At 50.2% G+C, this 55,979-nt stretch carries 61 protein-coding genes (1 of these 61 running past the window's edge); 41 read left to right on the top strand and 20 right to left on the bottom strand.

The window, feature by feature from the left end:
* The 8 genes from ACODR9_RS12205 to ACODR9_RS12170 form a co-directional block, all read left to right on the top strand.
* On the top strand, nt 1-404 hold the 3' portion of the coding sequence (locus ACODR9_RS12205) for a hypothetical protein (protein WP_488809566.1). The gene continues 331 nt to the left of window position 1, outside the view; only the last 404 of its 735 coding nucleotides appear in the window; the start codon falls outside the window, past its left edge; its stop codon occupies nt 402-404.
* Nucleotides 405-658: 254 nt separating this feature from the next.
* The gene (locus ACODR9_RS12200; RefSeq protein ID WP_488809565.1) at nt 659-1,414 is read left to right on the top strand and encodes a DUF7007 domain-containing protein; all 756 of its coding nucleotides are present in this window, start codon (nt 659-661) and stop codon (nt 1,412-1,414) included.
* A gap of 72 nt (nt 1,415-1,486) precedes the next feature.
* Nucleotides 1,487-1,630 (top strand): hypothetical protein, encoded by a 144-nt coding sequence (locus ACODR9_RS12195; RefSeq protein ID WP_488809564.1) that lies wholly within the window; start codon nt 1,487-1,489, stop codon nt 1,628-1,630.
* Between the two features lie 82 nt (nt 1,631-1,712).
* A complete protein-coding gene (locus ACODR9_RS12190) occupies nt 1,713-1,895 on the top strand; it encodes a hypothetical protein (protein WP_488809563.1) in 183 nt (60 codons plus the stop codon).
* A 438-nt stretch (nt 1,896-2,333) separates the two neighbouring features.
* Entirely contained in the window at nt 2,334-2,678 is a 345-nt protein-coding gene (locus ACODR9_RS12185; RefSeq protein ID WP_488809562.1) for a hypothetical protein, read from the top strand.
* Nucleotides 2,679-2,765: 87 nt separating this feature from the next.
* Complete coding sequence (locus ACODR9_RS12180; RefSeq protein ID WP_488809561.1) at nt 2,766-3,485, top strand: hypothetical protein; 720 nt, start codon at nt 2,766-2,768, stop codon at nt 3,483-3,485.
* Nucleotides 3,486-4,191: 706 nt separating this feature from the next.
* Nucleotides 4,192-4,383: a hypothetical protein gene (locus ACODR9_RS12175; RefSeq protein WP_488809560.1), complete on the top strand. Its 192-nt coding sequence runs from the start codon at nt 4,192-4,194 to the stop codon at nt 4,381-4,383.
* A 499-nt stretch (nt 4,384-4,882) separates the two neighbouring features.
* Complete coding sequence (locus ACODR9_RS12170; protein WP_488809559.1) at nt 4,883-5,362, top strand: hypothetical protein; 480 nt, start codon at nt 4,883-4,885, stop codon at nt 5,360-5,362.
* 171 nt (nt 5,363-5,533) lie between these two features.
* Here the strand turns inward: ACODR9_RS12170 and ACODR9_RS12165 are convergent, their stop codons facing one another.
* From ACODR9_RS12165 to ACODR9_RS12155, 3 genes are all read right to left on the bottom strand, one after another.
* Nucleotides 5,534-5,821 (bottom strand): hypothetical protein, encoded by a 288-nt coding sequence (locus tag ACODR9_RS12165; protein ID WP_488809558.1) that lies wholly within the window; start codon nt 5,819-5,821, stop codon nt 5,534-5,536.
* On the bottom strand, nt 5,808-6,683 hold the full coding sequence (locus ACODR9_RS12160; RefSeq protein WP_488809556.1) for a hypothetical protein: 876 nt from the start codon (nt 6,681-6,683) through the stop codon (nt 5,808-5,810). The genes ACODR9_RS12165 and ACODR9_RS12160 overlap by 14 nt, the downstream gene beginning before the upstream one ends.
* A 71-nt stretch (nt 6,684-6,754) precedes the next feature.
* Nucleotides 6,755-7,009 carry a hypothetical protein gene (locus ACODR9_RS12155; RefSeq protein WP_488809555.1) on the bottom strand — a complete coding sequence of 85 codons (255 nt, stop codon included), beginning with the start codon at nt 7,007-7,009 and terminating at the stop codon, nt 6,755-6,757.
* 316 nt (nt 7,010-7,325) lie between these two features.
* Between ACODR9_RS12155 and ACODR9_RS12150 the strand changes: the two genes are divergently transcribed.
* Nucleotides 7,326-7,580 carry a hypothetical protein gene (locus tag ACODR9_RS12150; protein WP_488809553.1) on the top strand — a complete coding sequence of 85 codons (255 nt, stop codon included), beginning with the start codon at nt 7,326-7,328 and terminating at the stop codon, nt 7,578-7,580.
* Between the two features lie 88 nt (nt 7,581-7,668).
* The gene (locus tag ACODR9_RS12145; RefSeq protein ID WP_488809552.1) at nt 7,669-8,883 is read left to right on the top strand and encodes a hypothetical protein; all 1,215 of its coding nucleotides are present in this window, start codon (nt 7,669-7,671) and stop codon (nt 8,881-8,883) included.
* Nucleotides 8,884-8,949: 66 nt separating this feature from the next.
* Here ACODR9_RS12145 and ACODR9_RS12140 read toward each other — a convergent pair whose 3' ends face one another.
* The 6 genes from ACODR9_RS12140 to ACODR9_RS12115 form a co-directional block, all read right to left on the bottom strand.
* On the bottom strand, nt 8,950-11,064 hold the full coding sequence (locus ACODR9_RS12140) for a S1 RNA-binding domain-containing protein (protein WP_488809551.1): 2,115 nt from the start codon (nt 11,062-11,064) through the stop codon (nt 8,950-8,952).
* Between the two features lie 142 nt (nt 11,065-11,206).
* A complete protein-coding gene (locus ACODR9_RS12135) occupies nt 11,207-12,040 on the bottom strand; it encodes a S1 RNA-binding domain-containing protein (protein WP_488809550.1) in 834 nt (277 codons plus the stop codon).
* Between the two features lie 95 nt (nt 12,041-12,135).
* Nucleotides 12,136-14,136 carry a hypothetical protein gene (locus ACODR9_RS12130; protein WP_488809549.1) on the bottom strand — a complete coding sequence of 667 codons (2,001 nt, stop codon included), beginning with the start codon at nt 14,134-14,136 and terminating at the stop codon, nt 12,136-12,138.
* 196 nt (nt 14,137-14,332) lie between these two features.
* Complete coding sequence (locus ACODR9_RS12125; protein ID WP_488809548.1) at nt 14,333-14,812, bottom strand: hypothetical protein; 480 nt, start codon at nt 14,810-14,812, stop codon at nt 14,333-14,335.
* 125 nt (nt 14,813-14,937) lie between these two features.
* Entirely contained in the window at nt 14,938-15,423 is a 486-nt protein-coding gene (locus tag ACODR9_RS12120; RefSeq protein ID WP_488809547.1) for a hypothetical protein, read from the bottom strand.
* A gap of 142 nt (nt 15,424-15,565) precedes the next feature.
* Nucleotides 15,566-16,627 (bottom strand): hypothetical protein, encoded by a 1,062-nt coding sequence (locus tag ACODR9_RS12115; RefSeq protein ID WP_488809546.1) that lies wholly within the window; start codon nt 16,625-16,627, stop codon nt 15,566-15,568.
* A gap of 362 nt (nt 16,628-16,989) precedes the next feature.
* Here ACODR9_RS12115 and ACODR9_RS12110 point away from each other — a divergent pair, with 362 nt between their 5' ends.
* From ACODR9_RS12110 to ACODR9_RS12100, 3 genes are read left to right on the top strand one after another with little or no spacing between them, the layout of a single operon-like run.
* On the top strand, nt 16,990-17,511 hold the full coding sequence (locus tag ACODR9_RS12110; protein ID WP_488809545.1) for a PAAR domain-containing protein: 522 nt from the start codon (nt 16,990-16,992) through the stop codon (nt 17,509-17,511).
* Nucleotides 17,508-18,116 carry a hypothetical protein gene (locus ACODR9_RS12105; protein ID WP_488809544.1) on the top strand — a complete coding sequence of 203 codons (609 nt, stop codon included), beginning with the start codon at nt 17,508-17,510 and terminating at the stop codon, nt 18,114-18,116. The genes ACODR9_RS12110 and ACODR9_RS12105 overlap by 4 nt, the downstream gene beginning before the upstream one ends.
* The gene (locus ACODR9_RS12100) at nt 18,113-18,772 is read left to right on the top strand and encodes a hypothetical protein (RefSeq protein ID WP_488809542.1); all 660 of its coding nucleotides are present in this window, start codon (nt 18,113-18,115) and stop codon (nt 18,770-18,772) included. Before ACODR9_RS12105 ends, ACODR9_RS12100 begins: the two co-directional genes overlap by 4 nt.
* 135 nt (nt 18,773-18,907) lie before the next feature.
* Here the strand turns inward: ACODR9_RS12100 and ACODR9_RS12095 are convergent, their stop codons facing one another.
* Nucleotides 18,908-19,855 (bottom strand): hypothetical protein, encoded by a 948-nt coding sequence (locus ACODR9_RS12095; protein WP_488809541.1) that lies wholly within the window; start codon nt 19,853-19,855, stop codon nt 18,908-18,910.
* A 326-nt stretch (nt 19,856-20,181) separates the two neighbouring features.
* Here ACODR9_RS12095 and ACODR9_RS12090 point away from each other — a divergent pair, with 326 nt between their 5' ends.
* Both ACODR9_RS12090 and ACODR9_RS12085 read left to right on the top strand, forming a co-directional pair.
* A complete protein-coding gene (locus ACODR9_RS12090) occupies nt 20,182-20,619 on the top strand; it encodes a hypothetical protein (protein WP_488809540.1) in 438 nt (145 codons plus the stop codon).
* 102 nt (nt 20,620-20,721) lie between these two features.
* On the top strand, nt 20,722-21,513 hold the full coding sequence (locus ACODR9_RS12085) for a hypothetical protein (RefSeq protein ID WP_488809539.1): 792 nt from the start codon (nt 20,722-20,724) through the stop codon (nt 21,511-21,513).
* A 255-nt stretch (nt 21,514-21,768) separates the two neighbouring features.
* Here ACODR9_RS12085 and ACODR9_RS12080 read toward each other — a convergent pair whose 3' ends face one another.
* Complete coding sequence (locus ACODR9_RS12080; RefSeq protein ID WP_488809538.1) at nt 21,769-23,007, bottom strand: S1 RNA-binding domain-containing protein; 1,239 nt, start codon at nt 23,005-23,007, stop codon at nt 21,769-21,771.
* A 233-nt stretch (nt 23,008-23,240) separates the two neighbouring features.
* Between ACODR9_RS12080 and ACODR9_RS12075 the strand changes: the two genes are divergently transcribed.
* Complete coding sequence (locus tag ACODR9_RS12075) at nt 23,241-23,732, top strand: hypothetical protein (RefSeq protein ID WP_488809537.1); 492 nt, start codon at nt 23,241-23,243, stop codon at nt 23,730-23,732.
* A gap of 117 nt (nt 23,733-23,849) precedes the next feature.
* Here ACODR9_RS12075 and ACODR9_RS12070 read toward each other — a convergent pair whose 3' ends face one another.
* From ACODR9_RS12070 to ACODR9_RS12055, 4 genes are all read right to left on the bottom strand, one after another.
* Entirely contained in the window at nt 23,850-24,137 is a 288-nt protein-coding gene (locus tag ACODR9_RS12070; protein ID WP_488809535.1) for an AcrVA2 family anti-CRISPR protein, read from the bottom strand.
* Between the two features lie 84 nt (nt 24,138-24,221).
* Nucleotides 24,222-24,581, bottom strand: a complete 360-nt coding sequence (locus tag ACODR9_RS12065; protein WP_488809534.1) for a helix-turn-helix domain-containing protein — start codon at nt 24,579-24,581, stop codon at nt 24,222-24,224.
* The gene (locus tag ACODR9_RS12060; RefSeq protein ID WP_488809533.1) at nt 24,582-25,811 is read right to left on the bottom strand and encodes a tyrosine-type recombinase/integrase; all 1,230 of its coding nucleotides are present in this window, start codon (nt 25,809-25,811) and stop codon (nt 24,582-24,584) included. It lies immediately after the preceding gene.
* A gap of 265 nt (nt 25,812-26,076) precedes the next feature.
* Entirely contained in the window at nt 26,077-26,415 is a 339-nt protein-coding gene (locus tag ACODR9_RS12055; RefSeq protein ID WP_488809532.1) for a hypothetical protein, read from the bottom strand.
* A gap of 250 nt (nt 26,416-26,665) precedes the next feature.
* Between ACODR9_RS12055 and ACODR9_RS12050 the strand changes: the two genes are divergently transcribed.
* From ACODR9_RS12050 to ACODR9_RS12035, 4 genes are all read left to right on the top strand, one after another.
* Nucleotides 26,666-26,908 carry a hypothetical protein gene (locus tag ACODR9_RS12050; RefSeq protein ID WP_488809531.1) on the top strand — a complete coding sequence of 81 codons (243 nt, stop codon included), beginning with the start codon at nt 26,666-26,668 and terminating at the stop codon, nt 26,906-26,908.
* A gap of 99 nt (nt 26,909-27,007) precedes the next feature.
* On the top strand, nt 27,008-27,976 hold the full coding sequence (locus ACODR9_RS12045; protein ID WP_488809530.1) for a hypothetical protein: 969 nt from the start codon (nt 27,008-27,010) through the stop codon (nt 27,974-27,976).
* Between the two features lie 181 nt (nt 27,977-28,157).
* A complete protein-coding gene (locus ACODR9_RS12040; RefSeq protein ID WP_488809529.1) occupies nt 28,158-29,114 on the top strand; it encodes a hypothetical protein in 957 nt (318 codons plus the stop codon).
* A gap of 152 nt (nt 29,115-29,266) precedes the next feature.
* Nucleotides 29,267-30,166: a hypothetical protein gene (locus ACODR9_RS12035; protein WP_488809528.1), complete on the top strand. Its 900-nt coding sequence runs from the start codon at nt 29,267-29,269 to the stop codon at nt 30,164-30,166.
* A 53-nt stretch (nt 30,167-30,219) separates the two neighbouring features.
* Here the strand turns inward: ACODR9_RS12035 and ACODR9_RS12030 are convergent, their stop codons facing one another.
* Together ACODR9_RS12030 and ACODR9_RS12025 are read right to left on the bottom strand one after the other, a co-directional pair.
* Nucleotides 30,220-30,750, bottom strand: a complete 531-nt coding sequence (locus ACODR9_RS12030; protein ID WP_488809527.1) for a hypothetical protein — start codon at nt 30,748-30,750, stop codon at nt 30,220-30,222.
* 556 nt (nt 30,751-31,306) lie between these two features.
* Nucleotides 31,307-31,870, bottom strand: a complete 564-nt coding sequence (locus ACODR9_RS12025) for a hypothetical protein (protein WP_488809526.1) — start codon at nt 31,868-31,870, stop codon at nt 31,307-31,309.
* Nucleotides 31,871-33,238: 1,368 nt separating this feature from the next.
* Here ACODR9_RS12025 and ACODR9_RS12020 point away from each other — a divergent pair.
* The 8 genes from ACODR9_RS12020 (at nt 33,239) to ACODR9_RS11985 (ending at nt 36,538) form a co-directional block, all read left to right on the top strand.
* Nucleotides 33,239-33,412 (top strand): hypothetical protein, encoded by a 174-nt coding sequence (locus ACODR9_RS12020; protein WP_488809524.1) that lies wholly within the window; start codon nt 33,239-33,241, stop codon nt 33,410-33,412.
* Between the two features lie 247 nt (nt 33,413-33,659).
* A complete protein-coding gene (locus ACODR9_RS12015; protein WP_488809523.1) occupies nt 33,660-34,127 on the top strand; it encodes a hypothetical protein in 468 nt (155 codons plus the stop codon).
* Nucleotides 34,120-34,350, top strand: a complete 231-nt coding sequence (locus tag ACODR9_RS12010) for a hypothetical protein (RefSeq protein WP_488809521.1) — start codon at nt 34,120-34,122, stop codon at nt 34,348-34,350. Before ACODR9_RS12015 ends, ACODR9_RS12010 begins: the two co-directional genes overlap by 8 nt.
* Nucleotides 34,347-35,000 carry a hypothetical protein gene (locus tag ACODR9_RS12005; protein WP_488809519.1) on the top strand — a complete coding sequence of 218 codons (654 nt, stop codon included), beginning with the start codon at nt 34,347-34,349 and terminating at the stop codon, nt 34,998-35,000. The genes ACODR9_RS12010 and ACODR9_RS12005 overlap by 4 nt, the downstream gene beginning before the upstream one ends.
* A gap of 3 nt (nt 35,001-35,003) precedes the next feature.
* Nucleotides 35,004-35,315: a hypothetical protein gene (locus ACODR9_RS12000; RefSeq protein ID WP_488809518.1), complete on the top strand. Its 312-nt coding sequence runs from the start codon at nt 35,004-35,006 to the stop codon at nt 35,313-35,315.
* Nucleotides 35,302-35,598 carry a hypothetical protein gene (locus ACODR9_RS11995; RefSeq protein ID WP_488809517.1) on the top strand — a complete coding sequence of 99 codons (297 nt, stop codon included), beginning with the start codon at nt 35,302-35,304 and terminating at the stop codon, nt 35,596-35,598. Before ACODR9_RS12000 ends, ACODR9_RS11995 begins: the two co-directional genes overlap by 14 nt.
* 78 nt (nt 35,599-35,676) lie before the next feature.
* On the top strand, nt 35,677-36,108 hold the full coding sequence (locus ACODR9_RS11990; protein ID WP_488809516.1) for a hypothetical protein: 432 nt from the start codon (nt 35,677-35,679) through the stop codon (nt 36,106-36,108).
* Between the two features lie 124 nt (nt 36,109-36,232).
* Nucleotides 36,233-36,538, top strand: coding sequence for a hypothetical protein (locus ACODR9_RS11985; RefSeq protein ID WP_488809515.1), 306 nt, complete (start codon nt 36,233-36,235; stop codon nt 36,536-36,538).
* A gap of 146 nt (nt 36,539-36,684) precedes the next feature.
* On the opposite strand, the gene ACODR9_RS11980 is transcribed toward ACODR9_RS11985, so the two are convergent.
* On the bottom strand, nt 36,685-37,236 hold the full coding sequence (locus ACODR9_RS11980) for a hypothetical protein (protein ID WP_488809514.1): 552 nt from the start codon (nt 37,234-37,236) through the stop codon (nt 36,685-36,687).
* 533 nt (nt 37,237-37,769) lie between these two features.
* On the opposite strand from ACODR9_RS11980, the gene ACODR9_RS11975 reads away from it, so the two are divergent.
* From ACODR9_RS11975 to ACODR9_RS11945, 7 genes are all read left to right on the top strand, one after another.
* Nucleotides 37,770-38,192, top strand: a complete 423-nt coding sequence (locus ACODR9_RS11975; protein WP_488809513.1) for a hypothetical protein — start codon at nt 37,770-37,772, stop codon at nt 38,190-38,192.
* A 66-nt stretch (nt 38,193-38,258) separates the two neighbouring features.
* The gene (locus tag ACODR9_RS11970) at nt 38,259-38,633 is read left to right on the top strand and encodes a hypothetical protein (RefSeq protein ID WP_488809512.1); all 375 of its coding nucleotides are present in this window, start codon (nt 38,259-38,261) and stop codon (nt 38,631-38,633) included.
* A gap of 62 nt (nt 38,634-38,695) precedes the next feature.
* Nucleotides 38,696-39,544: a hypothetical protein gene (locus ACODR9_RS11965; RefSeq protein WP_488809511.1), complete on the top strand. Its 849-nt coding sequence runs from the start codon at nt 38,696-38,698 to the stop codon at nt 39,542-39,544.
* 68 nt (nt 39,545-39,612) lie between these two features.
* On the top strand, nt 39,613-42,057 hold the full coding sequence (locus tag ACODR9_RS11960) for a hypothetical protein (protein WP_488809510.1): 2,445 nt from the start codon (nt 39,613-39,615) through the stop codon (nt 42,055-42,057).
* Between the two features lie 79 nt (nt 42,058-42,136).
* Nucleotides 42,137-43,498, top strand: coding sequence for a phosphoadenosine phosphosulfate reductase family protein (locus tag ACODR9_RS11955; protein ID WP_488809509.1), 1,362 nt, complete (start codon nt 42,137-42,139; stop codon nt 43,496-43,498).
* A 144-nt stretch (nt 43,499-43,642) separates the two neighbouring features.
* Complete coding sequence (locus tag ACODR9_RS11950; protein ID WP_488809508.1) at nt 43,643-46,171, top strand: autotransporter domain-containing protein; 2,529 nt, start codon at nt 43,643-43,645, stop codon at nt 46,169-46,171.
* Between the two features lie 182 nt (nt 46,172-46,353).
* Entirely contained in the window at nt 46,354-47,175 is an 822-nt protein-coding gene (locus ACODR9_RS11945) for a hypothetical protein (RefSeq protein ID WP_488809506.1), read from the top strand.
* A 242-nt stretch (nt 47,176-47,417) separates the two neighbouring features.
* Here the strand turns inward: ACODR9_RS11945 and ACODR9_RS11940 are convergent, their stop codons facing one another.
* Both ACODR9_RS11940 and ACODR9_RS11935 read right to left on the bottom strand, forming a co-directional pair.
* Nucleotides 47,418-48,902, bottom strand: coding sequence for a carbon-nitrogen hydrolase family protein (locus ACODR9_RS11940; protein ID WP_488809505.1), 1,485 nt, complete (start codon nt 48,900-48,902; stop codon nt 47,418-47,420).
* A 3-nt stretch (nt 48,903-48,905) separates the two neighbouring features.
* Nucleotides 48,906-49,847: a hypothetical protein gene (locus ACODR9_RS11935; protein ID WP_488809504.1), complete on the bottom strand. Its 942-nt coding sequence runs from the start codon at nt 49,845-49,847 to the stop codon at nt 48,906-48,908.
* Between the two features lie 638 nt (nt 49,848-50,485).
* Here ACODR9_RS11935 and ACODR9_RS11930 point away from each other — a divergent pair.
* The 6 genes from ACODR9_RS11930 to ACODR9_RS11905 all read left to right on the top strand — a co-directional run.
* A complete protein-coding gene (locus ACODR9_RS11930) occupies nt 50,486-51,712 on the top strand; it encodes a hypothetical protein (protein ID WP_488809503.1) in 1,227 nt (408 codons plus the stop codon).
* Between the two features lie 62 nt (nt 51,713-51,774).
* On the top strand, nt 51,775-52,485 hold the full coding sequence (locus tag ACODR9_RS11925; protein ID WP_488809501.1) for a hypothetical protein: 711 nt from the start codon (nt 51,775-51,777) through the stop codon (nt 52,483-52,485).
* 11 nt (nt 52,486-52,496) lie between these two features.
* The gene (locus ACODR9_RS11920; RefSeq protein ID WP_488809500.1) at nt 52,497-53,492 is read left to right on the top strand and encodes an AAA family ATPase; all 996 of its coding nucleotides are present in this window, start codon (nt 52,497-52,499) and stop codon (nt 53,490-53,492) included.
* Nucleotides 53,493-53,562: 70 nt separating this feature from the next.
* Entirely contained in the window at nt 53,563-53,745 is a 183-nt protein-coding gene (locus tag ACODR9_RS11915) for a hypothetical protein (RefSeq protein WP_488809499.1), read from the top strand.
* A 71-nt stretch (nt 53,746-53,816) separates the two neighbouring features.
* Nucleotides 53,817-54,974: a DUF3150 domain-containing protein gene (locus tag ACODR9_RS11910; RefSeq protein ID WP_488809498.1), complete on the top strand. Its 1,158-nt coding sequence runs from the start codon at nt 53,817-53,819 to the stop codon at nt 54,972-54,974.
* A gap of 49 nt (nt 54,975-55,023) precedes the next feature.
* A partial coding sequence (locus ACODR9_RS11905) for a hypothetical protein (protein WP_488809496.1) occupies nt 55,024-55,979 on the top strand: 956 nt, incomplete at its 3' end.

The following is a 55,979-nucleotide window of genomic DNA, read 5'->3' as shown; positions in this document are numbered from 1 at the left end:
ACAGTAACAAGTTGACTGCGGACATGCTGCCCTCGATAGAGGCGGTTAAGGCTGATGAGCCTATTGAAGTTGAAGTGCTCTTCAAAATGGCTCAGCTGTTCAATGATGGCCATAACCTGACTGGTGTTGTTCTGCATGCATCCGATAACGGTATGCAAGTCGGTGACCACATTGGCATTAGCCGTCAGGAGCTGGTCACCAAGGACTACCACGCCGTTTCTGATAGCCAGATCAATCTGGGTCTGGCCAAGTCGGTAGCATCGCATGCGGAGAGTAAAAACCATGGGCCGATGTCCTGGCTGATTTACTCCTCTGTCAGTGAGCAACTGCGTGGCATCATCGATCCGGAACTTCGCAAGTCCGTCCGTCAGGGTCTCATCGAAATGCTCAAGCAGAATGACTGACCATGACGAATAGCACATTCTTCTGCGACGGTTTCCGAGATGCTTTTACTGGCCACCCGGCCTGTTCGCCAGATCTCCCGGTTTACCGGGATGAATACCTGGCAGGTTACAAAGCAGGTTCGCAAGCTAATTAACCACTCGTCTTCATTGACGATCTTCCACGGCCCTTTTGGGCCTTCTTACCCATGCATGGAATCTACCCCGTACGGGGGGACGCCATCTCAATAGACATCCCTTCGGGGAAAGGAGACAACATGATTACCTCTTCACCATGGGGCAAGGTTCACACTTCCACGGAAATCGCCCCCGGCATCATCCAAGTAACCACAGGCACGCATGGCGGTATTCATCTACAGCCGTGGCGCATTGGGCAGATGCCTGAATGCCTGAAACCGAAGCCTAATCATCTTGAGGGCGACGGAAGTGGGTGGTTCGAGGAAGACATCGATGTAAGCATTGTTCACTTGGCATTCCCTGAGTTCTTCAAGGGCCATGAGGAAGACGCTGAGAAGTCCCTGCGTAATGCATACCCGCACCTGTGGGAGCCTTTGTATGGCCGTAAGTTGGAAGTGCATGAAAGCGAGGCGTTGAAAGACAATGCGTTTTATGAAGCATTGAAAACCAACTACGTGCGGTTCAACACCTTCCGCTCTGCCAGTTATTACAACCCAACCGGCTATGTGTACGTATCGGCCGTGAAGGGGAGTTACAGCAGCGGCGATATCACGCACTGGCTTGTACCGGTAGAGCGCGATGCTGAACCGCGCCTGGTGATCGACCCGGCGTTTGATAAGCAGGCCGATCAAGACGGCTTGTTTGTTGATCCGAGTCTTCGTGAGGCCCAGCTTGAGAACCTTTGGCTGGTGTTTACGAACATCAAAACGACCGGCATGCGAATCGATTCCGACTTCCGCCACATCCCGCGTTTCAGCTATGTGGAAGATGTACGACTCTGGTTCGCACGAATGGACATTCGTTTTGCTGATCGTCATCACACGGCTTCTGCCTAACACTCTTCATTCACTACCCTCAGGATTTCCGCCCCCTGGGCGGAAGTCCTCCAATCCCCACTGGAGTTACCCATGTTTCCTGTTTCTAGCAACCTGTACGAACCCCTGGATGGCTTTTACTCATCGCCGATGTACCTGTTTATCACCGATGACTTCGGTAACGAAGTTGTCAGTGTTTGGCCCATCTGCGAAATCACTGGTTCAGAAGCGCACTAGCCTCGTCGGACTTCGACGCAATACAACGCTTAGCCCGTAACCGTGCAAGTGCCTCATGTACTTGCAACAAAAGGCATACGCAATGAATTTGACTGAAAATGTGATTGATGTTGCAGAACATGTGATTCATATGTCCAAAAAGCATGATTTCAGTCTTGATGAAGACAATGTTCGTGGTGCGGTGGAAAATTCCGCCGAGGCTTTGAACCTTGAATTGTCCGAGGCTGATGTTATCGCCGCTTGCGATCACATTCTGAATCAGTAATTTCAGCCATTACGCCTTACGTCCTTGCTCATCCTTGGATGAATACAGACTCTAGGCCATTACCACAAAGCCCCTATCACTGAAATTCAGTTGATAGGGGCTTTTGTCTTGTCGATCAATCTGCATTTTGCCATCCCCACGTCGCTCCAAACGTATCTTTACTGCGGGTTTAGCGAGATTTTGATAAAGAAATGCGCCAATTTTCCGACGTAGTCGATACCAAATTTTGCCGCTTTTCTGATATGAATTGCTTCCATACAGTAGCCATTTAATGCGTACCCGAAGTAGCCATGCAGGACATGAGGAAAGCCTCCAAGGATACGATCATGAAGGCATTTAATTGCTAAATATCTTTTAACGTCTTAACTTTTCATTCGTGTGAATAAAAAAACAAGTTGCCAACAATGTTAGGATTCGTGCAAAGTTGGGAAAGTAGTCGTGCCTGTCAGAGATAATAGAAAGAAAACCATGCTTCGAGTCTATACATTTAACTTTGCATCTGTGCCAGCAGACGATCAGCAAGAGCTGATCAACGCGTGCATGACGGTAAGCCATCTTGAAACCTTAGAAGAAGGCTATGACGAATTGTCCCGCAGTATGGATTCAGCTAAGTGGTCTGTATACAGAGGTGGTCATCACATCAACATCGTTGCCCGTCAAGTTTCCACTGTTTCAATTCTGAAGCTGATTTCCATCAAGGACAAAGGTCTCCACATGGCTGGATTCCCTGATCATCTTTGTAAGGAACGTCTTGGCATTGGTTACCCCATTGCCAGTTTCTAACGCCATTTGCTACGCTAATCTGAAATAACGGGTGCGTAGCGCCCGTTTTCATGTCCATTTTTACTGTGTCCATCACCCGGTAAAGAAATGATGCGAGAGCTTGAGATAGTTGAATTACTCAACTCAGGAATAGACCCAGTCACAAAGAGGCCGATTCAGATCGAGCACAATCCACGGCTTGATAAACTGCGCTCCCAATACCTTGAGGAGTTGCGACGTTGTGCAAGTCAGTCTGTGCCGCCGGCGTACCAAGTAGAGAAAGGTGTTGGCCGTCATGATGGCAAGCAGAGTAAAACAGGCACGCCATGGAGCGTAGCCGACAACAACCGGCTTAAAGCACTCTGGACGGTCGAAACGGATGTAACTTCCAGTGACGTTGCCAAACGCCTGGATCGCACCCCAGTCGCAGTGCTCGTTTGCCTGGTCCACATGGGCTTGTATGTGTCAATGGAGGAGGCTGCTGCAGAGGACACCCTGCGGAGAATCAAGAAGGGCAGCAACACCTTTTGGCTTGATGTCCCTTCATTCCCCGGCAGTCAGGTTGCGGCAGGCCGTGAAGCGCCAAAAGGGCCGCACAGGGCCTCTGCTGGAAAAGTCTGGGACTCCGCATCCGACAGACTGCTAAAATCGCTCTGGGCGGCTCCGGGACACCCTTCATTGGATGTGGTTGCGATAGCGTTGGGTCGGTCGAGCAAAGCAATCTTGCTTCGACTGATCAAAGTCGGCATCTTTGACAAAGAAGAACAGGCACTTGAAGAGGACGCTGAGAGAACACGACGCATCATTCCCATCGCTCACCAGAAGTGATTACACAGAAATGGCAAATTCTTTCCCGGTTTGGCCTGAACGCGCGCAATGTCGTTGATTCACTGACTTCGGAAGAATTTATCCAGAAACTCCGAGAGATCAGTCTTGATCTGCTGGTCAGTATGGCACGGATGTGTAGTGACGGTCACAAGCTGAAGCCTGCTGTTTTGGTTGCAACTGACAACGGTGCTCTGTCTGAAAAATGGGGATTTCGGGGAGCGACTTCCTATTTGCTGTGTGGAGTTCGCTCCTTGTGATAACCATGTGACATTGGACAGTTCAGTATTCATTGTCACCGCACAGACCATCAACAGCAATGCAGAGAATCAGAATGCAGGCCCATCACCTGGATGACGTTCTCTCAGATCAGTACTTCCCTCCGAGGCATAAAAGAGCGTGGCCTGCGCGAGGATATCCGGAAGACCCTTGTCGGCTTGCTCACAGTAAGAGGGTAATTTCTTTTGGTCGATTTCGCACTCGCTCTGTGAACTTTAGTGTAGAATTATGGCTCCTCTTGCCTTATGGCATTGTGCATCCGCGCACTTACCCAGACCGAACAGGTCACTTGTATACCTAGTTTTAATTATCTACTTATCCCTTGAATGTGCTTCCTGCTTGTAGGCACTTCGCCGGTCAAATTACTTACCCAACCTGTATTCGAATTCCTGCTAGGAATTCGCATTCTATTACCCAATGGAGAATCACCATGTCTACAACCGTTACTCACTGCAAAGAATGCAACAGCGAAATTGGCAAAAGAGGCGTATGGGAAGGCCTTTGCTACGATTGCGCTGTTGATGAGGGTCTGGTCGATACGCATGTTCCTGGAGAGCGTGGTCAAGTCGATGCATCTGAAGCGTTCAATAATCAGGAAAGTAGCAACATAAATCTTCAATAGTGAAGCATAAGATGTTGTTGCTCACGAAATTGATATGGCTAAAAGAATTACTTTAAGCCTTCATTCAGCATTTCTTTAATATCCTTACGGAGACCTTTCCGAGCGGAGGGTCACTGTATTTATCAAAGGGGAGACCCTTGAAAGGATCGTAGGCCAAGTCATTTGTTGTTTGGCTGACAAATGCCTTGTGAAAGGATTCAATATTAAATCTTCACAATAAGCCCGGCCCATCGTTGTGATGGCCGGGCTTATTCATTGCGCCCTGGCGCATTTAACCTGTATCTCTCGCTGCTTCACCTCACTCGTTCTGACCGGCACTAACTGGCCGGCCTCCTGAACACACTCTTTCTTACCTCTGAATGAGTTGGCTAAATCGCCAGCTCAGTTCACTCGCGTCCAAATCTTGTCAATCCATCGCGTTGGAATGGAAGGATTTTGGCTATCACACTGCCCGGGTTTAATACCCCGCATACTTCATGCAGTTGCAAAGGACTAGAGCATGACTTACCCGAATAACCAATCAATGTTTGATCGCATGGTGCAGCAGTACCTGACTGACGATTTCGGCCGCACAAAATGGGCCGACCTCGACATCAGCAATAGCGAATCCGCATTGCGTCATATTTTCAAGTTTGGTGCGTGTCTCGACTTTGCGAATGCCGTCAATGAAGTAACCGGCTGGCCTATCTTCGAGATTCAATGGGGCACAGCGTTGGATGGTGACCCGGACGATGTTGGTGATGGCCTTGCATTGCATCGTGTCATTCTCCACCCATCGGGACGCTTTCTTGATTCGTCAGGTTGGACAGACCGCCAAGCTGTTTTGGAAGAGTTCCATGCCACGCATTTCACGTATCAGTGGATGGATGAGGTTGATGCCGGCGGTGGTGTATTCAGTATCGATTACGATCTTGTGCAGCAGGTGGCAATGACGCTCTTGCCGCAAGATGCGCAAGATACAGCCTACATTCCGGCCTAATTTATCTCCAGCCTGGGTTGTATAAACAAGCTGTACCATCAGTTGCCCTGGCAACGATTGCTCAATTCACCGTTAAACTACCCAAGAACCCCGTGCCAATTTGGCCGGGGTTTTTTCATTACCACAAAAGAAAATCCCCGCCGAAGCGGGGATTGATTTTCATGTAAAAGGTTAGGCGGGGATGGGCTCCAGTGCCTCCAGCTTTTTGGCCTTCACGAATGCGGCGATCTTCTGCTTCATCGGTTCTGGATCATTCAGCGAATGAAGCCATTCCAGAGTCGAAACCAGCAAGAAACGGTCACTACGGATATTTGCAGCAGTGGCTTTCTCAAAGATTTCGACAACGGACTTGCCTGTCAGCGGGTTGACTACTACCCAGCTTTTGCAACTATGGGGCAGGGGGGGAACGTCACTGCCGTAAATGCGCGGTGCCTGGGTGGTTGTGTTACTCACGCTCATGAGCACGATCTCCATGCAGTTGTTCAAAGGCGACGTAATCGATCAAGGCCATCTTGCGAAGGCCAACAGATGCATTCGGCCAGATTTCACACTGAGCTACCGCGTGGCCACTGCAGAAAACAGCTGCGCAATCACCAGTGGTGACGCCGATCTGGTCTTGAATTACCGAAAGTGCCGCATCGAGGTCGCCGATTTCAGCTGCACGCTGGTAGTCATCGTCATCAAGAATTTGGGTGAGGTCCTGATCCGCAGAGTCGAGTTCGATTCGTTCGGCCATTTCGTCAGCAAATTCCTGCGGGTTCATCAGACCGTAGGTGGTCAGACGCTCCGGGATGTCTTCAGCGGAGATATGGCCATCTTCGATCTGCCGGCGCAGGTAGGTCTGAATCTTCATGGCATCAACCACGATATTCTGACCGCGCTGTTGCATGCCTTCTTCAACGGTGCCGATGAAGTCGCAAGCTTCCAGAGCATGCTCCAGACGGCGTTTGACTTCTTCAGTGTCACCACTACGACGTTTGCCGCTGCGTTCGATCAGAACCAGTTCACTGGCCAGACTGAATACTTCGGAAACATCGTTGAGCGTGACTTCAGCTGAGGTGGTATCGACCTGGCTACCTTCTTCGTCGTAAATCGCAACGTCGATGGTGAGCTTGTCGTTGGTTACCGGCATATTGGTGTGAAGCGTTTCTTTATGCAGTTCCCAGTATTCGTTGGCGCGATCTAACAGCACCCGGACATCATCCAGATCAAGGTCCATGCTCGACGCCAGTGTGACCAGATCCAGATTGTCCTGGGTAGCCATGATTTCCGAAATCAGACGTGCAAACTGAACAGTGTCTTTGTTCCAAAGTTGGGACATGGTAATTCCTTCCGGCCTGATGGCCATAAATGGAGCCCATCCCCTGAGGGGTGTGGGCCTGGGTTGGTCGCTTAGTAGTTGAAAATATCGGGGATACGAATACTGTTCCCCTGATTGTTCACGATCTTCAGGCGCTGGCCACTGACGTGAGTCGGAGGATTGCGGAAGTTGATCTCTTTGATTTCAAGGTAGCCAGAAGCTTCTTCAGGAATGGTTTCAGAAACCTCCATTTGATTCAGCAACTGACTGGCATGCCCTGCTTTTTCGAATACGACCACATGATGCATAGCCGTATGCATAGAACGGAATTGAACGCCGTAAAGCATGAAAATCTCCAAGTAGGAGATAGGGCATCCCCGAAAGGGAATATCCCCATCGGGTGAAGTAAGAATTGGTCAGGCAGATATTGCCGAGGGTGATGCAGAGTCTGTATGGACTAAGGGTAATTGCACTTGTCAGGGTGCGCGCCATATGGCGAGAAGAACCCACATTGTATTCGCATGGATTGCCCCGGTAAAGCACTCTCACTCAAGCCACATTCAGGTTAAGACCTATAAGCGATTTCGCGGAAAAATGGCTATCCATTCCGAAAAGTGTTGAGATCACAAGACTCAACCGGATTGGCCAGAATTGGTAGCCTGCATGAACAATCATGAAAAATTCAAAGAATTGAAGTTTGCTGTCCTGCGCAGCCTCAGCGCCCCGGTGCTGTGTGTTTGCCTTGCAGGGGTTGTGCTTCTCTTCGGTCTTTTGTTGAACCTGGCATTCACATCAATGCCGCTGGTAAGTCAGGCTGGCATGGTCATCATCGCCATTTTCTTCCTAGTGAATTTCCGCTCATACCATGAGTCCCGATTATGGAAGGGGATCATAGCTGGTGTGGCCTCAAATCTATAGGCCAACCAGCCACCTTCTTCCCGACAAATGCAGAAACAGTACTTCAATCTTGGGTGTGACAATGCCAAACAACAGTTCCAGCAGCGCAATGATTTTCGACGAAGGTGCTTTCCTTTTGGGTGGACGATATGACTCGATCAAAGAGGCCCTGCGGAATGTGTCTGGCATTCCCAATGCCACGTACAAGGTGATGGGGGAAGAGGTCTTTGTGTATGAGGCGCTGGTGAAGAGCGTCTTTGAGCAGATGAACAGACAGAACGGCCTTGGCCTGGCGGAAGTGGCGCACTTGATGCTGCCGGCGGCAATCATGTCTCCCTTGAAGGCAGTCAAGGACTGGAACATTACCCCCTACCCATACCAGCGTATCCACGCACCGTCCGGTGGTTGGTATCTGAGGCACAAACCATTTAATGCCCGAACTCCCAATACCTACCACGACCATGCGAAGTTTCTGGAAGTCGTCGTCTCCTTGCTGATGGGCGAGAAGATCGAGGGGGAAGGTGATTTCGTCTATGACGAAGTACCGCTGGTGTTGGAGGAACCGCTAAGCATTGAATCACTACCGCCAAAGCCTTTGTTGGAAGGTGAGAAGATAGGAAAGATGGGGCCTGCCGGTGGGGGCATAAATTATATGGCAGGGTTTCCTCCGCTGACCCCGGAACTTCATTCTGAGGTTAGCCGTCGGCTGACTGCCTGGGATGTCAATGCAAGGCGTGTTGCTGTCTCTATCGAACCATTGCTACCGGCCGTGCTTGCCGGTTTGCCCATTGACCTTATCCGCATGACAGAGGATGCGATTGGACTCACTTGCGATCAGGACCACGAGAAAATGGCATCCTTGCGTACCCTGTACCCAGAAATTCGTAGGATTCAGTCAGAGTACTTGTATGAAATTTACGACAACTACCAGTTCGAAAGGTGGTTCTCATCTGACTGGGCACCGGATCGGGAAGTGGGCTTCATTTTTTACCTGCTCGGTAAGTTTGCAAAACCGGAAGCGGCTGGCGACGATGCTTGCTCGTTGGGGTTGTGGTTTGCACATGCGCGAGATAAGGGCCTGGCGCTGGAAGAGGCAACGGTCTTTGCCCTGGCGTCGTTGCAATACGACCGGGCACTGCATCGACTGGACGACAACATCAAAATGGCCATCTCTTACCTGAAGAAGGCGGTAGACGGAGAGCGGTCAACTGGCCAGCCAATTGTCACGATTGCAGACGCCATGAGATTGGCGCGTACTGTTAATTCTAGGGTTGTCGTTCATCAGGATCTACAGGGTCTCGCACAGTTGGATGGCGCAAGCTAACCCATAACACGAGTCCAAAACAAAGGCCGCGTATGCGGCCTTTGTTGTGTCCAGAACGCAGTCAGTTTATTCAGATTGCGGGTTGCTGGCACTGGTTACCGGCGCGTCGTAGAATCGCGGCGCGAAGCTAGCTATCTCCCACATACCAATTTCCTTTGTGCTGGAGTTGCGGTCAAGGGTGAGGGTGGCGTCTGTAGACAGGCCACGGATAACTGCCAAATTCTTCATGGTGATGATCAGTGTGTCGTCATGCTGCGCCGATGCGCCATGCTCAACCTCTACCTTGAGGATGGCTCTCATAGGGATGGTTAGCAGACCACCACCGACCAGCACGTCAATGGTCGTGTTCTCAATCTTCCCGCTATGCAAAAACCCACGTCGATCGACTACTGAATCAAGAGAGGGGAGATCAACGATGTTGTCGTGCATCCAGCGAGGTCCGCTGCTTGGGGAGTCCGGATGTTCCTTGAGGATTTCCACAAATTGGCTGAATCGAACGAACTTGGGGTCATCGGCCAATTCGCGGCATATATCAAGGTTTTCATCTGGGAAAACGACCAATGGAATGATCGGCGTGCGGTTCCATAGCGAATTCCGCTCACGAAGAAAGCGGTTTGCTTCATACAGGAAGCCGCCAATTGAGCGGGACGGATTGCGGAATGCCGGCTCGAAGTCTCGGTCCTTCATGGCCACATTGATGTAGGCCCGATCATTTGAGGTGGTGCTGATAGCTTGGCTCTGGCTGTCATCAGTCTTTTTCGTACTCGGGCTGATGGTGATCGAGCCGCGCCATGTCTTGAACAAAATGCCGTAGCAGCGACTTCCTTTGGTGATCAAAAGGTCAACATAGGACTCAAAGCCAGAATGGCTGGTCATGGTCTTGTTGATGAAGAAAGTAGCGTTGGACTGCTGCAGCGTAGAGATCAATTCTTGGGCACCCTTAGGCCAGCGCTGTGGATCCTGGTAGGGGTGGTTTTCAATCTCACCGGTGCCCATCATTCTCCACATTTTGTTGAGAACCCAGAATTTCTCCAGATGTAATGGAATTTCCCTGGCGGGGATGCCGCCAATGGCCATGCCAAGTCTGCCGCCAACGTACTCCGATATTTCTCGCCCGTTGCACGAAGACTGCCCGCTGTTCAGTCGGATATTAGCGGCCTCGCGGAAGTTCTCTTTCCAGTCCGCATCCAATGACGCAGAAACAGCCCGCGCTGCGTCGTCGTAGTTTGATGTGGTTGATGATATCAAAAGGGCGGCAATGCGCTCCTGGGCTTGCTCCTGCGTCACCAGTGGCATTGTGGCGGACTTCAGGCCGAATACGCCGTGTTCAGTGTCGCCGTCGTTCAGGAGAACGTCCGAAATGTCCTTGTTGTGCTGAATCAGCTCAAGACCGATTTTTCCATCAGGCCGAATGCCGCGAATCTTCACCTTCACACTATCGTGCAGCTGGATATCTTCGACTTTGACATTGGCCGGGAAGGAGTTCGCATGCGCTAGACCTGACACATCAGCGAACCGAACTTTGATCCCATATTGCGCAGTTTTGGAGACAATGCCGTAATACTCGGTTTCGGTGTCGAGGCTAGGATGCAACCTGGCCAGATCAGCTGAACCATCGCACGGCTCGGTTTCCAGAAGGCCTAAGCTGAAGCGGCCATCCTCGTGTTTTTTCAGGATAATGACCTTCGCCTTGTGGCCCCAATCAAGGTCAGACAGGGCAATCCCGTCAGCAAAGTTTGAGGTGTGGGCGAGTCCGGTGAAAATGCCGAACTTCACGAAGACGCCAAATTCAGCGCAGTTCGTGATTGTTCCATCGAACACATCAGAAATGTTGGGCAGTACATCCTTGGGTGGTTCTTTCACTACCGGCTCTGACAACGGCTCAAGGCCGAACCCTGGCATGGGGAGATATTCCGGTTTGCCCAGCGGGATGTGTTCCAGCAGGTTGACCAGAATCTTGCCCTCATCGGTAATGCTCTTGATTGCAAATTTGAGGATATCGCAGGGTTTGATTTCGAAAGAGTTGATGCTCGTGCCAGTCTGCGACCAGTCTATATCGGCAGTGTACGGCCCGAACGAGACCAAGGAACGCTCGGTAGAGATTACGCTGGCAGTACCGAAGAAAATGCGATTGACTTCAAGATCAGGCTGTTTGGAATCAAAGAAGGGCGATATGGTCATTGGCTACTTATGCATTGCTTAGGATGTAAGCTCCAATGCTATAGTCCGCACGGAGAATTTCAATTTTTCGTCGAAATCATTACAGAAATTGCCCCCACCCGGAGTGGGGGTTGGGTCTTCGCCTATCAAACTGTGGAATCTATCAGCTTGCCTTGCATTCCAAAGGGTAGTGCGCGAGTAAGGCGAGCGAGATCATGCCATCAGAACGCACCCGGTCAACGCGAATCTTGCAGGTGTCGCCGGCCTGAATGCCCTCAAAAGTTACTTCATGGCTTCGCCAGTTTCGATAAGCAAACCCGTACATGTTGCCGAACTTGATCTGCACCACGAAGTCGGTTGCCGAGGTCACAAATCCCTCGTCTTCGTGGCCCAACATCTGCGTCAGAGATGTACTGGTGTTGCCTTCCTGACCGGTATGCAGGACTTCCAGCATACCGAAGCTCATCTTACCGTCGTAACGCATTCGGGTGATGATGATCTTGACGATGCCGCCCCATTGCAGTGATTCCGGATCGATACCTTCCGCCATGTCTGAGCGGTGAACGAGCCCACGGAATACACCGATACGGACGAAGAAGCCAAAGTCCGTAACTCCATCAATTCGACCAATATAAACTTCACCCAGTTTCGGCATCCGGTTGTTGGGTGTATCCGAGACGGTCTCAGTGCTGGGGCCGACCAGTTGGTCATGATAATTGTCGATAGATAGCATGCGCGGCTGTGGGTCATGTTCCAGCAGCGTGACGGTCATGTTGGACCCATGAACGGATTCATTCACCACGAAGCTGACTAGATCACAAGCTCGGATGCAGGACGGCTCAATGGCAGGGCCAAACAACTCCCAGCTGAACGAAGCCTGGTAGGGGCCAAATACGACTGTGCCGCCCGCCGGCGAGACAGACGCAACCGTACCCTTGAATACCAGACCGGGCCGGGCATCAGGTGTGTGAGGAATCAGAACTGGACGCATTCCCATGAAAGTCTCCTGCGTAATATCGTGCCCGCAGCATATCGCCCGGCACGATAAGGTCAAATCTTCGGCAAAATCACTTGGTCTATCCAATGGACTGGCTATTCATCACGCAACTTCAGTTTCCCCGCGTGATAGTCCTCAGCAGACAGGAGGAGAGGTGCCCATTTCAGGTAGTCCTCCCGTGTCCTGGGGTCTTGGAAGAATTGCAGGTAGTCACCGGGTGTGTACGCAGAGATGTTGAAGAGAGCCGAGGCCGGGACCGTGAGCGTGGCGGGTGTCATGCCAAAGTCTGTCATACGCTCCCGCAACCAACTGAACATGGCTTTTCGTGACCGTGGTTGCCATTTGGCAATCCTGGAAATGATGCCCGGTCCCATATTGCCTTCTGGCTGATATCGCTTGTGACGGTAGCTGGACTTGTTGCGGTAATCCCGGTCGAGTCGGCGGTTCTCCTTTTCTGCCTCCATTTGAAGCCAGTACCCTTGCTGGCCAGCAACAACAGAGTTGGCATCCAGTGAGGCATTGCACTTGGCCCGATAGGCTTCAAAGTCCGGCGCGTCACCGTTGTAGAGTGTGGCCGAGCCGTCATAAACCAACTTGATCGCCTGGTCGAAGCCTGCAGCTGTCCAACTTTTGACCGGTGGGTGAGGGTGCAGCACGGCAGAACGGTCGAAGAGGCCCTGAATGATCAGTGCAATCCGGTTGAATTCCTTGATCTTGTCCGTTATCTGGCGCATGCCTTCATCGAAGTTGACGTTGGATTGATCAAAGGGCTTCCATTCGCTCGGTCGGAAATAGAGCCCGTTAACGTGAATGGCATCATCCATTCCCTTAAACGGGTCGTGAATGTAGCTGGTGCCCGGATTGGCTTTCCGCCATTCAGCACTTTTGGCAATGGTGTCCTGCCACTTTGCATAGCAATCTTCATACAGCGATACCGGCATCAATTTGTCGATACTGTGGCCGAACATCTTCATCATCATCGGCTCGTCCGGGGAGTAGAGGGCCTGGTCAGGGAAGATCAAAGCGCCAAAATCCATATCGCAGGAAAGACGCCATACCTGTTCGCCATTACGGATGTACAGGAAGGTGAACTTGTCGGACGCGCCAATCTGCAAGTTAATGTGGAAAGCCAAAGGATCACCCTGGCAGTCACGTTCCTTTTCATTGCGCCGCACCCGCATGGCAACAAGTGTGCGGGGGAAGGGAAGAATACGGTCCCGATTTTCAGCCTGGCTTATCCATTGGTCGAATTCGGCGATGTCCTTGAACTCCATGCCGCCGGCCGTGTAGTTCAACAAGCACTCTTCATCCATGTAGAGACGGCGCTGCATGACGTGCAGCTTGTCCAGCATGTCAGCGGGCTTGCCGTCTGAACACTGAACAACTTGCTCGGTCAGCCCTGCATAGAGACTCACATTGAAGATCCGGCCCTCGATGCCCTTGATCTCTTCTTTCATCACGCCCATCTGGGCCTGGGTCATCATCGTGGTGGCCATCAGCCACCTGGACAGCTGCTCACTGTTTTGGGCAATCAGTTCGAACATTCGGGGGAGCGTTACATCTTTGGCTTCGTGCAATTCGACTTCATAGGCCCTGACATCGACCTGGCTGGAGAGGGTGGCCAATGCCATGCTTTCCTTGGCTGGTGTGCGCTCGTGCGTGGCCCCTGGCCCGGTAAGTGCCGTAGATTGGGAAATACCCAGCCTTGCAGTGAGAGCCTGAATTTCACCGAGCAGTCTTGCCGACTCGGATTGGTGGTGCATGATCCGGCCCTGGATGTACGGGATGGCATCGGGTTCATAGGTCAGTACGGACCAGAAATCATCGAAATGAACGCGCCGGCTGGTGTAGCCATGGCGTTCACTATGAGGGGAGTGCAACTCAACGAAGTTCGACCCGATCTTCATAACGCAGCCCAGCCATTTGTATTCCTGGCCGGCTTTTAGGCCCGAAGATGGGTCGTCATACGTTGCTTTGCTTTTAATCCAGTACCATTGCCCCAGCCCCAGTTGGGGCTGAGTCTCTTCACGAGAAGGGGAAGGATCAATTTGACCTTGTGAGGTAACAGAGTCTTGGGAGATGTTTACAGGTTTCATTTGCTTTCCGCCGGGAAAGTGAATTTCGATAAATGAAACCTACAGACAAAGTACAGAATGTCAAATGAACAGGGAAGGCATGAGCTTTGATATGGCCAAAAATCTACAACTAAATGCGGTTGTAGTCCGGATCGCGTTCTTTCACCGCAACTGTAACTTGAGGCTCAGGATCTCTAGTCAAATCAAATTTAACATCTTACTTTTTGAGAATCTGGAACTTATCTGTTTTCCAGTATTTTGGAAAGCAAGTTTTGGCATTTAGCAGCCAAAGCTGAATGCAAAGCGAAATTCTAGTGATTCCAGATAAGGCCCATAGGCAAAAACAACACGCTAGAATGTACCAGCCATTCGGCCATGTAATTATATTTAGTATGTAGAGAGTTGAAATAAAGGTTGTTAATAAAAAGAACAGGTATGTCAGCTTAGGGTCGGCTCCTGATATTTTTATCATATCAAAATCAGAGAACGAATAGCCTTGCGCTTCTATTTCTTTTGCGGCCTTGCGTAGGGCTGATACTGACCATGGCGAATCAAAATGTGCAAGGAATGCTATTTCCTTAGATTTGTGGATGCCAACAAGTCCAGTGCATGTGCTGATATCCTTTGTAATGAGAACTGTTGAACTCATTCCGACTTTAGCTATTTTACATGAACCTTGGCGAACTTTAATTGTCATAGGATTGTATTTATTTACTCAGAAATATTGTTTCTATTGCAAAATGTGTGACAAAGAGGTTGAGGAAAAGGGGGGCTGAAAGTGTCCTGCGATACGCTGAGCCATTATTAATGCAGATGATATTCTTACAGTAATTTGTACTCATAATTACTTTCCAAAAATTCAGCATAATGGGAAGGGTTTAGAGAGAAAGCGCCTTTGTCATTCGGGTATGCTGCATTGCGCAGCACTTCCAAATAGGTCGATTTATAACTACCTTGATTGCTCTCTACGCGTTCAGCTTCGTCCCACATGCTTAGATTGCAAAATGAAACAACCACACAGTCATTAAGGGTGGTGAAGCGAACTCTGTCACCGACAGTGGTGCACGAGTTCATGAAGCACAGAGCAAGTAATTTTTCGTAGCGATTCTCTGTCTTGGTTTTCTCTGCTTCGTGCGCTAACGCTGATTGAAATGACGAATAAAAAGTTGGGTCTCCTTCAATCTGGAAAGTAAAACAAACCCTGCCGTAATACTCCCCTTGGTTAATGGAGCCAAAACGTTTCACAACACCTTCGATAGTTTTGAAGTTGCACTCAACTTGTTTTTTCTTGGCAGAAAAGAAGCTCATATAAATCCTTCATTTCGAGGAAGAGTGATATTGCCTGTGAATACCCTAAATGAATGGGCCCAGATAGTCAAAGCTAATCCACCTAAGGAAAAAGCCCGGCCTCCAGAAGGAGGGCCGGGCTGACGATCGGGGACCGTACGGGTTAGACGGTGTCAGGGCGACGGTTGTTGTTCATGGCTTCTGCAATGATGAAGTCCGGGTGCTGGTCCTGGAGCCACGAGAAGATCACGTTGCGATCTACACCAATCTCAAAGTGGAGGAAGGGCAGATTGATCTTGTTATCTTCCTCTACAGGAATGGTGGAGAACAGTTCGTCGAACAGTACGTAGTAGTAGCTCAGCGGATGCTGCAGGAAAGGTTCCACGTTTTTATGGCTGGCATAAGCATTGAAGACCGATAACGATTTCCAGACTTCGTCCACCAAAGTACCCGCAGGGAACTGCAGGAAATCTTCTGCAACCACGGGGTTGAGGGTGTGCATCTCAAGACCAATCACCTTTGCCATGCGTTCTGCCACGTAATGCATGTAGGCCTCGCAGTCAGTTGTGAACATGCACGGGAATCCCTTGGTTACAAAGGCTTCATTGCCGGCGTTGGTGAGCATGTCGGAATCGTCTATTAGCGACTGAACGTCCGACAAATCAGGCGCAGAAAAGAATTCATCACAAAGGTAGTGATGGCCGCCAACGGCCCAACCGACCTGGGTGACATCAGGGTGTTTCGACGATACGGCATACAGCAGATCGAACACCATCCGGGGCATATCTTTTACGACGATGCCCTTGGCGTCATTGCCCTTGGCGTCATTGCCGGAAGTAACTTCAGGCTTCACATAGCGAACCACGTTGCCGATAGATGATTGAATGACGCCTGGCAACATGGCCGGGGTAGGGCGCGAATCAACTACTTGGCGAACGATGGTATCGATTGCCATCCAGTCAGACTCGGAACGCCCATCCTTCGAAGTGCTCGACAGGAAGTTGGTCCACACATCAACTTGTTCGTCATGCGACAGGTCATGATCGCCATTGGCATCCATGTCATTCAGGTCCCAGCAGACTGCAACGCCGGTAGTTTCGAAAACACGCAATGCCTCGGTAAGGTGGCTACGTTCCTCTTCCGGAAGTGCTGGCAGTACTTCAACAACGGTGCTCAGCAGGGAATTAACACGAAAAGCTTGGGGCAGGAAATTGAATTGGGTCATGAAAAGCTCCATAGGGATATAGCGGAGCTTTCCACGCGGGAAGGCCCCGCGAGGGTGGTAGTACAAGAATCAACTTGCGTTGAGAGTAATTGCATCAGGTGATGCGTAGGCCAGTTGGCCAGAAAGAACAGCCAGTCTATCACAGGTATCTGGGACGTTGTGGTGGATCATATTGCAAGGGCAGGGCACAAAGATGTCATTCATGAGCGGATTGAATACAGAGCCTTTATGAGCAGGCAACTGACCTCATACCACCCAACAAGCAAATTACATCGTAGGCCTTTGGCATCATAACCGGTGTCATTTGCCCTGAAACCTTCCATTCGTCATAATGTCCATCTTGAATTACCAAGGAGGACATCATGTCCAAACGAGCCATTATTCGCGAAGGAGACACTACCTCGCACGGTGGAATAGTTCTGGAGGCGTTCCCGAATTTTACTGTCTATGGCAAGAATGCTGCTGGTGTTGGACACCGAGGACATTGCCCACAATGTAAGCGGGATTTTGTGATCGTAGCGGGGGCAGCTAAGTACACTTTCATGGGAAAGAACGTTGCTGTAGAGGGCATGCAAACATCTTGTGGTGCGGTACTGATTGCCTCGCAAGGGCAGGCGACGGTTGATGACTCGTCAGGAGCAACCACAAGCATAAGAGCCGGTGCCAATGCGCTAGCGGCAGCTGTAACAACGTCAACAGAAAACGAAGACCACGAATATTTCTATACGGTAGAGCGTGATGATGGCTCGCCCGTCAAGCTGGCATATCGCATCGACAACGGAGATGAAAAACTCCATGAAGGTGAGCTTTGCGGTGAGGGTAAGACAACTGCGTTCCCTATGAATAAGTCCGGCGAACCCACTTTCTGGATTCCGATGATATGAGCCTAGACGCACAGACAAGAAAGCTTGCAGCAATCGCATACGGGGAAGCTTCCGGGGCGAATGATCCTAATGAAATAGGGGGTATTGCTTGGGCAGTAGCGAACCGGGCGAGAGCCTGGGGTGGAAAAACAATTGAAGGGCTGCTGGCTGCTGACCCTAACTACACCTATGCAGTGAAAGATGGCAACCGCAGATACGCCAAACTCATGAAGGCCAGCGAGGATGCAATAGCAGCTGACAAAGGGATGGCGGTGGCTGTCGATTGTGCAAAAAGTGCTTTGGCCAACGCGGATACAGACCCGTCAAATGGCGCGTTCTGGTGGGATGGCCTGGACTTCAAAACTAATTTCGAGAATCACCCGAAAGTGAAGGATGGCTTCCACATCGCCGATCCAAGCCACAATATTTTCAATGTGAAAGATGTTAGCCATCCGACAACAATTTATTGGAAGGTCAAGGACAAGAAAACCGGAAAGGAAGTTAACTCGAAGGTCCGTGGGAAATTTCAGTTTGTTTGGGAGTCCACTGCTGCTTATGGGAAAACCATTTTCTGGAAACACGATGCGGACTATTTGAAAGCCACAAGCGGAAAGGCGTACCGATGAAGTGCTTGCCGATGATTGCTTTATGCCTACCACTGGCTGCTCAAGCTGGACAGGTATTCAATGGATATGATGCCTACTACGCAACGATAAAAGGCCGCTTGTTTTCCGGAGAGGGTCACGAATTGCGGCTAGATAGCCTTTTGGGAAGAGATGACCTGGCCTACGTTTGGCAAGGTAGAGACGCCGGAAACTACCACTCTGTGGGCGTACGGGGCGGCCGTATCAAAATCGATGGAAAACTCGTGAGGAGCCGCAGTGTAACGGTTTTCCCCGGGGAGATAGTGGATGTTGGCGACTTCGGTAGTAGCTCGAATGTTTACTTTGCGAACGGCTGGGCTTGCCTGGATGGGGTTCCTCCCTCTGCATCCGGTACGGCAGTGAGGCATAAATCAGTTTACCTAATTCAGCTTGAGAACCGCCGGCTGAAAACATGGAAATTGCCCAGTCTTTTTGCCTCTTGTGCCAACATCCGCAAAAAAGGTGATGCAATCACTTTTGATAAAGCTGAGTACCAGTATCGAGAAGAAAATCCAGACCCAATAGGTGTAGTGTTTACAGAATTCGAAGTGAACGGAGAAGGCTTCCATCAGTTAGGTAACCAGCGTCAGATTCTGTTTGTTGAGCCCGGAAACGTCTACAAATTCTCCCTACAATAGGGCCCACGGCAGACGGATCGCCACCGTAACCATTCAAGATTCTTCCCAAGTGCGTTGTTCGATGATGACCGCGTTTCCCAAGATGATGAATAAGCCCTCACTGATAAATTCAAGGGGGCTTATTCGAGGATAATGTCAGGGCTTTTCAGAGGCAAAGACCACATCAAAAACAGGGATCGTCATTACATCGCCTCGGGTAGTCGCAACAGTATCGTTCTGTACGTACTTGCCGACAAAACCCAACCAACCTCCAATTTTGGCCTGATCCCACAATGTGCTTGAAACCTTGCTTGTTTTGTTCATGCGCAATTTTGCATAAAGATACCTGCCAGTACCGTTAAGCAGCTGTACCGGAGTGCCGTAGAATGCATGTACAAGAATAGTCTCCCCCTCAACTTGGTCGATGACTACCTGAGACTGGTAAGTCTTACCGTCTGGACGGATTTTTGGGCTAAGCATCACATCTGTGGGATCAACTACATTCGGGAACTCATAAAGAGCATCGGCTAGTGTTTCCATCGGGATACGGCCCGTACGGAGATCATCACCATGTTTTTGTGTTGCAATTGCAGTCTGCCCTTGCCATGCCTGCACGTTGGAGATCAGGGTGCTTTCGAAGTCCTGGATCTTGCTGAATTGCTCCGGGTCACTATCATCACGAAGATCCTTCGTAGCGCTCTCTACGATCTTTCTGGACTTATCAACTGTCGCTGATGATCCACTGAGCAGAACCCCTAAGTTGCCCCGGGTTAACCACATGAAGTTCTCAAAGTGTTGGGTGGATTTTTCTGTAGCGAAAAACGGCTTTAAACCCAAGTCCTTTGCATACACGTCTGATAAGGCTTCATTGGAAACCCCAAGATCATCTTTGTAGTTACCCGACCCATCAGTCATCTTCGGGAAGTGGCCGTTCCTGTCAGCATTCTTCTGGTAAAAGATGCTGAGACTTTCAAGCAAAGCCTGGGCATTGGCCCCGGCCTTGGTGGTCTGGACGGCTGGTTTTGTATCTGCCAATGCAGAATGTTCACAAAACGCAGCGAAGGCGAGGGCAGAGCACAAGAATAGGGCATTTCTCAATTTCATATGGTTATCCTGCAGCGCGACAGTCATGCCAACGTCAACAACTGAAGCTGGTAAAGGCAATGCGTCTTGCATGTCAGTTGTGAGCGAAGGTAGACATGATGGTATATGCAAGCGAAATGGATGAAAAGTCTTCATCCAGTATCGCAATGTACTAAGAGATACAGATCGTACTTGACCGGCTTCTGGCCCCGTCAGAGAATAACCATTCTTCAAGGCGTATGCCTTCGTGTGCCCGTCACACATTTACCGGCCACCCGGCCACTTCACCACCCTCTGGGACATCATCCCAGTAGGGGAGATGCTCCAGATTTACAAGGAACGTCTCCATGAAACTCTCCGCAAAAGCCCCAGTCACTGCAGCTCAACGTGCTCAACTCAAAGCAGACAGCAAAGACATTCGTGCGACTGCAAAGCGCAAGAACATCACCCTGGATGCATGGGAAGAGGCGAGCGAGAAAGCAGCATGCAAGGAGCACTTTGAACTCGGTTGCTGGCTTTACTACTTCAGCGACAAGGTCGTTAAGACTGGCCCCGAAGGTCTCAAGGCCCGTATTGAATGTGCATGGCGTTTGTTCATGAATGGCATATTCAACCCGGGGGACGACTTCTTCACCGTGTTTGATTTCGGTGAACAGAAATTCGATACCATCTTCGAAATGCTTGATATGGCGGAAGTCAAAGATGGACTTCGCCAGCACTTGCATCGTGACCACACAGGCAAGCTGGCCCGGGCATTTGAGCACCACGGCTGGTCTCTGACTTAACCTGGCAATCTATCGCCAAGATCATCCCTTCATCATCCATTTTAACCACCCATTGGGGCGCTCCCCATGGGGCGCTCCGACCTTTACGCTAGGAGCGTGACCATGTCCCTGTATCCCCAATCCCCGATTTGTCTGTCCTTCACTACCACTGGTGGTGATGATGCCAACTCTTGGGATGTATTTGCCCATACGGTTGATGAACCTGACCATCGCGTAACAGTACTGCAGGTCTTCATGCCGGCAGGCGAAGAGATCGCAACGGAAGTCGAGCTGCTGCTGGTTGGCTGCAAGAACGCTGTAGATGACCTGAAACCGCCGGCGCTTGCTGGTGCCCTGCTTTGCGCAATGGATCATCTGGCGAATTTCCGTAACTACGAGCCCACTGAGCCCGCAGAAGCACCGACCGCCGGTAACCACTCCATCCCTGTGGCGCTTCACAAGTTGTTCTGCGATGCCTTGAATGCCTTGCCGCTGTTTCATGCGGAATACTCGGTACTAAAAAGCCAAGCAATGCTCGGTGGCCGGCCCGCGACACGTCAGTATGGTTGGATTCTGTCGGAAGAGAATTTCATCTACTTCGATGGTCCTCTGCCCAAGCACATTGCCATCAGTGGTTTTGGCTACCGGCCTGTACGAAAGATCTGGGATGAATCCATTGCATCTGCTGATGATCTTGAGCACCACCAGAAGGTCCTGGCCACAGAAATGGCGAAGAAGGTCCGACGTTTGCGCTGCAGTTGCTGCGGAGCTGAGACGAAGGGCCGGCAGTGGTTCAACCAAGATACCGGCTACGGACTTTGTGAATCCTGCATTGACTATGTCGAGGCCCGAGCCACTGACCCGCTTGAAGATACCCATGGTATGCGGGGCGTGCATTATGCCTTGGCCGACTGACCAGTCATAAGCACTACCCCGACGTTCCACCTTACCTTTTCAAACCATAGCCTTTCCCCTCCCGGGGAAGGGCTTCTTCAATAGTGAGAATCACCATGGAATTTTCGAGCACTCAAATAGAGATAGCAACACCGTCGCGTTCTGGACCGTTGTGTTCTGGCCAGTTGTTGGTGAAGAACGCCGATGGGTCCCTGACCGTTGGTGGCTTTGACTTCCAAACGCCGGACCAACTGCCGACGGAACGCGAGGCTCAAATCACCAAGTACGTCGAGGTTGCCCTGCCCCAGCGGCTGCGCCTTTGATTCCACCCTCAATCCCACCCTTGCCAACGTCAACAGCAAAGTCGCCTAGTGCTTGCTTTCCGGTGCGCTTCCCGGCCCGGTAGTTTTTAACAGCCTTGTATCCACCTACAGCAGCACCCATCGCGGCCCCTGCGACTGCGCCTGCCTTCCCACCTTGCTGGGCACCATCAAATGCGCGTCCTTTCAGATCGCCGGCCAGATCCGAACCCTTGACGCCTCCAGCCTTGGCTTTTCGCCCCAGTTCCAATGACTCTTCACGGGACATTGGTTTGCTGGATCCATCCTGGTTCCGTACCCGGTCGGTAGCATGATCATGCACCTCCCGATATTCCTTCTCTACCACGCGCCGGTTAGGATTGGTTTTTGTTTGCTCAACGGCTACGCGGCGGCCGGAATATTTTTTTACTTCATCCAGCTGATCAGAAGGGACAAGGCGCTTTTGACTTCCATACCCACGTTGATGATAGGCAGTCTTTTCGGGAGTTTTGTAGACCTTTGAACTGAATTCAGTCTGGGCACCAGTACGCCCATCGGTAACGACAATATCCGGGCTGTTAGATCCATTGCTGGCAAGCATTTCAGCCCGCGAAGTACCACCCTTGAATGCCACGTCTGTGTTGAAACCAGCGGCATGCGCTCCCTCGGTCACAAACCCAGCGCGTGACGGATCAGGATTGTTGGCATATTGCTGCCCGACCTTGTTGATCAGGTCAGCACCTTCCTTGATGACCTGGCCAACATGCTGGTTGTAGTTCCCGGAAGCTGCGACAAACGCCCCATCGGTTGCTGCGTCCGCAACTGACTCCACAGCCTTGCCAGACAGCCCATCGTCAATAGTGACCACCCCGGCCCCGGGCGATGTTTCAAACGGCCTAATGTCAGGTGGCATAACATCAACAAGCTCAAGCTGTATCTTCCCATCGTGCCGAATCCCCAGCACCTTGATCATTACCTTCTGGCCCTTCTTCAAGTCTGCGAGGAGGGTGCCGGCCGGGAATGTACTTTTGTGAGCAAGACCAGAGTGAGCACCGAATCTCACGAAGACGCCGTATTCCGCAAGATTCGAAATGGTGCCCCGCATAAGCATGCCGATATAGGGAGGGCGGGGGGTGGGTGTACGATACTGGGGCTGCTTGGACGGGTGCATAGTTGGACACTGGAATCTGATAATATGACCGGCATATTTTGGCATAGATGCATGCTGCCGCGCATCTGCACGTCATGCTAGCCTGCAACCATTTGAAAAGCTGCTCACGATCTATGAATCACGCTCACTACCACGACGAAACCCGGTCATATCTTGACTTGCTGCGAACTGCCTTCACTACATCACAGGAAACATTCCGATTCCCGACACCGCCTAAAGTTAACTCAGAGTGGGAAATCTCGGATGAAGACATTCGCAATCTGAGAGGTGATCTCAACATGAACTGGTTTCCGATAGTGGGTCCCAGTCTGGGGGAAGAAAGAGGCAATAGCTGTCAGATCCTGGCCGCGAGTATCGCAACCTACCTCACGGTGTGCCACGGCATAGATGCGGAAATCATCATCGGGGACGTTTCGATCAATGGAGGGCTGGAGTACGACACGGAAATGGAGACGCTGAAAAACGAATACTTCTCGTCAACGCCTCTCACAGGAAGCCAGACACTGCATGCCTGGGTGGCTGTGGGTGGCGATACAATCATTGATGCTGCTCTGACAGCCAGACTATTCAGGTACTACAAAATGAAAGACGATTCGCTACCCCCGGTGATGGTTGGTAGAGATGCGCAATTCATGAATTCAGGTGCGGGTTTCACTGCAAAGTACATCCCCATGATTTATGGGTCTGACTTCCTGGAAAAGACCACGCCTCATGGACCTTCAGTGTTCCGTGAGTTCTATGAGAAAGTGAAACGTGAGTACATGGAATAAAAAAGCCCTTCATGCTGAAGAAGGGTTTCCGAAGTCATTTTCAATGCATTCACGTATGAATAGTGGCAGGTAAATTCGAAGGACGGCTGGTGTTCACGAGGATGGGTGCCAGCCACTTCAACGAAATCTTTTGCTCCACCCGTTTACCTTACCAGTAGGCATGCAGTGTGGCGGGCGTATATGTGGGTGCTTACTGGCACCTTCTGCCTTTCCGTCGCCTGTCATATGTTGAGCCTTGGCCACGGGTAGAGCAGCGCCAAGCCGAGTACCAACTTCCCAAGTGTTCACCTGGTCCGCAGCAACCGAGCGTCGATTAGTCCCGTAGTACTTAGCAACAGGGTTAGGAGAAGACCACGCCTCGATATCCGGCTCTTCCGAGCACAGGCTGAGCAGAAGCGAGAGCATGGCCGATACGAAATATTCAACGACGTTCTAGGTATCTGACTCCATCCCATCATAGATGTCTTCTGTGGGATGGATTTTGCGTCATCAGGACGTGGCTTCGCAGACATTTTGCGGTGCGCGATCAATTCGTGACTGGAACAGCTGCACAAAGGCATCTGCATCGGCCTCCGAAATGTCGCCCAGCGCCTTCAGAATTCGCTTCGTCGGACCCGATGGGGCTTCGGCACCAAATGCAATGTAGGCCGGGTCCACGTCGAGCGCTTTGGACAGCAATTCGATATCCCGCAGGTTTGGCACATTGCGACCGTTCAGCCAGCAGGCGAGTGTGCTTTGGCTGCGGTGAATCTTGTCGGCGACCTGGCGTTGAGACAGCCCCCGCAGGTTCATTGTTTTCCGGACGCGATCCTGCCAAGTGATGGTGGGTTGTGCTGCCTGGCTGGCCATTCAAATATCTCCTAGCGAGTCGTCGTCAATTTCGGGTAGATCCAGCTCTCCGGCGGCACGCCGGAAATTGGCGTTGTAGCTGGCATGTATTCTGGCCACCGAGACCAGCTCGGCGAAGCCGGCGATCTCGGCGATCTGCATGTCTTCACATTCCCGGTCGAAGAGGGTGGCGATGTAGCTGTTGCGTAGGGTCTGGCAGCAGGAGCGGCCGTCCAATTCGTTGAGCTGGGCCTCATCGAGGATGATCTTCACGCGGCGAAAAACAGAGGAGGGGTCCATGGGTTTGCCCTTCGGATTGGAAGGGAAGACGGCCTCACCGTAGGTTCCGCGATTGCGGACAAGCATCCAGCGTTTCAGAGCATCAGCGGCTTCGGGTTCCAGCTCGACGGTGCGTTCAAAGGTCGATGGGTTGTCATCGGCGTTCTTTGGGGTGATGTGCTGAGGGATGGTGATGCGCTTCCGGTCTACAGAAATGCAATTAACCGTCAGCCCTATTGCCTCATGGACTCGCAATCCACCGCCGATGAACGTCCCTACTAAGGCGAGGTCTCTTTGCATTTTCCATTCACCTGCGGGGCCGGACAGCCGAGACGTTTTCGTCTTATCCTTCACTGCAGACGCCTTTTCTACCGAATCGACTTGGCCACTTCCCAACGTGTTCTGCCTGGTCGAATCGCCGATGTAGCTGCCTACGGGGAGTAGGTCGTTTCCGATGGGGTGGGACTTTTCCTCTTTTCCACCTTTACAGGTTTCAACTCCTTTTCCAATCTCTCCCTCTTCCTCCTCTTCCCCCAACTCCCCCCATCTCACAAATGAAAGCAGCCGCCGGCGTCCCCACTCGGGCATAAAGGAGGTGTCATCGTTCCGGTATTTAGTCTGCAGAGAAACGATTGCGTTTTGGGCCGGATTCCCTAGCGTTACCGGGTAACGGGGAAGGGTGGCCAGATGCGCATAGACCGTCTCGATCAGCCGGAGGTAACGGTAAGTGTGTAATTTCTCTTGTCGGGTATCGAGCGGAAATTTCGAAAGAGCCTTTCCGTCCAAAGTATCTAACCGGTATCCGCAGTCACCCAACCACCGGGTGAACTTTTCCCACATGGATAGGTAGACGACCATTGAGGACTTTTTAAGGTCTCTCCGGGAGAGCCAGGACGAAAAGGCTAAGATGGGGTTTTCAACCCAATCGTCGAAGCCCACGTCAAAGAGGGTAGGGGGTTGGATATGTGCCATGATTCCTGATGGTTAATTGCATTTCCATATCCCAGTTTAACCACTTCTCCCCTCACGTCAAGAACCGCCCATCCTCACAATTCCACATGCTGCCTACTCCTGGTTGATCGGCCACGCATTACGCCTGAACACCAGCACCCCGTCCATTTTTCGACGAAATCATCGCCTGGCTATCAGCCATCACAGAGTCCGTTACCGGGTAACGCGAACAGGCAAAGAAAAACCCCGCATTCTCTCGAATACGGGCTGGGGTTCGGTGCTCCATTCAACGTGCCATGACCACGCCGAACGGAATGTCTTCATCATCTTCATGATCATTCAAGACAGGTTTGTACTGCACTTTGACATCGGCACGACGGCAGACAACGCTTCCATTGTCATAGCTGCGGTTGGCGTAGCACTCTTCAGCTACATGAAGACAGCTCAGATGCTTTCCGGCCATCTCCACGGGAACATCAAGATCAAACGTGATAGCAAAACCATGATCCGGAGTAGTCTCCAGATCCTTGATTCGGTCTTCGGGGGTGTCGTAAATCTTGAGCAAGTCCGCAATGTCATTGAAGGCAGTGCAGTAGATGGTTTTGATCGGGTTATGATTGGTCATGACATACTCCTGGTAGAAGAGGCCATGCCCGCAGGGCAAAAGCCCCGGATGGGAAAGGTAAGTGCAATTCGATATTGCTTCGGTTAAACAAGTCGGATACTACATCACACACCTTTGCCACACCAGTCCACCTCGCGCTATCATGACCGTTCTTTCCGTCCTCATGGACATGCGGCCCCCACGGCGCATTTACCCTCGGGTTCTTCTTGGCCCGTCGGGCTGAGTCGAATTCCTCAACCAAGGCATTCTCATGACTCAACCCAAATCCATTACCCTGATCGATGGTTTGCCCGAAGAAAACGGCTCTTTCATCCTGCTGATGTGGGATGGCACCCTTGTCGAAGGCATGTTGCACGTCAAAGATGGCCAGCGCGTGGTGACGCACTACAACGCCACCATCCCTGACAAACCCCTTGAAATCACCTATCCGGTAGGAAATGGCAAAGTGATCGGCTACATGCCGACTCGCCCAGTCATCAACCACGCCGACTAGCCTTTAGCACTGCGCCGCCAGGCGCACAGACAAACCTCAACCCTATGGGATCATCTTCCCATGGGGGAGTGATGATCCTCCTCTTACTGGAGAACCCTCATGTCCCAACCCATTACTGTTCGTGTCCCCACGATTACCATTCCGGCCGCATTTGAAATCGACCAGCACACCGGCGAGGCAACCGGCACGGTTGTACCTTTCTGCAGTGATGCTTGTTACGAAGCCGCGAAGGAAGACTTGAAGAAGCGCTTCGCCGTGCACCGTGAAAGCCACAGCTACCTGGGTGACTTTGCGGATGGCCCGGCATGCGAGCATTGCGGCGCTCTGATTGCCACCGGCAAGCAGAACGGAATCGCCATGGCAGAGCATGCATATGAGCACTACGAATTCGGTGACGACATCATGCCGGCGTCTGCGCCGAACTGGAAAGTCCTGCCTGGGTTTGAAAAAGCGCTGATGAGGGATGTTTTTGCCGACTACCATGGTGTCACCACCAACTTCAAATTCGTTGTTCGTTTCACGCCGTCTGGCCTGATCGAGGGGGTCACTTGTCGCGACAAGGATGGCAACTCGTTGGGTCAGTATCGGAATGTGCCGCTGGCCACCCGTCCTGGAGATGAGATCCTGATCGAGAAGTATGTGAGTGATGGCCCGGGTTACATCGGCGACATCATTGTCTCAATCCGGGAATCCTCTGTAGCAGTGCGATTTAAGCATGCGCCGGTTGCCGCTGAGTTCTCGGCCGTCGCAAGTTTCCCGGCTGTTACTGCGGTACGCAACTGCAAGGCAGACGATACCCAAGACATCTGGAAGACCCTTTCGCAAGGTGAGAAGGACTACCTTGACGACCCGAGCACCATCGACAATGACCGGGTGAAGATCCTGTCGTTTGCAGATGGTACGAAAGGCTACCTGATGTACTCTGGTGACAGTTCGACCTTCAATATTTGCCAAGGTCGAACGGTTCATACCTTCAACGTGGTTTACGACACCATCGGCACCACCACGCGTGTCATTGATAGTAGCCACACCAGCCGTACCAACCAAATCGCTTTTACCTGCGATTAACGTCACCATCGAACCGGCCCTTGTGGCCGGTTTTTGCTTTTGGGTGGGATGTCACGGTATGATGGCCAATCAAACCTGTCCTCTGTGACAAGCGCCAGCCCGGCGCATTTACCTGCTTCATCACCCCTCGGGATCTCTCTTCCCGTTGGGTTGAGTAGATCCTCCACTTCTGGAGAATTACATGACTCAACCCAAAATCGCATTGATCGGCTTCACCAGCATCCCGTCTTTTTTTGAAATCGATTCGATTACTAAGGAAGCGACCGGTACTGTTGCGCCGTTCTGCAGTGATGTTTGCCATGACGCAGCTCAGGCCAGTTTGTATTCGGACAGTAAGAAGCACCGCCCGACTCTTTCGCCTGTGAGTGACTTCGCCGGCATTCCGCAATGCGAGCATTGCGGGGCAGAAATCTACCGAGCGAACCGTACGGCCGCGGAGTTGGCTGACCATGCCTACTCTGAATTCGATTTCGGAAGCGATTTTATCGTGACTGATACCGGTTCCTGGTCCCATGACAACAGCGCCTCGCCTGAATGGAGTCGTAGTGTTTATGGCGACTATGAAGGCAATACGGTAAAACTGACCTTCGTTGTGCGGTTCGCCGATAATGGTGTGATCGCGGAAGCCTATGCGCGAGATGAGCATGGTGATGACTGGGGCACCTCGTTGGTTGTGCCACTGGCCAGTCGTCCTGGCGATATCATCCTGATCGAGAAGTATGTGAGCGATGGACCTGGCTACGCTGGCTCAATCCGCTTTTCGATTGGCCAAGACAAAGTCACCGTCAATTACCTGAAAGATGATACCGAGTTCACCATCAGCAACGGCGTCCACCTCCCGGTGGTCACTGCAGTACGTGATTGCGCCGATTCCGATTTGAATGCGGTTTGGCAGACTTTCGACTCAAGCATGAAGGACTACCTGGATGAGCCACATTTCATCGAGACTGAGCGAGTGAAAATTCTTCAGTTCGCGGATGGTTCAGCTGGCTACCTGATCATCTGGGGTGACAGTTCTTTGTTCTCCATTCTTCAAGGCGTGTTCATGAATACCTTCGAGGTATCCATAGGCGCGAACGGTCGAAAGGTGACATCCCATACCTTGTCGTCCAACGACATTCCTTTTGTTGCATTCTGACGCTTTTCCAGCTGGTGCTGATCTCATCAGCCATCACCCAAAAACCGGCCCTCTGTGGCCGGTTTTTTTATGGTTTCGCTGAAAAGTTGAACGTATCGCAGGAACAGATACGCTCCGGGTTTTAGGCAAATACCTAACACTTGAGGGCACTGATGGCCGAGTACAAAACCATGGACAAGTTGTTCCGGAAGCTCATGAACGACCCTACACACGACACAGGAAAAGTGGTGGACCTGATGCGGATTAACGCGACCGGGGCGTTCAATGCTGCCGCGCTCCTGTCGTTGCCAGTCGTGATGTTGGCATGTGCAACGAGCAGTGTTCTGCAGGTAGTTGTGTCGTCCCTGATCATGGTTCCGGGATACACAATCATGATCATGAAGAGGCACCAAGGAAATACAAACCTAACCCAACGTATCCTGACTGGCAACGTGGACGGCGGCGTTCTTGGTGGACCGGCCGGCGTGCTTCAGAAAGACGCGCTCTTCGGCAAAGTACCTCTCACTGATGGGGCCGACGCCAAAGCGGAGGAGGTGGTAAGAGAACATTTACGCTCCGATGATCACACAATCGTGGAATGGCAGATTCATTCTGGGAGCGAGACCGTGCGCTTGACCGATGAAGAGTTGAAGGTGTCCATGGAAAAGTTATTGAGAGGAGATGTCCCGGATCGACTGCGCGGAAGCAGATTTGTACTGCCAGCTTTCAGCAAATCCTTTTTCCCGAAGCAGGTAAAGGTGATCAGCAGCGCAGCGTTGGCCGCCCTGATTTTGGCTGTAGTCGTATCTGCACCGGTGAACACCTTCATCTTCCCAGCAGATGTTGCACGATCACTTGCCAACCCGGCATTCCTGGCAATCGCACATAACGCATGCAATACGTTGATCTGCTTTGTTGCCGGACTCTACCTGTACAGCAAGAAAAACATGCTGGCCATGGACGCATCATTTGTTGAAATTCGCAGCAAGGGTATGGCTGACGCACTGCTGGCTAACTTGGGGCGGAAGATGGACAAAGACAAGATTGACTTCATCCAGCCAGTCTTTTCTTAAGCGATAAACACACCAACAAAAAAAGCCGGCGTAGCCGGCTTTTTCATTTCCCGTTAGTGGGACAAGAACTGCAGATTCAATACCTGGCCGATCATCACCGCCGGGCTAACACCTGTTGCAAGTGAAAGCCGCTCAACATCCTTCATCATCGAGGTCTTGAGACCCAGTTTGAACTGGTGACCCGTACCGACTGGCACACCACTGACTACGAATGACCAATCCTGCAGGTATTGCGGGTTTTCGTCGGCCTGCTGGATAAAACGGACCAACACATTGCGGACTACTGCCTGGCGGATCAGACCGGAATCACTGCATGCCTTGTCAAGGGCAGATGCAAGTGCTGTACCGATCTCAACGTCGATTCGGCAGACGCCAAGAGATACATCCATAGCGGCCATTTCCTCTTCACTGGCGACTGCCCAGTTGGCATGTACATCAGCAGACGTGCACGGCATGTACTCTTGTTCTTCGATTCGCATTAGTTCTTCACCTTGAAGTTGTTCTGGGGTGAAGCCTACGTCAGCGTCATCAACAGTCAAGTCTTGAACTTGCACGTTACTGTCAGGTTTCTGGGTCGGTTGCATGCTTTTTCTCCATGATTTGCCTCCGGGGACATCCCGCAGGACTTGAAGAACGAAGCGAAAACTTCATGGAGCATGCGTCATTAGAGCGGCATCAATACACTGCCAATCAACCCTGGCGGGGGGATTTATAACAGACCTGGCCATGCAGATGCAAGTGATCATGATCTGCCTCTTGTGAGTGGCCGCATAAAGGCTACTTTGTTGGCTCTAGCACCAAAACGATCCAAGCTGGCCAGATGGAACAGTATCGAGTGGCCACGCTGTACCCCATCACCGTGCATCTTTTCGTACGACGACATCACCGGTTCTGGGATTGTGACAAGGAGCACAACGTCACTTCCCATGTTCGTCTTCCATTGAATCCACGCTTGATATCCCATCGTGCAGTTCAAGGGGTCAACCTGGGTAACGGCTCTTACTTCCGCCCTGACTTCAACCATAAAACCTTCCAATCATCTGGTGATAACTGCCACCTTTGCATCTGAGATAGCATCGATGTCGGCATGAAATAGACCCGCATCAAGCGGGCCTCTTATTCCGTCATGGGCTGACGAACTTACCAGTGGCTGAAAGCCAGAATGGCTGAGATGGACCGTGGCTGACCGTTTGAACAGTCAATAAGACTTGTTGGAATAGTGCTGAGCTTAGCTTCGTACCTGTATTGCTCAGAGAAGAAAACGAAGAACCGAGCAATCCGTTCAGCAGCGTCGAAATGTGATTCTCGCCGTAAAACCAGAATTGCTTTTATTGCGTCAAGGTTCCGAGTAGCCAAGTCGGGAACAAGCAATGGGTTGTTGATCTTACGACCATTAGAATTGGTCTCACCGGGGATGACAACCTTAAGTTCTCCGGTTGAAGTAATACCGAAATGAGTTCTTGGATTGTTTATTTTACCGGCCGTACTGAATGCATCATCTACGCACTGATTCAGCGAACTGATGAATTCATCGCGTTTATGCTTGAGGGCCCATCTCGTCCACTTGGCCATATCAAGTGTGGCCTTGGTGTAGATCGACTCTGCAGTGGCTCTACGCATTTGTGGTGTTTGGCTCGTTATTTCTCCAACATGCTCACCAAACGAACTTCCCGAATCGTGTATATGAATTGCACAAAAGTCCATGATTGCTGCCTATTTATACTTCTCACCTGCTAATGAGAGAAGATATCATTATTTTTATTTGATATAACTAACCATTGCTACAGAATACATTTCGGCTATCAAATATAGTGAATTAACCCGTTCTTGTGCATCTCTTACATCAATTAGGCATATATCCACAATACCTACTTGCCGTGCTCATAAGTTACATAATTCCTCCGTTTTCATCACTTATCTGTCGAAAAGTCACAGGCAATATGCGCACAATCAATGCCAAATGGTAATACCTGCACCTAAAATACTATCTAGTCTTTTTTGGCACTTAATTGACCAATTGAGGCTGAAAAGTCCCAAGTATTATGCGTATAAACGATAAATTACGAGATATTTTGTTTATCGACCATAAAAGTATAGGTTTTGCTATTAACTGGAGCCCAAGTATAAAAATATTTCACAGAAATTCTGGTTACGGTCATCCGCCCCCCGATCAACTCTTTTTTGCGGATATCCGACTACGGATAATTACTCATGAAATAAAGTTGAACTTTTTACACGAAGAACAACTAACCGACAAGATACTCAAGAGTTAGTACCTGGGATTAGCCCACCCTATTGAAAACGTTGAATCTTGGTAAGAATGGCGAGAATGGAGCCTATGAATAGAACCTTATTGCATTTGCCGTTGTCATCATCAACAATGTCGATTAATTTCACAACTACCCTAGACATTGATTATCAAGGAGAATATGTGAATTTGATGCATACCTTCCCATGCTATGTATTTTGAGTTGCTTCCGAACCTTGATATAGATCAACATGGATATACCATGATGGCAACATGGTCAATGTAAATGTATTTTAAGTACCTGTTACAAGTGAGGCCGGCACGTCATAGGTGAATAGCACACAATTACTGGTGCATACCAAAGTTAACAACCATTCCTTATGAGTCTTTGCTGCAACAATTCATTTTCTTCTGTATGCGCCTGGCATTTACCGTGGGGATGAACAAGGGCGGATTCGAAAAAAACCTACGACCAAAAAATGACGAATGCAACAAGATGTTCATCGATACTCATATGAACAAATTACTAGTGATAGCCTTCCTTGTTGTCATGTCTATTATCCAGATTGCTATGGAAATGGCTGGACCTTGAGTATTTATCAATACGAAGGCCGTTCTGCTTGATTTTGACGTTCATGTAGTCACGACAGACGGGGACGAAAACAAATCTTCCCCTATTGATATGTATGGTGGTGCCTTCTCAGGCGAGAAGATCGTTCTTAAAAATACGGTAAAGTGCTCCTTCACTTCGAAGCTGAATGCTCCGGATGGCCCTTAGTAGAAACCGCCCAGATGTTTACTGCCACATCAATACGAATGTTGAAATGCACATCACTAAAACCCAACCGGGGCAGGGCTCAACGAAGGCCGTCAACTTCAATGACTACATCTTCATCCAGCTGGGCAATCCGCTGACGCTTAACTTTCCAGAAGGATCTCCTGATGGCGATGATAGTGAGCAGTACGAAATGACCATCATCATCAAGAAAGCCCCATAGACTTTCCAACGCCAGCGGTGCCTAGTTGCTTTTTTTTACGCCAACTTCAAGCCCTGCTCAACGCCTGTCGCTCTGAGCCTTACCCTTACCGTGTTTTCTTCTCAGATCGATCCGACCCTTTGGCACCAGCTCGTAAATGAGCGTGATGATTTATCCGTTTTCTTGACCGGCGTGCTCACCATGGGACAATCCCGGCAACTTCCACCCTCACTTAGATCCGCATGACCAATCATCGGAAGAGGAAATTTTGAATTCGATTCACGGCATCAAGACGACAATGGCTATCTTGCTATTGCCCATCCTGGGCCTAGTAGTCGCCTTGATTGGCACCATCGCCCTTCCGGCCCTGGAGATCGAAACCCTAATTGGGGCAGGTGGGTTCCTCTGCGCGACTTTGTTCTGCCTGCCTCTGATCAAGCAATTCCGGACAGACATAGCGAAACTCGGGCCGATCAATGAACGTGAGTTTCGTGAAGTTTCTCAATATATCGAGCGCTACCCCGGCTTGAGACCCTTTCTGCGTGCCGTGGGCAAGCAAGGTCGTGGTTTGCACATCTATGAACTGATTGCTATCCGCCTGTGGGTCAAAGAGCACTTCGAGACCAAAGCACCCACTGGCCGTGAGCTGAAGGTTGCCCCGTACATGGTCATGCCGAAGATCCAGTCACGAAGCAAGCGCCCCGTAAGCACTTTTCACGCAGTGATCAATGACTAAATTTTATTTGATGGGGTCTCGCACACAAACGGTTCAGCTTGGCCGGCCAGTGCATCGATTGAGTGGCTATGCTTCTTTGCCCTGGGCCATGACTGCATGGATTGCGCCGATCGAGCCTGCCCGCTGCAAATACGATCCGGAATTCCGGTTGCCATCGCTGCAGATGTGGAAGCGTGGTTCGCTATCCAATGGCCAAAACTTCAATGAATGCGAGGATGCGTGAGCAAGATTGCTACTGCCGTGTGTGTCGAACCCATAGGCCCAGTTTTGCCACTTCTTGATGATGGCCATCTACAGACACTACGCGATGAGATTGACTTCGAACGTGTGAAATTAGAGATAACACAAAGTGGGGGGGTTGGAATTGCAACCCTTGGCTACTACACCGCCTGCAACGCGAAGTTCATCGGTTTCCTTGGCAACTACATCATCCCGATTGGTCTGTCTCTGGCTGCACTCTCATTTACCGAGACCATCTACTTCTGGTGGAAGGCCCGCAACTTCAAGCGCGCGACAGCAACTGAACTCAATCTGCTATACAAACCTTTGTTCTACTCTATCTCTCTGAGGAACCGCGTTGCGTGGTTAATTGAGAAGAGAGGCTACCTATACAAGTACGAGGTCAAGTTAATTCTTGATCTTGCAGATGTGCCGATCCTGCACCGAATTCCTTTTTTGGGATCAATTCTGGGTAGATCCACACATTCACAGATTCCTACTTCCAAGTTGCTGGAAAGATGCTCGGAAAGTGAGCAGTCTCCCTTTACATCAGGCGACGTGTTCATTTGTAAATACATCGACACCAGCACACCATTTCGTTCCAAAATTTCGAGGCGCACATTACTATCAGGGGCAAATACACCCTTGGAGTAGAGCATGGCGCTTCTTACACGTAGAGAACGAGGAATTGACCCAAAGCCACTGGAGCCTGGCTCTTACATCGCAAAATGTAAAGATTCTACGGAGTTTGCAGCCCTGGCAAATGGCCATGCCAACGTGTGGCCAGAAGCGAAAATGATTGTGCGGAACGGAGTGGCCAAGTTTTTCTTGAACGAAGAAGAGGTGTGGCAATGCACTGCATATTATGCGGCAAGCCATTTCCTCATCAGGGCCCATCCTGCAGATGTAACTGACACCGACTCGCCAAAGTGGGTTGGAACCGAAAACCTAACGAATGATGCAACCTAACCCCCCAACTGTGAAACTAACTTTCAACTCGCTGACCAAGATTGCGTTCTGGTCAATGTTGCTATGGCTTATCATCCCGGCTTTCGATCGGGGAGCCAACCCGGTTTTAGAGGTATCCAGCTTGAGTGCCATTTTCGGCTACTTGATAGGCAAGCACATCTACCCTGCTTTTATGACCAATACCCATCACCGCACACGGTTCTTTATTTTTCAGGTGATCTACATGCTAATTACTGGCGGCATTTACGACTACTTCTCAGGCCTTTTGGGCTGGGCAGTCTAGATGATTTCTCAGATTGCATGAAGTTTGCAAATCTTCGTGCTAGCATCGCGGAAAAATGACCAGACAGAGGAATGTGAATTGAAAGCCAGCATTAAGAACAGCAAAATCTCACTCGATTTTATGAAGACCGCTGGTATTTGCCTCATAGGCAGTGTGCCTGGGATCGTTCTTGCCTATATCTACCCACGCGTTGGGAACGTTCATGAGGCTGCAAGCATCGCATCTGCCGGCAAGAACCATGACTATGTGTCCATGGCCCTTTACTACGGCATGATTGCGATTGAGATTTTGTTTCCTCTGTTCTACCTGTACATCGCAATCGACTTCGGGATGAAGGTCTTGGCCAAACGAAAGGCCGGCGCAGCGAAGACCCGCAAAACTTCTTCCATCTCTGACGATGACTTCCTGGCACTTACCTCGGCAAAAAAATTCACCATTGACGCTGCATTCAAACAACCATCTGATCAGATCGAAGCAGAAAACAAACCGCAAAGCCCGCCTGCAGACTGAAAAAGGTTTGGCCAGTACAGCATCATACAAAACCCGCCATCGCGGGTTTTTTCATTTGAAATCCTCATTGTTGTGACTCCGGATTACATTTATTATCAAGATTTAGCAATCGAAAAGGCACCCAATGGAAGACAAAGAACATCAGGATGTCAGTCCCTTGCCTGCTAACCGAGACACGTTCAACCAATACGACACGAGGGCTTATGCCCCTCCATCCACATCAGAATGTGCGGTCTCCCGAGTTGATCGCCTTATCGATCTGCTTTTCAGCTCACGCGTTCTTCTGGTGCTGATCTACACGCTCATCTGCCTGGCTTTTGTTGACGGAGGTCCTGGTAGAGCAGGGCAATTTAACTACGTTGCCATTGGTTTTGCTGCAGTCGGTTTTATTGCACTGATTGGGCTAGCTTTGGCAAGACTTAGGAGATAAAAAAAATCCCACCATAGGTGGGATTAAAGTGTGAGATATCATACAAAGGAGAACAGAGGCAAGACCATTCCATGTGGGGGTGGAAGGAGATAATTATAAAGCACACTCTTAGATTTTCAAGAACCTTTACCTCTTATAACGGTAATTCAAACACCCTTTGAGATTACCGCCTTGTGTACATCCGATAGCGTTTCTACTGTTTTTGCGTAATTGTCTTCTGAGTATTGAACTGGTGCTGGATAACGCGAGAGCAGGTGAGACGATGACCATGCATCATTCATCTCGCCAGTTTTACTGATTACCCCTTGATGGTCTTTCAGATCAATTTTCGCCCTATTGTACGCAAGGTTTTCAGTACTGATGACATCTTTGTCACCGGGATGGTGTCCGAGATATTTCGAGTACTGGTCAGCTATCATCAAATACCCAATGTAGGTTTTGATTTGACTTCCAGCCTTAAGCAAGCACAGCCTGGCAGAAAGATCGGTTCCCTTTTGCCCATCAGAATCAGGGCATGACTGGGCGAGGGCGATGTCATTATTCTTCTTGGCTTGATCCTTCTCCATATACGCATCAGGGTATGATGCCCCCAAATATCGCATTGCCGATATTGCCTTCTGGGTATTCTGCACGCCAACCACACTTGCGCCGATCACCGCAATCGCCACTGCATTTCGTACAACCTTTACCAACCGCATTTTGCTTCCTGAAAAAAAATGCCCGCCATACGGGGGGAGGCGGGCTAACATGATACTCGGGCAAAGCATTAATCACCGTTGCTAGTTTCTTTCCGCTTTGACTTCCTCAGAATGATCAGACCAGAAGAGATCATAAAAAATAGCGACATTGCCAAAATGCCGTCATGCCGTTGACCATTTGGGAAGCCATTGGCAATAACGATAGACAAAAACGCGTTTGCGATAAAACTGAGGACAGCGACCACGGGAAAGCTCCTTGTGCAACGGTGCATATTATCGCCTCAAACACCGCGCACCAAAAGTGAGAAAAGGGGGAGTTACCTATGGAATAGGGTGATATTTTTTGTAAAGTGCATGCATGCATCATTTATTGGTTAAAATTTGAGCAGTACACCAGCGTTTCCTTGATGACAATGCTTTAGACCATTACACTAGAGTCTCTTTTGTACCGTGCACCTCACAGTGCGCATTCACCATTTCCCCTGACGGAGTTACCCCGTTGGGGCGACTCCATTCTTTTTTTTGGAGTCGATATGAAAGTTTTTACTCTTCGCGTTCTCTATCGTTCCCCGTCGAGCGATACCACCGAAAGCCTTGATTTTCCTCTTGACGCTGCCGGCTTGCCGTTTGCCCAAGGCATGGTCTTCCCGCTGATCAATACTCTGTTTGACGACCTCTCTGAGGTCATCACAGCCGAGTTGTACGGTCCCTCCGGCGCACTCCTGCTCTGGAGTGACATGATCTACAAGACCGGTGTTATCTCCTGGATGGCCCCTGTGACTGATTACGGCACTTGGCGTATTCATGACGCCATTCGGCTAGACCTTGAAGGTCATTTCCGAAACTCGGCGATGTCGCCTAAGGATTCTGCAGCGGCCTTCTATTACCGACGCGCTTGCGCGTTCGCTCACCATCTGGACAAAACCAAAAGCTTAACTGCTCCGGTTCCGGCCTGATTACTTCTCTACCCACACAAGCAATGCACCCACCGGGTGCATTTGCCATGTCCGAAAGGATTTACCATGCGTCTGCTCACCCCGAACATTTCGCAACTGAAAGGCAAGTACATCTACAACCGCGAACTGGGCTCCCTGTACGTGAATGATGATGGTTCGCTTAAGACCAGTCGTGGTGTCATCATTGCACCGGCTGAATCGAAGGCAATCATTCGTGACTCGCGCACATTCCTGGACCTGGATGAAATCGAGAGCCATTACACGCGGCTGATTTCGCTCCTTCGCCGTACCTGCAATCTCACCATCGGAGAAGCTTGCGATGCCGTTCGTAGTCACCTGATCATCGGTGATGCCCACGGCGGGGCTGAAGCGGTTGCACGCATAGGTGGAGCATCTCGCGCACTGCAGCATGCACTAAGCTTCCGCAGCCACAAGCGCTGACCAACCCAATCAACCCATCGGGGCTATCCCGTTGGGGGTGGCTCTGAATCAAAGGAGTCACTATGCAAGCCTTCAACATTGCAGACCTTCTTGCAAATATTGCAGTAAACCCAGTTGGGAAACTGCAAGAAATGCAAAACCCCGCCCTATCACTCAGCGTCTTTCTTCATGGCGAACCATTCCATCGTTCTGTCCTCATTCCTGTCGTTGAAGCAAAGGGGCTTAACTGGGAATCGGTTTATGCCGGCATGAAAGAGCAGGGCATCACACTGGAACTGACAGTTAAAATCTTCCCCTGGCTTCTGGAGCAGATTGAAACAAGTTCTATTGCCTACGGCCATGGGCCCATTGAGCGCGAGCACTCCCTCGGGATTTATCGTGACCGTCTCCTAAGCCTGAACTACCAGACCATTCCTGGTGGCCAAGTCATTGCGCAGTTGAAGCCTAACGACATCGATCTGATCGATGAAGTGCTGCAGCGCCTGGCCGACGAATTCATCACAAGTTTTGTTGGTGACGATCCCAAGTACCTGAAACCGCCAGTTTCATCCGTGGCAAAGCGGCGTTCGTCGGTCCAAACGGATCCACGACCAGTAGCGCCAGTTGTTCATCAGCCCCTGAAGCCATCCGTTGCAACACCAGCCCCCTTGGCTGTTGCCAGCAAGCCGGTAGACCTTCAACCAGTCGAAACTCAATCAGCACCGCTGAAACGTGTCGCTCTCGACCCGGAGTTCATCGGCTTTATCAATAGCGATGCGCCGCTGCCTAACCCTAATGATGTCAGGGCGGTAGCCAAGCGAATTGTTGCATCGAAGCCTGCCCAACGGCAGCGCCCGCTGAGCCAAGTACCTCTCTCTGCAGTTACCTTCGACCAGAAGGTGGCTATGAGCCAATGCAGCCTCTTTGATTGATTTCACACCATCCCTCGCGGGGCCTACCCCGTCAGGGTGGCTCTGCTTTTCAACTTATGGAGCAGAACATGAAATTCCCTCACATCAATATCACTACCCTTTGCCAGAACATCCATCTCACCCTGGTTCGTGCCGGTTGCGGTTTCGCTCGTCCCAAGGATTCTCTGTGGATGCGTTGGGACGGCGATACCGACTTGCTGACCAAAATCATGCAAGCGGCCCACATCAATCTGGAAGTGGTTAACCTGGCCAGCTTCACTATCATGGCCACGGTTAAGGCTTACGAAGAACTGACGGCGCTGATTACTGCTGATTCTGCTTACGCAGTGGGCGACTCTGGGACTCATCCCGGCGTCTATCACTACGTCGTGCTGGAGGGCGGTTTTCTCGGCCGTAACTACACTGGCGTCACTGATAAGCCAGCAACCATCGCCAGCATCACGAATGAGGATATGGAGAAGGTTGTTGACTTCTTCGCGTCCGAAATTCGAAAAATCATCGGTGCCAAGATTCCGGATGCGTTGCTACCCCTGAGCGCAAAGGAATCGGTTCCCGAAGTAGGCACCCAACTGCAGGAAGTTGAAGTTGATCCTGTACGCCAAGATGCCGTAGTCGCTCCGGTCGTTGATGATGTGATGTCCACTCCGCTTGGCGATGCTATTGAGTCTGCGCTGAAGAAGGTCCTGGCCAACGCTGAAGCAACGAGCAAGCAGCTGGAATCCATGATTGAAGGTTTGGAATCTGGTGCGCCGCAGAGTGCGGCATCGCTGGAATCTCAAATGGATGAAATCAGCCAACTTACCGATGGGGTCACCGAGGCCTTTACTGGCCTTGAGACTCTGCTTACCGACGATGCTGATATCCCCGCCCAACCCACCGCAGAGGAAACTTTGCCGGTGGCGCTGGTGGATGAAGAAGCTCATGGAAAAGGTAACGTCACTGTGAGTCGCGGTCTGATTCAGGACCTGATCGATAATATGACAGTCGATTGTCGGCTTTACGTCAATCGCAAAGCCCAGCTGGCAAATCACATCACCCTCATGTTCGACACCTACAAACACCTGAAGAATGAGATTTTCGATGCTTCCGGTGTTTCGTTGATGAAGATCCTGAACAGCAAACTGGCCATCGACATCAGCGTAAGCATGTTCCCGTTGATCGAAGAGGCCCTGGCTGCTGGCATCTACGAAGAAGGGGATGTGAACGACCACTATGCACTGGAACTGAGCCATTCTCATTTGATCTGGCGCTATCAGTACATCAGCGGTTCGCGTGTGATTGTCGAAATTGACCCGGAACAATTCTTCACCATCAAGGCCGCCCTGGCTCGCAAGATCCGCGCTGCAGTGCTATCCACGTTCCCTGAGTTTGTTTCCGGCACGGAAATCGAACACAAGGCTGAGGGTAGTTCGGCACCGGTGATTCCTGCTGTCGTCGCTGAAGATGATGAAGAAGTTGCTGTGGTCAAAACTGACCCGGTTTTGATTGAGATGGAATTGCTGATCGCTAAGCCCGGGAAGATCATTCTCCCCGAGCAAAAGCTGCAGCATTACCCCAAGATCAAAGCAATCATTGCCAAGGCAGGCGGTCGCTACAAGGACAATGCCTTCCACTTTGACGAACTGGTCGATACGACCGATCTGCTGGATACCCTGCAGAACGGCGGCAAGCCCAATCCGAAGAAGAAGTACCAGTTCTTCGCTACTCCTATTGAGCAAGTCACCGAGATGCTGATGGAAGTAGGGGATGTGACAGGTAAGAAATTGATGGAGCCCTCTGCTGGTGATGGTCGTATTGCACTGGCTGCGCGTGCTCACGGCGCGGATGTCACAACGGTAGAAATCTGGGATCAGAACGTGGCCAAGCTTAAAAAGCATGGCTTCGAACCGATCGAAGGTGACTTCCTGACGATGACGCCGGACCAGTTGGGCATGTTTGATGTGATTCTGGCCAATCCTCCCTTCACGGGCGGCAAGGACATGAGCCACTTCATGCATATGACCAAGTTCCTCAAGCCTGGCGGCATCATCAGTTCGTATATGTCACCGACCTGCATGAACAACACGGGCCCACTTGCAGCATCCTTCCGCAAGTTCCTTCAACAGCACAACGCCAAGATCACCAAGATCGAGGCCGGCGCTTTCAAGGAGTCGGGTACTGGCATCGAAACCTACCGGGTAACGATGACAATGCCTCTGATTGCAGAAACTGAATCAGCTGACACCAGCATCACCTCGTCGGTTGAAGAAGTTCAGGAAGTTGCCGCAGCTCTCGAACCTGCAGTGCTGACGGAAATCTCGCCGGCAGCAGCTGAAGAAAGCCAAGATGTAGCCGCGGAAATTGCCTTGCCCGCTCTGCGCAATGAGCCTGCCCAACCGGTTGAAGACGGCATCGTCGAAATCGGTAACAAACAGGAATCCATTGCAGTAGAAACCGAACCTGCTACAGGAAATGCATATGCATCTGCCCGCAGCAATTACATGGCTCTGGCCCAGTGTGCCCTTTTCGATTGATTAAAGGGAAACATCAGCCAAGCCTTAATCACCATATGCCATCTCCTCACGGGGATGGCTTATTTCCTTTGGAGTGATCATGAACCACATTCTCAATCGTGCTGGTTGTTACAAACTGCCGGGGGATATCAACAAGTCCCGCTATATCATTCCCGTTTCAGGTGGGGCTGATAGTTCCGTCATGGCCATCGTAATGAAGGCCATGTTTCCCAATGTTCAATTCGACTATGTGTTTACCGACACGAAAGCAGAGGAGCCGGAAATCTATGTGACGCTTGAAAAGCTTGAAGCCCATTTGGGCGTCAAGATTAAGCGATACGAACCTGCGCGGGGCCTGTACGAGGAACTTGACCACAATGGTGGCTTCCTTCCTTCACACACAGGACGCTGGTGCACCCGTCAACTGAAACTGGCTCCCTTCAAAGCGTTTCTTGAAACGCTTGAGCCTGGATTAGATACTTACCTATTTGTTGGTATCCGGGCTGATGAAAGCTTTAGAGTTGCGTTTACCCTTGATGAGGCGAGTACCGAAATGCCATTCATGGCGCTAGGCGTCAAACGCTCGGATGTGTATCGAATTCTTAAGGAAACCATCGGGATCCCGAGATATTACAAACGCCGCACCCGGTCAGGCTGTTCATCCTGCTTCTTCCAACGTCGTAACGAAGTTGTTGGTCTGCTTGAGGATCAGCCCGAGGAGTTCAAAAAGGTGATGTTCTACGAGAAAGTTGATCCATCTGACCTTTCCCGTTACACGCCGGTAATTCCATTCTCTGAAGATTGTGAAATCGCACCGAACTGGATGACCCTGCCTTACCCTGCTGGCAGTGAAATGCCTAGCAAAGTAGGGCAACGTAAATCTCTTAGCTTGTTTCCGAACAATGGCATTTTCGTTGGTGCGGAGTTTTTCATGCACCACGATTTTGCCGGTCAGGAATTCTGCTCACACCAGCGCATCGTTTCTTATTCGACTTCGAAATCAGGCATTAGCACGCAGCTGAAAAATCGCTTCCATCACCTGTTGTCCACCTATGAGGTGTACGAATTTTTCGATGAGCAGTCTTTCCGTGACAGTGTGCGTTTTGCCATTTACTACGTTGAATGCCCGAGTGACTTGTTTGACCCGGCCGGCCCCATGGCTCAAGGGACTTACACCTGGCACGATGGTGAATCGATGTCGCAGATGCAGCACATCATTGGTTGGGCATACCGGATTCTTCATGCAGAGGGTTTGCTTCAAGTAATGAAAGCCTATGAGGGCAAACCTGCGGACAGTTGGGAAGGGGAGCAATACCTCCTTACTAAAGCAGGCCTTGATAAAGTGAAATCTGAAACTGGCATGGTGGTAAATTCCATGTGGCATCTTCCACCAGACCCAGACGAAGATGACCCTGATCAGTACGATGAAAAACACATCGCCTGCCCTATGTGTAGCATTTGAGCTTTAACCAGAAACCCCTCCACATGTGGAGGGGTTTTTATTTGCCTATTCGGGGAGTTACCACCCTTTTTCTACGTTGTGGAAAATCTGCGTAAACGGAGAATTAGAGGGTTAAAGTCAACAACCCTGGCAGGAATAATCCTAGTGAATCGAATCTTTAATCTCAAGTGGTCGCCTACCCATCAAACGCACGTAGCTTGCAGCGAACTAACCCGCCGCGCAAAAAAAACCAAGCGACTGGCGCTCGCAAGCGCAATGGCTTTGATTGGCTTACTCAATGCTGGTTCTGCTAATGCTGCTGATGCTGTTTGCTCTGCATCTATCACTGGAACAAACGGTGGTTGCAGCGTAACCACATCGCTAACTCCAGACGTTGTGATTAACCCTGACGCTACTGTTATAGCGCCCACAAACTCGACAAACTGGAATGCTGGCATCACATATGATAGCCAGTCTTTCGGAAACTCATTCGGCAACTACGGAATTGTTTCAGGAACAAACTACGGGCTATTCATCTATAACTCTTCAAGGGCGATGAGCGTTACGAATGGTGGAAGTTTATTAGGCAATTTTGCAGGGCTTGAGCTTTCTGCCACAAACGTGGGTGATATCATTAACAGCGGGACGATCAGGGGCGGCACTGACACTAGCAGCTACCAATCATTTGGCATTGAAGCATCGAATGGGGTTACCATCGGCAACCTCACAAATACCTCAACCGGTGTCATTTGGGGAAATTCACGTGGGATTGAACTGGAGGGTGGAACCGAAGTAAAAGGGGCGATTACCAACTACGGTACAATTCAAGGTGGAACAACAGGCCTTCAAATTGACGCTCAAACCACACTCGATAATACAACAATCACAAACTACGGTACGTTAGAGGGTGGTAGTTACGCCTTTTACAGCAAAAATACCCAGATGACTACGCTAAATCAGGCGGGTGGGGCGCTTATTGGTGACATATACGGCAGTAACACAACGCTAGAGGTTAGCGCTAGTTCATTTGAATTTTCTGGTGCTTTTTATGGTTGGCAATTGATTGTCGATCAAGGTGCATCTATGAAAATATCTAGCACCAAATCAGTTTCTGGCTTGATTGGAGATGGCATTAACGCTTTAACAGGCGTAAACAATAGTGGAACAATTGAGATTGCATCCGGAACTACCGCAACAATTAATGGTGACTATACACAAAATAGTAGCGGCATACTTAAAATTGACGTTGCCAGCGATAGCTCATATGGAAAATTAGTTGTTTCTGGTACAGCCACTTTGCCGAGTAATGCGCAAATCACAGTAAATGCTTCTAATCCAAACTATGCATTTACCTCAGCATACCTAACCGGCATTCTCTCTGCTAATAATCTCGTTTCTGATGGTACTTTCAAAGTCACAGACAATTCATTGTTGTTTGATTTCTCCGCAATAATTAACAACAACGCAATCGATTTGAAGATTAGTGCTTCATCAAGCAACGCCTCAAATTCCTCCGGTTCCAGCAATAGTTCATCGACCGGCAATGAATCCGTTTACAAGTCGGTGATGAACAACAACCAGAAAAATGCAGCCGGTGCTGCAGTTGTGCTGGACAGCCTGGTGACTTCATACGCCTCCAACAGCACCACCGGCAACAGCGACATGGATACCGTCGTCACGAACCTCGGGTCGCTGTCAACCGAAGCCGAGGTCGCTGCTGCCACTTCGAAGACCCTTCCACTGCTGAATGGTCAGGCACCGACTGCCATCCAGACCCAGTTGCAGACGAACCAGAATGTCATCGCCGGCCGGCTCGATTCAACTCGCGGTCTTTCCTCTGGAGACAGCATGCTGGCCAGTGGCAACGCATGGTTGAAGGTGTACAGCACCAGATCGACCCAGCATGATCGTGACGGAGTTTCTGGCTATCTTGCTCAAACCTCCGGCGGTGTACTGGGCATTGACGGTGACCTGGCAGGGAAGGACCTCACTCTGGGTGCCGCCTTTGGCTTCAATAAATCGCACGTTTCCCAGAACAATGGCCTGCACACTGCGTCCATCGACAACTATCAGGGTGTGATCTACGGCTCGAAGAAACTGGCCAGCAATCTCGCTGACTTCGTAGATTTCCAAGCCGACCTGGGTTATCAGAATATTTCCGGTGACCGGACCATCCAGTTCTCTGAAATCAACCGTGTAGCGCATGCTGACTACAACGGCTACAGCTACCACCTGGGCTCGTCCGTAGGCAAGAACATCCAGATCACCGACCGCGTGAAGATTCAGCCGGTCATTGGTCTGGACTACACCTTCGTTAAGTCGAACGGGTACACCGAGAATGGTGCCGACTCGCTCGATTTGATCGTTGGCAGTCAGAAGGCAAAGCAACTCCTGTACTCGGCTGGCACCAAGTGGGACGTAAAGATTAACGACAAGACCACGTTCTACGGCAAGGTAGCTGTGGCTTACGATCAGTACGCTGAATCCAACTCTATCCTGGCGTCTTATGCAGGTGATTCCTCGTCTACATTCGTAACCACCGGCATCAACCCGGGGCACTGGGTTCGCACTCTCTCGACCGGCCTGAAAGAAGAGTTCGGGAAGGGCTTCTCAGCCAATATACAGTTCGACCTGGCCAACCGTGATACCGGCGCAAGCTACTCCTGGTCTGCCAAACTAAACAAGACTTTCTAATCCTTCTGCCTAAAGAAAAAGCCCACTACCAAGTGGGCTTTTCACTTCGTGGAAATGTTCAAGCAAGGGCTACAAGGTCGAGTTCGCTTTGATGCAACTTTGTTCTGAACAGAATTTGCAAACATTACCCAAACCAGTACATTAGGCCTGAAACGTAATTCAGAGCTTTTTATAGGGTGCTTATGAACCGTATCTGTATCGGACTATTAATCGTATCAAGCGTTGCTGGCTGTACGATCATTCCGACACACGACGCCAGACAAATGGCTGCTCTTGATGCCGTCATCCTGGCCGACTGGACGGCGTCTACGTTGATGACATCTACATTCAGCATTTATTCAGCGGTTCCAAAATTGGCCCAGCCTGGCGGCACACTGACTGTCTATTTCGAAGGAGACGGTTTCGCCTGGCAAACTGCAAACATTCCAAGCACTGATCCCACGCCCATCGTTCCCACTGGTTTGAAGATTGCGTTGGAGCAGCCGGTAGGTACACCTGCTTATCTTGCACGTCCTTGCCAATACACCAGCCATGCTGACCCAAAGTGCAGTGCTGACGCATGGACCAGTGGTAGATTTAGTGAGGATGTCATTCGTGCGGAAGGCGAAGCGCTGGATCAGATCATTGCCAAGACCCATCCTAAGCGGATTGTTCTTGCTGGTTATTCTGGAGGGGCCGCTGTTGCTCTACTACTGGCAGAGCGCAGGTCAGATATCGATGGTGTGATCAGCATTGCCGGCAACGTAGATCATGCGCGGTGGACTGAGAAGCAAGGCATTGACCCACTGACTGGCTCGCTTAACCCCGCAGATCATCCAGAAAAGATTCGTGACCTACCTATATGGTTCTTTTCCGGGGAGTCCGACACGATCATCCCTCCGATGCTGGCAGTTGAGTTCATCGAAAAGGCGAACCTGACCAACTTTCACAAAACGGTTGTGCCTGGCTACACCCATGGATGTTGCTGGCCTTCTATCTGGAAAGCATCTTATCCCCGTCCATAAAAAAAGCGGCTTTTGCCGCTTTTCACACCTTTCTTTCTCTTCTCATGTTCTTGGAAATCAAAGCTTGCGTTACTGAGGAATGAAACCCCGTCCGGGTGTTAAGTATTCGCGTTAAACCATTCAGTGAAATTGGGATATCGTCTTCACCCAACACATTAGCAACCCCTTTGCAGGTTTCAAAGTCGCAAGGCACATATCCTAGCGCCTTGCACCTAGTAACATATGCATCGTAGCGGGGATGTTTACCGGCCATCGATCGCAGGCCTGTTTGCTGCTCGGAACACTGGTACACCGTACATCTTGGCCCAGCCGGCGCTGTGGTATGCCTGCAGCGTTTGTGCAGAGGAGGATGCCCACCACATATTCGCCACTGCACCTAACACTTTCACATGGCCAAACATCAGACTGGACAGTGCTGGCCACGGCAGGTACTCCTCAAAGCAGAAGAGGAAAGCCGTATTGATCAACTGCCCTTCACTCGGAAGAGCAATTACATTGAGTTTGAACCAATCGCTTGGAGAGTGCTCAAGCGTAGTCCATGGATGCCACATAGAAATTGGCACTGGCTGGCGGGATCCGAAGGCACCGACCTCTTGAGTACCGCTGTAGATAATAATGCCGTTAAGGTATTCGCCTGTTGTAAGTTGGAACTCCTGGCCGATCATCCAGATCTGTCCCTCCTTCAGCCCCATTTGCTTTAGGTGCCGAGGGATGACAGTGCGCAATGCCTTGTCAGTACGCCCTGAAACTTCCTCTGGAAAAAGGATCACATCTTCACCCGCTGCAATCGGCTCTTTTGCCAGATCCATCAGCTTGTACATTCGCTCAATCACATTCGCGTCTTTGTTACGGAATGGACCGAAGTTGGTGTCCTGTGAGTACCACTTCTTAGGCAATTCTTGCGGGCTATAGCTGAAGTTAGCGTACACACCAGCAGCAGTGATCAAAATGAGCATAGTGACCAGATAGCGCCGTTCCTTCACCATCTTTGCTATGGCTGACCATATTGCGACAAGGCCGACAAGTCCATATGTTCCCATGCCTGGGAAGAGACTTGCAGCACCTTGCAAAGGAGAGAGCCAGCCAATAATCCCTATCGGCGGGATTGAAACGATGAGGAGGGCAATCAGTGTGAGAACGAGAGGATGCACAACCCATGGCTTGCCTTTTTCTTCAAGCAAGCCGGCAATTTTGGCATTGATGAAGAAGGGCAGTTCCCAAGCCCCAGCCAGCAGTAATGTCGAGAACACCCACATCACTACACCCAAGAACCCTTCTTCAATTCCTCCACCAAAGAAGACACGAGCTGAATCCGGGATAACCCATGAGCCCACAAAATAGTAGGCAAACGTAGTGATCATCCGTGTCCGCCAGTCGGGACTCAGGTATACCAGCACAGGCAAGAATGCAGCCAACATCCTGGCATCACCAATAGTCGAAACGATTGATTGATAACGGGGGCCAACTACCCATGCCCAGCCTGAGATGGCGAACGCCACCAGTGGCAGAGTGAACTGCTTGGCCTTGAGCGGCCGATCAACAAAAGTAACTTTTCCCACGGGTTGTGAAGCCATAGGTACGCAGGCTAAAGCAATCAACGCGAAAGCCAGCGCCACAGTCGTTGAGAAATTGAACATGATCACGCCGTCACTAAGACCGACAAACAAACCGAAAAGAGCAGGGGTCAGCCTGGTCTTTTTGCTACCTACTTGAACAACCGTCTCCACCAGTTACCCCTTGTGTTGTGCTGCAAGAATTTGAAGGTGATTTAACAAATCGCTCTGACCCATGCCGGTGTCTTTCTCTATAGCTCTGAGGACAAGCAACCGAATCCAGAACGCCTTGGCTACAGACATTGGTACTGCGAATGCTCTCTTCCCCAAAATGACTTTGACGAAAAATCCCGTCGCATTACCTTGCTCTTGCCTTGTAATCTCAAAGGACTTGTCATGTTGTGAGCCATGATTTGAACCGCTGCAGTTGTCTATAAACCCGCACAAAACAGCAGCAACAAGTGGAAGCTCCTCGTCACTGAACCTCAAGGACACCTTGTTTGCCCAGTCACCGCCGGATGCCACCTTAGGGGCTGCATCGACTCCGACGAAGACTTCTCCGTTCACATCCATCCGAGCTTCAAAGCAAATCACTGAGGACGCACCGAAGATGCTCTTACTTTCTCGCCACTGATTAGATCCATATTTGCTTTGGCGCGTTGAAGACCCGGCCTCTTCTCTAGGTTCTGGTGGTGAATCGCGGCTTGATTGATGATCATCTGCGTCTACTATTTGCGGACCCTTCGGCAAGCCGCCGGCGTCTTCGACAATCTGTTTCAGTTCAACGATTTCCTCAGGGCTAAGTTCCTCACCTTTATTGAGTAGCTTTTTGTAATTTTGGAATAAAGAAAAGCTAGCCGGAATAGCGACCAGATTTGCCTTGTGCGTACCTAGTCCATGATTTTCCAGCAGTCCTACTGAACTGCTACTTGCACAGAAGTACAGGGCCTTCAAGAATGAGCCCTTTGCCTGCATATTCGGCCCGGCCCGGACTACCTCCTGCACAGCATCAAGCAAATTTTGGCCATGAAACGCCTCTGCAGCATCAAGTAACTGCGCAGGCATCTCTGCAGTGAAGTCCAGCTTTAGCAGTGCCCGTTTTAAGGTTTCCGATTTCATAGATATCTCCCACGCCAAAGGCTACAGCACAGTGCGCCATAAGCAAGTTTTCAGCAAAACCACCCCGATTGACAGCAGGGTTCTTGTGGCTTACTCTTACAAATGTGCAATTCAGGCACACTGAGCTGGCAGACAACTAGCATTTACCTCGCAAGTCCCTCTGAAGTACCCAGTCCCCATCTTGCTTTCACTTTCAAGACAACTCACCAGTTCTTGAATCATCCAACTGCCGCTTCACTTGCAATGCTTTTTGCATTCTACGGCACTGCATTTTTACCGCACTCTGACTATTGCTTTTCATCTACACGCAGCTCTAGCGTACATCACTCTGCCTTAAAAATTTAAATTGGCAATCCATAAAGACAGCTTTATGGATTGCCTTTTTTTGCCATGTGGCAACTAGCAGAGAAATCTGCACTTACCAGCGATATTCTTTCGCGATGGCTACTCTGCCACCACTTCTTGGAGTTCTTATGCCGCAAAAATATATACTCCTCGGAGTAATCATATTTTTTATCTTTATTGCAAGTATTGTTTGGGCACTTTTCAACAAGGCTCATTTCATGCGTCGCGATGAAGATTAAATTCTTAGATTTATTCTAACCGGCTGATTCTAGCCCTTACCACTCGGAGCCATCATGGACCTGACTTATGCTCTACTAATTATTTGTGCACTTTTTGGTTTTCTCACCTTGGGGATATTCGCTACCAAGGTTGAGGAAAACTTCTTCAGCACAAAAAAACGCATTGTCGAATTGAAAACCGAAATCAGTGCGAAATCGAAAAAGCAGACTGTTGCTACCGAAGAAGTGAAACCTTCTAAAGTAAAAACAACATCTGCCTTTAAGTCTGTAGAAACAGTTGCGCCGGCTCAGCAATCTTCAAAACCACAATCAACAGTCGTGGAATTAGCGGATAAAGCGGAGGTGGGTGATATCACTCATGCTCGTATTATCCGAAGGGAAATTGCAATTACTCCGAGAAAAAAGGTAAGGGTTATCCTTTTCCTCTATCAGGATGTAATCAAGCGTACTGCATGGTTGCCCAATGAGTCTTACAAGAGCAACCAGAAAGCCAAGGATTCAATTCAAGCTGGCGATTACCAACACATTCACGCACTGAAAGAAAAGCGTGTGACATTGAGAGAGTTGCCGACCTCGGCTTATAACGAGGTCAGCGCTTTCGAATTGACTGAAGTTGAAGTCAAGAAAATGTTGAATGTTGATAATGAAAAGGGAAGCAAGAAACCCAAAGTCACCACTACTAAAGTGGACACAATGGATCAAGCCCCCGCCAGCCCTGGCACTTCCGTAGTTACTACTGATGTTCCGGCATACCTGATGGCACCCGAACCAGAATTTCTGGATGATGTTGCCGGTCATTTCATGCAGGAGTGGTATCACTACGAAGAAGAACCGAGGGAACTTGTTGAAAGTACACGTACCTTCGACATGTCAATCCCTTTGGAAATGACGCCTGAAGAAGAAGCCTTTATGGGTTCTACATCAGCTTCATCCAAAAAGGAAACTCCTCATATTCAAGAGAATTACGAACCCAATGTTGATATTTACGCAGGTCGCAAACCTCGCAAATCCAACACTGGCACAATCGAATTTCTAGGTATGAAGAAATACAGAAACGATAGTGGTCCTTATGAAGCCTTTACGGTTATTCTTCGCGATCGATCCAACAACGAGCACGAACTGCGTGGTACTGAGCTAAAAGCTGAGATGTCACGCATTGGCGCTCGCAAAGGGGACAAAGTGAAGATCAACTCATATGGCCGTGTTGCCGTTTCGATTCCAGCAGAAGATGGTGGTTCGATCCAAGGCAAAAAGAATCTGTACCAAGTAACTATGTGCTAACGCACCTCCAATCTAACCCATACGGGCTCAACTCCCGTAAGGGATAGAGTCTGGAGAAAAACATGGAAATGAACCCTACATGCTTTATCAACCAGAAAGCATTTGAGGAGCTACAACCAACATTCCCTGGGTTTCCAGAAGGGGGTGTTGTACGTGCACCTTATACTCGTCGAGTAAAAGTCAAAGACTCTGAAATTGATCAGTTGTATGAGACGCTTCGACTGTTTGACTTGCCTGAAGACCCCACGATTTACCATGACCACGAGTTGGTTCCCATGGTTGATTGGGTTTTTCACAAAAGCATGAAGTCGCTTTTGAACACTGCCCGAGATGAAGTTAATGACGTTCTTGAATGGTTATTCATGGACGACTTCACCACTCTCGCTGACAGTCGTGGTGAGTGTTACGTAGTTAAAACTGAATGTGTTCCTTTCAGTTTCCGCATGGCATGCAAACTCTTTCATGCTGACTTTACCGAAGTGAGACGTATGGCTATTTTAACGGCTTACGAACATCACATTTTCCAGAGTAATCCCTACGATCCCCGTGTCGCAAAACGCCTTGCGCGTGAGAAAGCGGTTCTACTTCGCCGTGCGGCTGAAGCTGCAGAGCGGAAAGAAGAGGGGATTGATGTAGAGATGGATGAAACGGAAGCTGAAGAGACTCGCAATGTCTTGATGCCGGTTTCTGCTCAACAAATGCTTCGACATGGAAAAATTGTCGAAATCTTTGAACTATTCATGCGCGAATATGCTGACGAAATGTCAGCCTGAAAGGAATTGCGATGACTGAAGCAATCATGACCAAAGACCAGTCGTCTATTCAGACGATTGCCCTTAACCCCAAGCAGTACAACATCAAGGAAACATTCAACGTTCCCTTTGGTGGAAATGTATTGGGCTATGAGAGCCACGATCTTGCCCCTAAACGTAAAAACCATTGCTGGGACGTTGATTTATTCCTGGACATGCTTGTTTTTATGAATAGCGACAAACGTGCTGCAAAACTTACTGGGCATACCGGTACTGGCAAGACCAGCTCTGTTCTTGATCTCCATGCTGGACTTTGCCGTCCACTCCTTACTGTGAGTGGCAGTGCAAACATGACTGAAAGTGAGTTGTTTGGTGACTTCGTGTTTAACGAAGATCGCTCTATGCGCTTCCAACTTGGGCCGGTTTTGATGGCCGCACTGAATGGTTACTCAGTTATTTACAATGAGTACAACCTTGGACCTTCTGGCGTGAACAGCAAGTTGAATGACCTTCTGGATGGCGTGCCATACCTGGTGCCTCAAACCGGTCAGATCATCAACGTTCATCCGAACTTCAAGTTGTTTGCAACTCAAAACCCCAGCACTTCAAGCTGCTATCTGGATCGTTTCGACCAAGATGCAGCAAATGAAATGCGTTTCTTTCATATGAAAGCTACTTACCTGAAGGCTGAAGTTGAAGTTGCAGCCCTGCTGCAACATGCTCAGATGAAAGGTTTGCCTGCTGCTCATGCCGAACAGACTTGCAAGTTGATGGTTGATGTTGCCAATAAGGTCCGCAAGTCATTCATCGCAGAAGAGCTTACTTCGGTAATTTCGACTCGCACTCTACTTGACTGGCTTGAGTTCAGTATGCTTTTTGGCGCAATCGAGGCTAGAGGAATTTCGAAAATTCACTACGCGCTTGAAAAGGTTTTCTCTGATGCGCCTAGCGTTACTGATGTAGACAGAATTTCTGTTCACGAGACCGTAACTGCCGTTTTCGGTACGAAACGCGATCTTACACACTAGTCTTTAACCACCCATGCCGGGATACCTTCCCGGCGGGGGGTGTCTTGGCTTCTTTTTCAAGGAGTCAATGATGCAATACCTTCAGAGCCTTTTTAACATCAGCCTTAGTGATGAAGCATTTTTCGCAATTTGCTTTATCTCCGGCATGCTGGGCGTTCTTTGTATTGGTGGTTTTATTACCGACAAAATCGATGAACGCAACGCAAAAAAAACCCGAAACTACCGCGAACGCACCGGGCGTAATTTTAGTTGATCGGGACAACACCAGAAAGGCCTACTCGAAAGAGAGGCCTTTTGTTCAATTCACACAAGGATTTGAATCTCATGACTACCACTAATCAAAACCATGTTGTCCTGGAAAACACCATTCTCATCCACCTGGAATTTCGCATTTGGTCAGGGCGGAAGAAATTGCGTGAAGCGGACTTCACCAACACCGAAGATTTGCCACCGGCAGATCTCGCGTCGTTGGGTTCCAAGAAAATCTGTAACCCAGCTAGTCTGCATCCTTTCACCCGGGCACGTACTCGTGCTGAAACTGCTCTGAAACGTCACGGAGCGCGTTTCATGGGTGGCTTTGCGATTCCGAAAGCAAAGGCTCAAGAGTGCATCGACGAACTGGACAAGATTGTTCAGGAAGCAAATAAAGACCGTGCCAGTTTCCTCAAGGATTACGACAAGGACCTGGAAGATTGGATTGCACTTCACCCCTCCTGGGCAGATCGCATCCGCATTGCCGTTGAGCCGTCGCACAAAGTCGCACGTTCGCTCTCTTTCGAGTTTTTCCCGATTGAGATTCAGACAGCTGAAGGCCAACCCACCGGCCGGCTGCATGCAGCTGCTGATAGCGTCATGATGCAAATGCTCAAAGAAGTTGCCCAATCTGCTTCTGAATTCTGGGAACAGAGTTTGAGTGGCAAAGTTGAGGTTACTCAGAAAGCTGTTCGTCCCTTCCGTTCCATGCGGGAAAAGCTAAGTGCCTGGTCGTTTGTTGATGGCCGCGTAAATGCAGCTGTTGAGATGATTGACACGCTTCTTCAGAACTTGCCGAACGATGGCAAGCTGAATGGTCTGTACGTTTCAGCGATGAGTAATGTTGCTTTGATTCTTACCGATCCGGATCGTGTCCTCGCTCAAGGGGCAAAGATTCTGCAAGGAACAGACCTCGAAGCTGACATCTTCGCTGGCGTAAGTCGTGCTGCTGTCAAAGGCGCTACTTTAGAAACCATCAACGCAACCACCATTGATCTTTTTGCAGATAATGGTGCTGGCGTTAAGCCGGTTAGCATTCGTGAAGCTAGCAGCCGGGCTGTAAATTCCGGATTGTTTGACCTCAGTCCATCCGGAAATTCCGGCAGTGCCCCTGTTGTAACCGTCGCGAAGCCTGAACAGTCACCCGCATTTGGGAACCAACAGGTTGCCGTTCCGGATGTCTTCAGCAAACCGCTTGCTGCAGACTTCTCAATCACTTTCCTCAACTAAAAGACCACGCCTCCCCACTAGGGGAGGCATGCGTTTTATGGAGATCACCATGGCCTCACACCAAAACTACACAGCAGCTCTCGCCATTCTTGCTCACATTCATTGTGATCAATCTGGCGTTAAATTGACTCATTCTGGTAGTCAGGCCTATGCCGACCTCCGTGAACGTCACATAAACCTTCCAGCAGTGGAAATCGTTGATGAAGAAACTTTCGAAATGATGGTTGGATACCTGTTTCATGAAAACGCACATTTCAACCATGATGACGTGGAAGAATACGAAAGAGCAACTACTGCCATTGCGCACAGTATCGCCAACTCTCTGGGTGACGCTCGGGCAGAGTATCGTGAAGAGCGTCGTCTACCTGGTGCTCGCTTTCGATTCAACGCAATCAACGATAAGTGCCTTGTGATTCCTGATGCAGGCTTGTCTCTTGATAAGCCACTGGATGTATTCAACGTATATATCCTGACAGCGGCTTTCACCTATAACCTTGGTTATGATAACTTGGTTCCCCAACTATCTATTCTTGAGTCCAAGATGCGTGTCATCTTCGGTTCCCAAGCGACAGAAGCTATCGCGGAGTGTATCGATGGGGTTCACCTTGAGCCCACAACTGAAGGTGTTGTTGATCGTTCGTTCAAGATCATCGACATCCTGAAGTCACTTTGTGAAGAAAACCCGCAACCCCATCAGCAAGCAGTCGAGGGTGATCAGCAACAAGGCCCTGGCAGCAAGCCGCAGGACGCCAACGGTGCAGATCAACAACCCAAGCAGCAGGCAGGCGAGGGCGATCAGCAGCATGGCCCTGGCAGCAAGCCGCAGGACGCCAACGGTGCAGATCAACAACCCAAGCAGCAGACAGGCGAGGGTGATCAGCAACAAGGCCCTGGCAGTAAGCCGCAGGACGCCAACGGTGCAGATCAACAACCCAAGCAGCAGGCAGGCAAGGGTGATCAGCAACAAGGCCCTGGCAGTAAGCCGCAGGACGCCAACGGTGCAGA

The sequence above is a fragment of the Aquitalea sp. FG25 genome, assembly GCF_057809375.1.
Note: the sequence above shows the minus strand (reverse complement) of the source record. Positions and strands in the feature narration are given on the sequence as shown.

What these genes read in the sequence shown, in the direction of transcription:
- ACODR9_RS12075 (WP_488809537.1), top strand. Translation starts at nt 23,241, where the DNA reads ATGAACTGGTTTCCGATAGTGGGTCCCAGTCTGGGGGAAGAAAGAGGC.
- ACODR9_RS11970 (WP_488809512.1), top strand. Translation starts at nt 38,259, where the DNA reads ATGCGTCTGCTCACCCCGAACATTTCGCAACTGAAAGGCAAGTACATC.
- ACODR9_RS12090 (WP_488809540.1), top strand. Translation starts at nt 20,182, where the DNA reads ATGAAACTCTCCGCAAAAGCCCCAGTCACTGCAGCTCAACGTGCTCAA.
- ACODR9_RS11965 (WP_488809511.1), top strand. Translation starts at nt 38,696, where the DNA reads ATGCAAGCCTTCAACATTGCAGACCTTCTTGCAAATATTGCAGTAAAC.
- ACODR9_RS12000 (WP_488809518.1), top strand. Translation starts at nt 35,004, where the DNA reads ATGGCGCTTCTTACACGTAGAGAACGAGGAATTGACCCAAAGCCACTG.
- ACODR9_RS12045 (WP_488809530.1), top strand. Translation starts at nt 27,008, where the DNA reads ATGTCCCAACCCATTACTGTTCGTGTCCCCACGATTACCATTCCGGCC.
- ACODR9_RS12200 (WP_488809565.1), top strand. Translation starts at nt 659, where the DNA reads ATGATTACCTCTTCACCATGGGGCAAGGTTCACACTTCCACGGAAATC.
- ACODR9_RS11980 (WP_488809514.1), bottom strand. Translation starts at nt 37,236, where the DNA reads ATGCGGTTGGTAAAGGTTGTACGAAATGCAGTGGCGATTGCGGTGATC.
- ACODR9_RS12135 (WP_488809550.1), bottom strand. Translation starts at nt 12,040, where the DNA reads ATGGGAATGCGTCCAGTTCTGATTCCTCACACACCTGATGCCCGGCCC.
- ACODR9_RS12105 (WP_488809544.1), top strand. Translation starts at nt 17,508, where the DNA reads ATGAGCCTAGACGCACAGACAAGAAAGCTTGCAGCAATCGCATACGGG.
- ACODR9_RS12170 (WP_488809559.1), top strand. Translation starts at nt 4,883, where the DNA reads ATGACTTACCCGAATAACCAATCAATGTTTGATCGCATGGTGCAGCAG.
- ACODR9_RS12175 (WP_488809560.1), top strand. Translation starts at nt 4,192, where the DNA reads ATGTCTACAACCGTTACTCACTGCAAAGAATGCAACAGCGAAATTGGC.
- ACODR9_RS12160 (WP_488809556.1), bottom strand. Translation starts at nt 6,683, where the DNA reads ATGTCCCAACTTTGGAACAAAGACACTGTTCAGTTTGCACGTCTGATT.
- ACODR9_RS12100 (WP_488809542.1), top strand. Translation starts at nt 18,113, where the DNA reads ATGAAGTGCTTGCCGATGATTGCTTTATGCCTACCACTGGCTGCTCAA.
- ACODR9_RS12085 (WP_488809539.1), top strand. Translation starts at nt 20,722, where the DNA reads ATGTCCCTGTATCCCCAATCCCCGATTTGTCTGTCCTTCACTACCACT.
- ACODR9_RS11930 (WP_488809503.1), top strand. Translation starts at nt 50,486, where the DNA reads ATGGACCTGACTTATGCTCTACTAATTATTTGTGCACTTTTTGGTTTT.
- ACODR9_RS12195 (WP_488809564.1), top strand. Translation starts at nt 1,487, where the DNA reads ATGTTTCCTGTTTCTAGCAACCTGTACGAACCCCTGGATGGCTTTTAC.
- ACODR9_RS11960 (WP_488809510.1), top strand. Translation starts at nt 39,613, where the DNA reads ATGAAATTCCCTCACATCAATATCACTACCCTTTGCCAGAACATCCAT.
- ACODR9_RS12095 (WP_488809541.1), bottom strand. Translation starts at nt 19,855, where the DNA reads ATGAAATTGAGAAATGCCCTATTCTTGTGCTCTGCCCTCGCCTTCGCT.
- ACODR9_RS12050 (WP_488809531.1), top strand. Translation starts at nt 26,666, where the DNA reads ATGACTCAACCCAAATCCATTACCCTGATCGATGGTTTGCCCGAAGAA.
- ACODR9_RS11955 (WP_488809509.1), top strand. Translation starts at nt 42,137, where the DNA reads ATGAACCACATTCTCAATCGTGCTGGTTGTTACAAACTGCCGGGGGAT.
- ACODR9_RS12180 (WP_488809561.1), top strand. Translation starts at nt 2,766, where the DNA reads ATGATGCGAGAGCTTGAGATAGTTGAATTACTCAACTCAGGAATAGAC.
- ACODR9_RS12065 (WP_488809534.1), bottom strand. Translation starts at nt 24,581, where the DNA reads ATGGCCAGCCAGGCAGCACAACCCACCATCACTTGGCAGGATCGCGTC.
- ACODR9_RS11915 (WP_488809499.1), top strand. Translation starts at nt 53,563, where the DNA reads ATGCAATACCTTCAGAGCCTTTTTAACATCAGCCTTAGTGATGAAGCA.
- ACODR9_RS12150 (WP_488809553.1), top strand. Translation starts at nt 7,326, where the DNA reads ATGAACAATCATGAAAAATTCAAAGAATTGAAGTTTGCTGTCCTGCGC.
- ACODR9_RS12130 (WP_488809549.1), bottom strand. Translation starts at nt 14,136, where the DNA reads ATGAAACCTGTAAACATCTCCCAAGACTCTGTTACCTCACAAGGTCAA.
- ACODR9_RS12030 (WP_488809527.1), bottom strand. Translation starts at nt 30,750, where the DNA reads ATGCAACCGACCCAGAAACCTGACAGTAACGTGCAAGTTCAAGACTTG.
- ACODR9_RS12145 (WP_488809552.1), top strand. Translation starts at nt 7,669, where the DNA reads ATGATTTTCGACGAAGGTGCTTTCCTTTTGGGTGGACGATATGACTCG.
- ACODR9_RS11935 (WP_488809504.1), bottom strand. Translation starts at nt 49,847, where the DNA reads ATGAAATCGGAAACCTTAAAACGGGCACTGCTAAAGCTGGACTTCACT.
- ACODR9_RS12190 (WP_488809563.1), top strand. Translation starts at nt 1,713, where the DNA reads ATGAATTTGACTGAAAATGTGATTGATGTTGCAGAACATGTGATTCAT.
- ACODR9_RS12080 (WP_488809538.1), bottom strand. Translation starts at nt 23,007, where the DNA reads ATGCCAAAATATGCCGGTCATATTATCAGATTCCAGTGTCCAACTATG.
- ACODR9_RS11910 (WP_488809498.1), top strand. Translation starts at nt 53,817, where the DNA reads ATGACTACCACTAATCAAAACCATGTTGTCCTGGAAAACACCATTCTC.
- ACODR9_RS11920 (WP_488809500.1), top strand. Translation starts at nt 52,497, where the DNA reads ATGACTGAAGCAATCATGACCAAAGACCAGTCGTCTATTCAGACGATT.
- ACODR9_RS12140 (WP_488809551.1), bottom strand. Translation starts at nt 11,064, where the DNA reads ATGACCATATCGCCCTTCTTTGATTCCAAACAGCCTGATCTTGAAGTC.
- ACODR9_RS12020 (WP_488809524.1), top strand. Translation starts at nt 33,239, where the DNA reads ATGCACATCACTAAAACCCAACCGGGGCAGGGCTCAACGAAGGCCGTC.
- ACODR9_RS12040 (WP_488809529.1), top strand. Translation starts at nt 28,158, where the DNA reads ATGACTCAACCCAAAATCGCATTGATCGGCTTCACCAGCATCCCGTCT.
- ACODR9_RS12165 (WP_488809558.1), bottom strand. Translation starts at nt 5,821, where the DNA reads ATGAGCGTGAGTAACACAACCACCCAGGCACCGCGCATTTACGGCAGT.
- ACODR9_RS12010 (WP_488809521.1), top strand. Translation starts at nt 34,120, where the DNA reads ATGACTAAATTTTATTTGATGGGGTCTCGCACACAAACGGTTCAGCTT.
- ACODR9_RS12110 (WP_488809545.1), top strand. Translation starts at nt 16,990, where the DNA reads ATGTCCAAACGAGCCATTATTCGCGAAGGAGACACTACCTCGCACGGT.
- ACODR9_RS12055 (WP_488809532.1), bottom strand. Translation starts at nt 26,415, where the DNA reads ATGACCAATCATAACCCGATCAAAACCATCTACTGCACTGCCTTCAAT.
- ACODR9_RS12155 (WP_488809555.1), bottom strand. Translation starts at nt 7,009, where the DNA reads ATGCTTTACGGCGTTCAATTCCGTTCTATGCATACGGCTATGCATCAT.
- ACODR9_RS12035 (WP_488809528.1), top strand. Translation starts at nt 29,267, where the DNA reads ATGGCCGAGTACAAAACCATGGACAAGTTGTTCCGGAAGCTCATGAAC.
- ACODR9_RS11945 (WP_488809506.1), top strand. Translation starts at nt 46,354, where the DNA reads ATGAACCGTATCTGTATCGGACTATTAATCGTATCAAGCGTTGCTGGC.
- ACODR9_RS11985 (WP_488809515.1), top strand. Translation starts at nt 36,233, where the DNA reads ATGGAAGACAAAGAACATCAGGATGTCAGTCCCTTGCCTGCTAACCGA.
- ACODR9_RS12115 (WP_488809546.1), bottom strand. Translation starts at nt 16,627, where the DNA reads ATGACCCAATTCAATTTCCTGCCCCAAGCTTTTCGTGTTAATTCCCTG.
- ACODR9_RS12025 (WP_488809526.1), bottom strand. Translation starts at nt 31,870, where the DNA reads ATGGACTTTTGTGCAATTCATATACACGATTCGGGAAGTTCGTTTGGT.
- ACODR9_RS12120 (WP_488809547.1), bottom strand. Translation starts at nt 15,423, where the DNA reads ATGAGCTTCTTTTCTGCCAAGAAAAAACAAGTTGAGTGCAACTTCAAA.
- ACODR9_RS12070 (WP_488809535.1), bottom strand. Translation starts at nt 24,137, where the DNA reads ATGCTCTCGCTTCTGCTCAGCCTGTGCTCGGAAGAGCCGGATATCGAG.
- ACODR9_RS11975 (WP_488809513.1), top strand. Translation starts at nt 37,770, where the DNA reads ATGAAAGTTTTTACTCTTCGCGTTCTCTATCGTTCCCCGTCGAGCGAT.
- ACODR9_RS11925 (WP_488809501.1), top strand. Translation starts at nt 51,775, where the DNA reads ATGGAAATGAACCCTACATGCTTTATCAACCAGAAAGCATTTGAGGAG.
- ACODR9_RS12060 (WP_488809533.1), bottom strand. Translation starts at nt 25,811, where the DNA reads ATGGCACATATCCAACCCCCTACCCTCTTTGACGTGGGCTTCGACGAT.
- ACODR9_RS11995 (WP_488809517.1), top strand. Translation starts at nt 35,302, where the DNA reads ATGATGCAACCTAACCCCCCAACTGTGAAACTAACTTTCAACTCGCTG.
- ACODR9_RS12125 (WP_488809548.1), bottom strand. Translation starts at nt 14,812, where the DNA reads ATGACAATTAAAGTTCGCCAAGGTTCATGTAAAATAGCTAAAGTCGGA.